Here is a 57,671-nt window from a genome sequence, read left to right as displayed (position 1 = left end):
GAAAGTGTCTGAAGGTGAAGCTCTGCCAGAAACCATGAAAGATGGAATGAAGTTTCTGGGAAGGCCGGATTCTCAGGGGCGCTTCCCTCTGACATTCAGAGGGCGGATTTAATTCGCAGTTTTCAAAATGGCATCTAACCAACTGCGCCCTATACACCCTGGTGAAAACCTCAGGGAAGATTACCTTAATCCTCTGGGTATGAGTGCCAACGCACTCGCTATAGCGCTGAGAATACCAGCCTCGAGGATTAATGATATTGTTTTGGAAAGACGCGCAATAACGCCTGATACTGCCCTGAGGCTGGCAAGATACTTTGGTGGCGACGCACAGAGCTGGCTTAACCTGCAAACGGCCCATGACCTCAAAGTCACCGCAGCTGAACTGGGCAATAGTCTTGAAGCTATTGAGCCGAGAGTCGCCTGACATGACGTAGGAAGGAATACCTCTACACCTGCCCTAATCTTCTGGTATCCAGTCTTCCTCGATAATCTGATCGTATGTCCAGGGACACTCTGCCGGAAAGCTGCCATCATCAAGCTGCTGATGCTTCTGGACATAGCGGTTCATTTGTTTTATGGCCAGACGTTTGGCGTGGGGGTAGACACTGGACAGTGCTTCATCGGTCAAACGTTGCAGGGATGGATTTTTACGAATAAGTATCCATATATCACTTTTGGCCCGATCAATGCTGCCGAACCATTCCCGACAGTTGTAGGGCTCCGGCAATATGGGATTAATTACCTGAGTTTGGTAACGGTATTTCAGCAAGTGCAGAAGCAGGGTTTTCAGGTGTAATTCAAGGGTACTGGATATATCGGCCATTTGCAGAGTCATTGCCTCCAGTAGATTAGGGATGTCCAGATCGTCAAATTGCCTGTTTTTCAGCAGTTCCCGTTGCTGGCTGATCCAACTGTGGTAATCAGTTGTATATTGGTTTTCCATCGTCAACTCTGCACCAGTCAATCCATAATCGTCCAATGTAGACCAGAAACCGGAGGTAATGCAAAGCCACTCCGTCAGATGCCATTGACAGAGGCAGGAAGTTGGTTTTTTGATCGTAGGAAAGGTTACCATTGTATTCATCGCGCATTGTGTGATGAATATGGCCGAGCATAATTGCGCTCAGTTCAGAGCAACGGTTCTGAGGATGTTCTGTCGTATCAGCCATTCAAACTGACTGTTTTTTTTCTTCCCGTTAATGGAAGCTCCGTGAATAAAATCTTCATAAAAGTTCTATTGTTTGTTCTGGTTCTGGCCGGAGCCACTGTCCTGTACCTGAAGTTTAAACCGGTTGAAAAACCGGTCACTCCGGCACCGGAGCTGACTCAACTGTTGGAAAGAGCTCAGCTTCAGGCGGAAGAACTGACCATGCCAAAGGCAGAACCCATTGATCTGGCAGACTGGCAGCTGCTGATGCAGCAGGTGGCTGACCAGAGCGGTCTACAGATTGGTGTCAGAGAGGGCAATGCCCAGCAGGCTGAAATCTATATCAGGGAGGGATCGGTAGCGTCCTTTGTGAACGGGTTTGCGGATATGTATGCCAGAGGGCTCAGAGTTCAGAGCATACGATTGCTGGAAACCGGTGAGCCAGCGCAGGTTAAGGCTGAAACAGTGAAGCTGTTGGTGAGTCCTTAGCTTTCAAGTTTTCAAATGGCTGTATTTGCTGAATGATCTGAAACCCACAGGATCAGTGGGTGTCGCAAAACTCTGATTCCCATGCTCTGAGGTCGTCATTCCCGCGAAGGCGGGAATCCAGCGCCAACGGTGGATTTCTGCCTTCTCGGGGATGACAAGGCCAGGGGGGCATCGGGCAGTATGGTTCTGGTAGTGAGTCAGTGTGGATTCCCGCCTTCGCGGGAATGACGAGAATGAAGCCGGGAATGACGGGAGTCAACTCGTTCCCAGGCTGGAGAGAGTTTTGCGACACCCTCAGAGCGTGGGAACGAGTTGTTAGAGTTTTGCGACAGCCTCGATCAGCGTAGGTGTATCTTATGCAATCGTTAAAGCACTTCCCAGTTATCTGATACCGGGTCCGTTGGGTTATCGATCGAGATAACGCTACCTTTCAAGAGATCTTTCGGGTCTTTTAATCGGGCCACCGCCCGCTTTTCTGTCCTTTGACCAGAAGCTAATGCCGTCTATCCGACGACGGCATAGTGTTTGTCCAGAGAGCTGTATCCCAGCCCTGTCTCTTTCCTCACTTCAATACGTGTGGGAATCCTTTCTTTCAATGATTCAATATGCGAGATGACCCCTACCATCTTTCCTGAAGCGTTCAGGTTATCCAGGGCATCCAGCGCTATTTCCAGTGTCTCCTGGTCCAGTGTGCCGAAGCCCTCGTCCAGAAACAGGGAATCAATGCTGGTTTTGTGACTGACCAGATCGGACAAGGCCAGTGCCAGTGCCAGACTGACCAGAAAGCTCTCTCCTCCCGAGAGAGTTTTGATATCCCGGGCGGTATCCCCCTGCCAGGTATCAATGACTTCCATACTGAGGGCTTCGACCGCTTTTCTGTGTAGCTGGTAACGACCATGCAGCCTTTGCAACTGCTGGTTGGCCAGATAAATCAGATGGTCGAGTGTCAGTCCCTGGGCAAATTTACGAAACTTGTCGCCTTTTGCCGAGCCGATCAGACTATTGAGATGTTCCCATACCGCAAACTGCTCTCTCTGTTTGCTGATTTCATCTACCCAGTCAGACAACTGCTGACGCTTTTTCTGGTCTTCGGTGAGCGCCTGTCGAATTTCACCCAGTCGTTGATTGTTGAGGCTCAGTTCTGCTGTCTGTTGTTTCAGGCAGGTCAGGATCTCTTCAGCGGCTTGTTCAGTCAGGGCCTCTTTCAATAGTTTTTCCAGAGAGGCTTCTGCCAGTTTGAAACGTTCGGTACTGCTGGCAATGGCCCTGTCCAGAGTGCTTTTCAATGCTTCCAGTTCGCTACGTTGTTCAGGAGCGAGCAGAGCCTGCTGAAACTGTTCGCTGGAATCAAAGGGGCTGTCTTCCAGAGTGGTCTGCCAGTGTGCTTCTTTTTGCTCCAGTTCTGACTGGTGAGTTTTCTGGTCATTGAGATGTTGCCGGATAGAGCCGGACAGCTCGCTCTCAGCGCGCAGTGCTGTTTGCAACTGCGTTTCTGCGTTTTTAAGGTTTTGTTCGGCGGTGACTATGGCCTGCTCGATCCTGCTGCGTTCCTCGGTCACCTTCAGTTCTCCAAACAATGTGAACCGCACGTCTTTGCGATCAGCCTGCTCTCTGTCGATCTGATCCAGTTGCCGGTTTAATTGATCGGCCTGCTGTCGGGACTGAAGCAGATTCTGCTCAAGCATTTGCATCTCATGATTGAGCGTTTGCAATGCCTGCTGTTGTTCAAGACTCTGCTGATGGCATGTTTGCCAGCGATCTTTCAACGCTTTCTGGCTCATAAGCCAAGTGTCCTGCGTTTCCAGTGCCGGAAGCGCCGTTGCCATTGACTGATGAAGGGCTGCTTCCAGCTGGCCCAGTTCCTGTTCGTGTCGGGATAGCTGCTGCCTTAGTGTTTCGATCTGTTCTGACGCTTGACTCAGCTGTTGATGCAAAAGAGCCAGTTGCGACTGTTTCTGATCAAGCTGCTGCTGTTCCCGGGTAGCCACCTTTTCGGCACTTTGCAGTTGCTGGTTGATTGCGTCCAACTGCTTGACCTGTTCATTAATGGCTATCAGCTGCTCTCTGGTGCTGTCCAGCCAGCTATGAACCGATTCAGAGTCAGAGATATTGAGTTGAATCTGCAGTGACTGACAAAGCTGCTGCCATTCTGTCTGCGTCGATGCCTGTCGGTCCTGTAATTCGAGAATGCGTTTTTCTGAAGTGTTGCACAGCGTTTTCAGTTCTGTTTCCAGCTGCTTTTTCCGGGTTCCCTGCTGTTCCAGTTCTGTCACAAGCCGCTTCTTTTCCTCCTGCCGATTTTGAGTGGAATCAACGTCTACCTGCTGATAACGCTGCACAGCAGGGTGTGCTGTTGAACCACAGAGTGGGCAGGGGTCGCCTTCTTTCAGGTGATGACGATGTTCACTGAGACTGGCAATTTTTTGCTCTTGAAGTAGCAGGGTTTCCAGATCTTTCAGATGCTGAGCTTCTTTTCTGTAAAGGTCCCTTTGTTGAGTCAATTCTGTCTGAACAGTGGTGAGTTGCCGTTTGTTTTCGTCCAATGTCGTTTTTTCTGTACGCAGGCTGACCTGGCTTTCCAGATGTTGCTTAAGCAGAGTTTTCAACTGCTGGCATAAGGGTACTTTCTCCATCAGGGCGTGTTGTTGTTGCCTGAGTAAAGGCTCTTCCTGACCCTGAAGCCAGTGTTGACGCTGAGCCTGCTTTTGCTCAAGCAGGTCACGAGACTGGGCTAATTGTTCCTGACTGACTTTTTGCTGTTCCAGCAACTGCTCGTGCCGGGCGCTGTCCTGCTTATTCCGGGTATGGTGTTCTTGCAGCCTGTGTTTAAGCTGATTAATCTGCTCTATCAGAGACTTTCTCTGCTCAAACTGTGAATGCCAGAGAGGCAGCTGTTCTGCCAGCTTCTCATGATGAGTATGTTGAGCCAGATATTCAGAAGCCTGTTTCAGAGACTGCTGAAGCTGTTGTCGATTCTGTTGCAGTGTTGAGTGCTTTTCTTGCTGACTCTGAAGCGCTTTACCAAGTTCTTTCTGTGCTTCATACAGTTCGGCCTGACGGCGGTGGGCCTCGGCTATTTTAAGATCCAGAGGAATGATCTGATCAGCGATCAGCTGCTCGGTTTCCGCTTTTTGCTGTTTGACCTGTATGAGGTTTTCCTGCGCACTTTTGCTGGCCTGCTCTTTTTTTGTCAGGGTTTGCTTGAGTGTTTGTTCTTTCTCCAGCAATTCATCCACCTGTTTCTGACGCTGAGCCGCCGCTGCCTTCAGAGACAATAACTGATTGTAAACCGGCTTTATTTCCAGGGCAGGAATCGATTCGTCCAGCTTTTTCAGCGTTTCACGGTTGGCTTCCTGCTGTTCCAGATTTTGCTGGAGTAACTGCCGGGATGTTTGCTTTTCTTGCTCAAGCTCTGCTTTCTTTTCCAGCCAGATATGTTGTTTGTTCAGTTCATCCGTCTGGCTCTGTATCCTGCGGTTGGATTCCGTCAGGTCGGTCTGTTCTTCAGTGAGCTTTTCCAGAACACTGTCGTCCAGTAGTTCAACGCCTTCGGTTCTGGCCTGAAGCAGGTTGAGTGTTTCCTGTTCTGCCCGTGCACGCTCAAACACCCGGCGGGAAATTTCTCCGTAGATATCCGTGCCTGTCAGTTCTTCCAGAAGCTCGGCCCGGTCATTGGCGCTGGCCTGGAGAAAAGCGGCAAATCCCCCCTGGGCCAGCATCATGGACTTGGTGAAACGACCAAAGTCGAGGCCGGTAATGTCACTGACGATCTTTAGTTTGTCCTGGATGCGGCTGGTAATGATGGTGCCATCGAGTTTCGCCAACTCTACCTGTGGGCTTTGTAATTTACCGTCTGCCTTGCCTCTGGCCCGCCGCTGGGACCAGAAAGAACGGTAACCCTGTCCCTGAACTTCAAACTCCACTTCCGCCAGGGATTCTGACGTATGACGTGTCATCAACTCGTTATCGCTGGTAGAAACCGTGCTCAGTCGGGGTGTCTGGTGATAAAGAGCCAGGCAGATGGCATCCAGTAGCGTGGTTTTTCCCGCACCTGTAGGACCGGTGATGGCAAAAAGACCGTTGTTGCGGAAGTTGTCTTCGGTGAAATCAATTTTCCACTCACCTTTGAGCGAGTTGATGTTCTTCAAACGTAAACTGAGGATTTTCAAGCCATTAACTCCTTCTCGTCCTCAAGTCTGGCGGTTTTGCTGTCACCATCCGGATCATCCAGAGTGGCAAGGATTTCATTAAACGCCCGGCTGAGACTGGCTGTGCGTTGTTCATCAAGATCTTCGTCGTTCAGTCGCCGGGCAAACACTTCAGCGACATCAAGTTCGTCAAGCGTCTCTTTGCTTTCGCTTTGTAGAGCAGCACTGTTGATTTCACGCTTTCGACGGACCCTGAGTACTTCCAGATTTCTGCCCTCCAGCATGATCTGAATAGGCTTTTGCAGATCGGTGAGGTAGTCGTCAGTGCTGACTTCCAATTCCAGCCAGGTGGTGAGTGGAGAGTCGTCATTGATCTTCTCCAGCGACTGTTGAATGGTCTTCAGGCTGCCTTTCAGGCTTTTCAGGGAACGAAAGGTGGGCACTGCCAGTTCATTGATTTCTGGCGCAGTGCCAGGCTCAAGGTCAACCAGCACCACCTGTTTAGGGCAGGACGTTTCATCAAAGCTGAGCGGAATAGGGGAGCCTGAGTAACGGATATGTGCCTGATCTGAAACCTTCTGGGCGCGGTGCAGGTGCCCCAGGGCTATGTAGTCTGCCGGGGGGAAGGCACTGGCCGGAAAAGCCGACAGGGTGCCAATATAAATATCCCGCACCGACTCAGACATTTGTCCACCGACCGTGGTCAGGTGTCCTGTAGCCACAGTTGGCAGGTTTTTGTCAGAGGCCAGTTCAAATACTTTTTGGTAGTGCCTGGCAATTGCGTTCTGCAGAGCCTGTTGTTTATCGGTGTCACTGTCACCAGCCTGACTTTCCAGAACATCTCTGGGTCGGATAAACGGTATAGCGCAGACCACTGCGCCGGGTTCTCCCTGATGGTTCTTTAAAACCACTATCTGGTCTTCCGGGTTTTCCGTAACGCCACCCACCACATGGGTATTCAGGCAGGCCAACAAATCTCTGGACTCATTCAGGGTTGAGACCGAGTCATGGTTGCCACCGACAATAATCAGCTGCTGACAGCAAGTTTTCTGCAGGTCGACAATGAAACGGTTGTAGAGTGTTCGGGCATAGCTGGGCGGCGTTCCGGTATCAAAAATATCACCGGCAATGATGATGGCATCCACAGAATTCTCTTCAACGGTTGTCAGCAGCCAGCAAATAAATGCCTGATGTTCAGGCTCACGGCTCTTGCCTATAAAGTGCTGGCCAAGGTGCCAGTCAGACGTGTGGAGAATGCGCATGTATTGAAGACTAACCAGAAAGAGAGGTGGACTGTAAAGAATATACTTTTTGAGTCAGGACTGTCAGTTTTATTAAAGAGGCCGCTGGTGGGTTCGGAAAGTAAAGTATCCAGCTGCTCGAACTGTTTCAGAGAAATTCGTATCTTTTGCACGAAACATTGATCTGTGAGATAGGCCGTTATCTGTAGAAATGATAGTGTAACCGGTTACATCATGCCGAAAACAGAGTGACAAATGTCCATCGTCCGGCTAAACAGAATTCAGAAGGTCCACAACCGGAAGATTAAACTATGCGCTTAATTCCTCTATCCGCAAAATCCGACGTGGGCAAATGGGCCGCCAGGCACATTGTCAGACGGATCAACAAGTTCAAGCCAACGGCAGACAGACCCTTTGTTCTGGGGCTGCCCACAGGCAGTACGCCTCTGGCTACCTACAAGAACCTGATTGAGATGAACCATGCCGACGAGGTGAGCTTTGAGCATGTAGTGACTTTCAATATGGACGAATACGTGGGCATTCCCGCCGATCATCCGGAATCCTACCGTACCTTCATGTTTAAGAATTTCTTTGAACATATTGATATCCGACACGAAAACATCAATCTGCTCAATGGAAATCCGAAAGACCTGGAAGCCGAATGCCAGCGTTATGAAGACAAGATCAAATCCTGTGGCGGCATTGATCTGTTTATGGGTGGAGTTGGTCACGATGGCCATATTGCCTTTAACGAGCCAGGCTCTTCCCTGTCTTCACGTACCCGTATCAAGACCCTGACTGACAAGACCCGTCAGGCCAATTCCCGTTTCTTCGAAAACGATATCAATCAGGTACCCAATCTGGCTCTGACCATTGGTGTAGGCACACTGATGGATGCCCGTGAAGTCATGATTCTGGTCACTGGTGCGGATAAGGCTTATGCCCTCCATGCTGCGGTAGAAGGCTCTGTGAACCATTTGTGGACCATTTCTGCCATGCAGATGCACCCGAAAGCCATGATCGTCTGTGATGAAGATGCCACCATGGAACTGCGAGTCAAGACCCTGAAATACTTTGCCGAGCTGGAAGCTGAAAATATTCGCGGCCTCTGATTTTCGGGCGGGCTCTGTGCCAGTGCAGCGGATTGACAGACTCACTGGATCAGGGCAGAAATGCCGGTATTTGGAAAGTCATTCAGGACGGCCATTTCCAGAATTGATTCTCTTGATCTGTAATGGTGGGGTGGCTTAACAAAATATTTTTTACGGTAAAAAAAGCAGTTATAGAAATGAGTATCTATAATTGAGCGGTGGTCTAATCCGGAAATATCATAAAGTGTCTAGCTTCTCATTCTACCGCTTTGCAAGTGATACATTTTGTTGTTAGACGAAAGTGGGCTGGCAAGAAGTAGGCATGTGACGTTCGTTTATTTTTGTACAGTTCAATAAACGATGGCGCCAGTATCATTGATGCGAAATTGATTCTGGTGAAAGCGACTTAATGATATTTCAGGGTTATCACATCAGAAGAGGCTTTTTTTAATCATGAAAGTTTTACTGGTTGTACCCGTTAGTATATTTCTTTCCGGTTTTGCGTCTGCGGCAGATGTGGTTTTCAGAGATGAAACGGTAGGGCTCGGTTACGGTTTCAGTGCCAAAGCTGATGGCTTTGCGTACAGTGGACTGACACACTTCAGGAAGGTGAATGGCTTGTCGGTCAAACTGGATTTTGTCGAAAAGTCTGGTGTTTACATTCCCGTCAATACCAATATCGGTTTCCAGAATGTAAATGATGATGCTCATCCCACTGATGCCAGGTATCCTCAGGGTAGTGTCGGTTGGTCCTTAGACAGTTCCGATGTGTATAAACCTACTTACACTTTTAGTGTGTTTGCAGGAGGTAGATTTTATTATCCTGATGAACAGCCATACCAGGTTACACTGTCTGTAGATGGTAAAGAATACGGTCCTGTGAAAACAGACAGTCAAAGTAACTGGTCACCCACTTATTTTCATAACGTGCCCTTCGCGGAGAGTAGCAGACTGACTATAGTTCTGTCCCCGCTGCCTTTAATCCAGCTATCTGAAGGTGCAGTACCTGAAGGTGTAGTACCCGAAGGTTCAGTAGCTGAAGGTGCAGTACCTGAAGGTGCAGTACCTGAAGCTTCAGTACCCGAAGGTGCAGTACCCGAAGGTGCAGTACCCGAAGGCGCAGCACCCGAAGGCTCAGTACCCGAAGGCTCAGTAGCTGAAGGTTCATTACCTGAAGGTTCATTACCTGAAGGTTCATTACCTGAAGGTTCATTACCTGAAGGTTCATTACCTGAAGGTTCAGTACCCGAAGCCTCAATACCCGAAGCTTCACCTGAAGCCGTGGTTTCTGAAGCCTCAGCCTCTGAAGCCCCGGTGCCTGAAGCATCAACGCCTGATATCTCATTATCTGAAGCTCCAGTGCAAGGGAGGCAATATGATGAGCATTAAGTGTTGCGGGTCATAATTTCAGGCAGGGTCCCTGTTCTGTTTGTTTCTACCCGGATAGAAGAATGGCTTTCTATCCGGGGGGGGCAGATCAGAACTGCTTAAGAATACCTTCGACGGTACTGTGGGCATCTCCGAAAAGCATACGAGAATTGTCTTTAAAGAACAGGGGATTCTGGACACCTGCATAGCCTGTAGCCATAGAGCGTTTGAATATGACGACCCTTTCTGCTTCCCAGACACGAAGTACAGGCATGCCTGCAATCGGACTGCCCGGATCTTCAGACGCCGCCGGGTTTACAGTGTCGTTGGCACCAATCACCAGGACAACATCCGTTTCGGTAAAGTCGTCGTTAATCTCATCCATCTCTTCAACGATATCGTAAGGCACTTTTGCCTCGGCCAACAAAACGTTCATATGACCTGGCAGACGACCAGCCACCGGATGAATACCAAAGCGTACCTTAATATTCTGGGCCAGCAACTTATTGACCAGTTCTCTCAGGGGGTGCTGAGCCTGGGCGACAGCCATTCCGTATCCGGGAGTGATGATCACGCTGGAAGCGCTTTTGAGCATTTCAGCGACTTCTTCTACATTGACCTCGGTGTATTCACCCTGTTCCTCACCTTCCGCTACAGTACCAGCTTCGGTGCCAAAACCACCGAGAATTACCGATATAAAGGATCTGTTCATGGCTGAACACATCAGGTAGGAGAGAATTGCGCCTGAAGAGCCCACCATGGCACCTGTTATAATAAGCAGGTTGTTGCCCAGCATAAAACCAGTAGCAGCAGCGGCCAGGCCGGAGTACGCATTGAGCATGGAAACCACAACCGGCATGTCAGCACCACCGATGCCCATAACCAGAGTGATACCAAAAATAAAGGCCAGACCTGTCATGATGATCAAAGCCAGAATGCTGTCCTGCTGTATGTAGATAATCCCCATCACAATGGCCAGAACAATCAAAGCCAGGTTGGTCCAGTGGCCACCAGGCAGTGATACGGGACGGCTGTTGATGTTTCCATTCAGTTTCAGGCAGGCAACAACCGAACCACTGAAAGTGATTGCACCGATGATGATGCCAATGAATATTTCAATGCTGTGAATCAGTTGCTCGGTAGACGACACCAGCTCGGAAGCCGCCTTGACCAGTGATTCTGAAGATTCAATCGCACTTGAAAAGCCGATCAACACCGCTGCCAGCCCGCCAAAACCATTCAGGATGGCGACCAGCTGGGGCATTTCGGTCATTTCCACTTTCCTGGCCAGGAAGAGGCCTGTGGCTGTTCCGACAATCATCATAATGGTGACAAAGGTAAAGCCTTCGAGGTGTGCATAACCCAGTGTGGCCAGAACGGCGATGACCATACCGACCATGCCATAGAGACTGCCGCTCTTGGCAGACTCCTGACGGCTCAGGCCTGCCAGACTCATGACAAACAGCAGCGCTGCTATCAGGTAGGCGGACGATAATAATCCTTGTGACATTCCTGTTTACTCCCGCTGCGATTAATTATCTCTGATGAACATCTTGAGCATCCGCTGGGTCACAGCGAAACCACCGACAATATTAATCATGGCCACTAACAGGGCGATGCCCGACATAGCCAGAATAATATTGTTGTCACTCCCCATTTGCATCAGGGCACCGATCACAATAATGCCGCTGATGGCGTTGGTCACACTCATCAGAGGTGTGTGCAGGGCAGAAGTAACATTCCAGATGACGTAGTAGCCGATAATGGACGACAGAACGAATACAGTGAAGTGTTCCAGAAAGCTTGCCGGAGCTGAATGGGCAACCCATCCGAAGATGGCGGCACCTGCGGCGATCAGGGCAGGTTTCAGCCAGGGACTTGAAGGCTTCTCTTTCTTGACTTCATCAACCTTTGGCGTCGGTTTAGCTACCGGAGCTGCACTGACTTTAACAGGCGGTGGAGGCCAGGTAATGTTGCCCTCTTTCACGACAGTGAGACCACGGACTACTTCGTCCTCAAAGTCGATGACCAGGTTGCCGTCTTTCTCAGGTGTCATCAGTTTCAGCATATTCACCAGGTTGGTGCCGTATAACTGCGATGACTGGGTTGGCAGTCGGCTGGGCAGGTCGGTGTAGCCGATGACGGTAACACCATGCTTGACCACAACCTTGTCTTTTTCTGTGCATTCACAGTTGCCACCGGTCTGGGCAGCCAGATCGACGATAACACTGCCTGGTTTCATGGCTTTAACCATGTCTTCCAGAATCAGCTTGGGTGCCGGTCGACCGGGAATCAGGGCGGTGGTGATAATGATGTCGACCTCTTTGGCCTGTTCCATGAACAGGGCCATCTCGGCATCAATAAAGGCCTGGCTCATTTCCTTGGCATAGCCGTCGGAAGAGTCTTGCTCTTCCTCGTAATCCAGCTCAAGGAATTCAGCGCCCATGCTTTCTACCTGTTCCTTAACTTCAGGACGAGTGTCGAAAGCCCGAACAATAGCACCCATGCTGCCAGCCGCACCCAGGGCAGCGAGACCTGCAACACCGGCACCAATGACCATGACCTTGGCAGGTGGTATTTTGCCAGCAGCGGTAATCTGACCATTAAAAAAGCGGCCAAAGTGATGGGAAGCCTCAACAACAGCCCGGTAACCGCCAATATTAGCCATGGAGCTCAGTGCATCCAGTGACTGGGAGCGGGACAGACGGGGTACACTGTCCAAAGCCAGCACGTTGATGTTGCGCTGGCTGAGTTTGTTCATAAGCTCTTCATTCTGGCCGGGCCAGATAAAGCTGGCGAGGGTAGCGCCGTCTTTTAATAGAGCTATTTCGTCGTCTGTTGGTGCGTTCACTTTCAGAACGATATCGGAACCCCAGACTTCTGAGCGTTCTGCGATTTGAGCGCCAGCTTCTCTAAAAGCCGCATCATCAAAGCTGGCTTTGATACCAGCTCCACTCTCAACGATGACGTCATAACCGAGCTTTTGCAGCTTGCCTATTGTATCAGGCGTAGCGGCTACCCGGTTTTCGTTTTCCTGAATCTCTCCAGGGATCCCTATCCGCATATCGGTCACCTAGTGTAGCTATAAAAATGTTCTGGCAGACGTGGGCTGCCGATCAGTAGTTGTGCCTTCACCGTCGTTTTTCATCGTACCCGTACTGAGCACGACAATGGATCAAAGCTGTCTGTCTATACGGGAGTCGACGCTTGTCAGAACACTGTGTTTCTTCTGACCCTTCTTTCATAACCTGGGCCTCTGTGATCCGGCTCAATCCGGACTTCATCCATGAGAGGTACTCGGGCATGAGTACTGATCACGTATAGTATGTGATTTTAAGTTAAAAGGGTAATTAACTATATAGGTGGTATGTTTTGTGTGTGGAAATCGTTCGGGTTTTCGGTTTTTACGTGCAGTCATGTTCGAGTCTCTGTGGGTGTGTGGAGGTTGTTATGGATAATTTTGAAATGAGAATTTTTGATAATTTATTCGTAAATAGTGAATAAATTTTCTTGTTAAAAGGGGTGTCGTACGTAATAGTTTGGTAGGTTGTGTTAAGGTTTGATCCCAGTGTCCGGCGTCTACGGACACCGTCCGGGGTGAGCTGATCCTAAGTCTACTCAATGAATCAGGGCTTTGCTCAGTCAAAATAAATCAGGGCAGCGAGAAGCTGCCCTGAATGGTTGCGTGATATTTCACGCGGGGGAGGCGAACTATTTAGCCTGACTGTTCAGCTTAGCCGAACTGGTTCATGGTATTGTCTTCACCGGCCGCTTTCAGTGCAGCATCACCAGAGAAGTATTCTTTGTGATCATCACCCATGTCTGAGCCAGCCATATTTTGGTGTTTAACACAGGCAATACCCTGACGGATTTCTTTGCGCTGAACGTTTGCAACATATCCCAGCATGCCCTGATCACCAAAGTACTCTTTAGCCAGGTTGTCGGTGGACAGCGCGGCAGTGTGGTAAGTTGGCAGAGTGATCAGGTGGTGGAAGATGCCTGCTTCACGGGCAGCGTCTGCCTGGAAGGTGCGGATCTTCTCATCAGCCGCCTGGGCCAGTTCTGTTGCGTCGTACTCTGCACTCATCAGTTGAGCACGGTCGTAAGCAGAAACGTCTTTACCTTCTTCGCTCCAGGCATCGAATACCTGCTGGCGGAAATTCAGAGTCCAGTTGAAGGACGGTGAATTGTTGTAAACCAGCTTAGCGTTCGGGCAGGTTTCACGAATCTTGTTAACCATCTCGGCGATCTGGCCAACGTGAGGTTTTTCGGTCTCAATCCACAGCAGGTCAGCGCCGTTCTGCAGAGAAGTGATGCAGTCCAGAACGACACGGTCAACACCGGTACCCTGACGGAATTGGAACAGGTTGCTGGGCAGACGCTTGGGACGAACCAGCTTGCCGTTACGGTTAATGATCACATCACCGTTTTTCATGTTTTCTGGAGTGACTTCTTCAACATCCAGGAAGCTGTTGTACTGGTCACCCAGATCACCAGGCTGGTTAGTTACTGCCAGCTGCTTGGTCAGGCCAGCACCCAGGGAGTCGGTACGGGCAACGATCACCCCGTCGTCTACACCCAGTTCCAGGAACGCGTAGCGAACAGCGCGAATCTTGGCCAGGAAATCTTCGTGAGGAACGGTTACCTTGCCGTCCTGGTGACCACACTGCTTCTCGTCGGAAACCTGGTTTTCGATCTGGATACAGCAGGCGCCGGCTTCAATCATTTTCTTAGCCAGCAGGTAAGTGGCTTCTTCGTTACCGAAACCAGCGTCGATGTCGGCAATGATGGGCACAACGTGTGTCTGGTGATTATCGATCTGGCTCTGGAGATCTGCTTCTTTAGCGGTATCGCCAGCCTTGCGAGCAGAGTCGAGTTCGCGGAACAGACCGCCCAGTTCACGGGCATCAGCCTGGCGCAGGAAGGTGTAGAGTTCTTCAATCAGGCCAGCTACTGACGTTTTCTCGTGCATGGACTGGTCTGGCAGAGGACCAAACTCGGAGCGCAGTGCAGCAACCATCCAGCCAGACAGGTAAAGGTAGCGACGGTCAGTGTTGTTGAAATGTTTCTTGATAGAAATCATCTTCTGCTGACCAATGAATCCATGCCAGCAGCCCAGGGACTGGGTGTACTTTGCAGTGTCTGCGTCGTAAGCCGCCATGTCTTCGCGCATGATTTTGGCGGTATAGCGGGCAATATCCAGACCGGTTTTGAAACGGTTCTGCGCTTTCATGCGAGCAGCGTATTCGGGATTGATCGCTTCCCAGGAAGAGCCCTGAGTAGCTTTCAGTGAAGCAATTGCGTCAATATCATTCAGGTAGTTTGACATAATCAGTCCTTCCGTTTTCACGACGTTATCAGCGTGTTTTGATGATCGGCGTTTTTAGTCAGAGACATGCCGATCCGGTGACTGCATTCTGTGATTTGTGAACATTTGTGACAATCCTGTTGTTTTTATCTTTGCTATTTATTTTGTGAATAGTGGTGTTTTTTTATACGACCTGAGAGAAGTCTTGACACTGAATAACATTATTTTTCTGTTTGATTATTATAATAAAAACAGGCGCTTATGTTTTTTCTTTGGAAAGATGGTGAAATACACGACCATAGTGTTATATGTGTCAGGTGTTTGATTATCTTGCAGGGATTTCTTGATGAAATTCCTTTTTCTGCTTTCGTTTGTGATTTTTTGATAATTGATATTTCAGGGGGGGGTACTCCTTGAGCAGATATCAAAAAGTCACTCAATACCTGCTGTATAGAGCGATGCGGCAAAAGTCTCCTATGGCTGGTGCTTTTATGCACTAATCACAGCCTCGCGAAAGGCTGCGCGAGGAATCGGGGAGTCAAAGCTGCAAGCCGATGGCAGAAATCCCATAAAAGGCTGAGTCCCGAGGGCAATCCTGACACCTTCCTGCATGGTTTAGCTCGGATGTCTGGAGCTTTTTACTGATTTGATAGTCAAATCTAAGAGTAAATGAAGATTTAGTTATCATTCTGCAAATTCGCTGTCATGAGAAGTTGCTTTTGAGCTGAATGTTTGTTGATTTATGAAACCTGTATAGGACCCTGACTCGCTTTCTGCAAGCTACTTTTCGTAAATCAACTTGAGATCAGCAGTTATTGAGACACACCGTACCCTCACAGTAGGAAATTTACACGACTGTGAGGGTATGGATCAGGATAGGCAAAGTTGCCAAATTATTACGATTTGTCGAAATTATTATAAGTTGTCAAAACTTTTGTGGTTCTCCAAGAAAAAGGATCACCTCATAGTGACGAATTCTTCCGCAGAGGTCGGATGGATAGCCACTGTATTATCAAAGTCTGCTTTGGTTGCACCCATTTTCAGTGCCACTGCAAAACCCTGCAGCATTTCATCGGAGCCATGACCGATGGTGTGAATGCCAACAATTTTCTCTTCTTTACCCAGGGTAACCAGCTTCATGCGGCTTGGCTGACGGTGACTGGTCAGCGCACTGTACATGGCGGTGAAGCCACTGGTGTAAACCTTAACGTTTTCCTCACCATGACGTTCAATGGCTTCGCTTTCGCTCAGACCCACGGTGCCAATCGTAGGGTGACTGAAGACGACAGTCGCAATATTGTCGTAGTTCAGGTGTTCTTCGGGTTTGTTGTTGAAGAGTCTTTCTGACAGACGACGTCCGGCTGCCACTGCAACCGGTGTCAGTTCGATCTTGCCAATGTTGTCACCTACCGCATAAATACCAGGCACATTGGTGTTCTGGAACTTGTCGACAGGAATGTAGCCACGCTCATCGGTTTCGACACCCGCTGCTTCCAGATTGATGGAGTGGGTGTGTGGCTTACGACCTGCAGCCCAGATAACCGTATCAACTGTCAGGCTGTTGCCATTTTCAAGATGGATGGTCAGGCTGCCATCACTTTCTTTGGTGATCTCTTTGGGTACAGAATGTGTGTGCAGGGTCGGGCCTTCCGCTTCCATGATCTCAACCAGAGTATCGGACAGCATGTCGTCGAAGTTGCGCAAGGGTTTGTGCTTGCGAACCAGAAGGTGGGTCTCACTGCCCAGGGCATGGAGGACCCCCGCCAGTTCGACGGCAATGTACCCAGCCCCCAGCACTGCAACACGCTCAGGACGTTCTGTCAGTTCAAAGAAGCCGTCAGAGTCAATGCCGTATTCAGCGCCTGGAATGGATGGGACAGCAGGCTCACCACCGGTGGCGATGGTAATGTGATCAGCCGTGTATTGAACACCGTTCACTTCAACGGTTTTGGCATCCACAAAACGACCGTAACCTTTTATGACGGTTACTTTGTTGTTACCCAGTACCCGGTCATAGGACTGATGAATACGACTGATGTAGGCCTCACGGCTTTCAACCAGCTTGCTCCAGCTAAAGTTTTTCAGGATTTCTTCACGCTTCAGATCAAAACCGTAATCCGGACCATAGTGGATGGCATCGGAAATCTGTCCTGCAAACCACATTGCTTTTTTGGGAACACAGCCAACGTTTACACAGGTGCCGCCGAGGTATTTGGCTTCAATAAGACCAACTTTTTTGCCGTACATGGCAGCCCGATTAGCAGTACCTATGCCGCCGCTACCACCACCAATGACCAGGTAGTCAAAATGAGTATCTGTAGTCATGATTATTTCCGATAAATTCCAAGTGCGATTATAAAGACACTATATGGGCAATCTCTCGAATTTAAATCTCTCAGGGTCAAAATCCCCGTTGCCCGGGGTATTCTCAGTTTATGAAATTCTGTAAGCGTTACGTCAATATCTCACTGTTACGGGACTACTTCCCACAGGTAACACATTCAGGCTGGATAAAAATACCTATTGGGGTGGGGTCTTGCGTCGGATTGTACGTACGCCAAGGGGTGTGGCCAGTTTCCAAAAAATTGGCACGTCGATTGTATACATAGGGTCGAAAGCAAGAAAAACTGCCGAAAATAAAAACAATAATGAGGCAGATGAATCGACTGATAAAAACAATAATAAAAGTCGATGACCGTACAAGCGGATTGGTTTATAGGGTGTTTTTTTGTGGTGTAGCAACCAACAGGGAAACCGGAGCTGAGAAGAATTGCAGAAGCAACGCGAGCATCCGGACATACATGGAAGGATAATAAAGCCATTATCCACACAGCCTGTAAACCAATCCGCTTATTTTTATGTTCAATTACCTTCCGTTAAAAATCGCTATTCCTTCATCTCCTTGTTTCTGACTGACGACTGTTAACGCTCGTTTAACGCTCTGAATTTATGTTGCCGAAAAGTGGTTCTGATGAGTCAGGCTTACAGGAGGCTGAATTGCTGAACTGTGCAGCAGGGATGGGTAAGTTTGAGTAGGTGGGAGGAGCGTAGCCTTGGGGCTACGCTCTGTTGTGGTCAGTGATCAATCAGGCAGTCCGGACCTGCTGCTCACCGATGTGGTGGAAGTCGATGTTCTCATCGCTTTCACCGGCTTCAAGATCGTTATAAACCTTCAGATCCATCTCGCCTTCGCTCTTGGCAACGATACAGGTTACAACACTGTCGCCTGTTATATTGACAGCGGTACGTACCATATCCAGCAGGCGATCTACACCCATGATCAGGGCAATACCTTCCAGAGGCAGGCCTACCTGCTGTAGAACCATCGCCAACATAACCAGACCCACTCCGGGTACACCCGCAGTACCGACAGAAGCCAGAGTGGCTGTGACGATCACCATCAGATAGTCACCCATGCTCAGATCTACACCAAAGGCCTGGGCGATAAAGACCGTCGCAGCACCCTGCATGATGGCGGTACCGTCCATGTTGATGGTACTGCCCAGGGGGATGGTGAAAGAGGCCACCTTATTGCTAACACCCATACGACGAGTTACGCCTTCCATAGTGACCGGGATAGTGGCGTTACTGGAGGCTGTGGTAAAGGCAAACATGAAGGCATCCTGCATTTTCTTCAGGAAGATGCGCGGACTCAGACCTGTAGTGATTTTTAACAGACCGCAGTATGTGATGAACAGCTGCAGAGCCAGAGCCCCCAGAACGACCAGGAAATACTGAATCAGGTTACCGATAGCACCCAGGTCAATTGAGTAGAACAGCTTGGCCAGCAGCCCCATCACACCGTAAGGTGCCAGGTTCATGATCAAAGTAGTCAGCTTCATCATGACTTCGTTCAGAGCCACAAAAATCTTGACGATAGGCTCAGCAGGTTTACCCGCAGCAGCAATGGCAATACCGAACAGCAAGGCAAATACGATGATTTGCAGTGTGTTACCGGAGGCCATGGCTTCGATAGGGTTAGCCGGGAACATGCCGATGATGACTTCAGACAGCGAAGGTGCGGTGGAGGCGGCATAAGAAGAAGCACTTTCCAGGTTGGCACCTTCACCCGGGCTGACAAGCAGAGCCAGACCCATAGCCAGACTGATGGCAATACAGGTCGTAAGCAGGTAAAAAGCGACTGTTTTTCCGCCCAGACGACCCAGTACTGTTACGTCTTTGAGGGAGCAGGTACCGCATACGATGGAGGTGAATACCAGAGGTACTACTATCATTTTCAGAGCGGTCAGAAATATTTGACCTATGACGTTGAATACGCCATTTACCAGGTAATGCTCAATAAAAGTATTACCTGTAAACTGACGCATTATCAGGCCAATAGCCAGGCCTGCCACCATGCCGATCAGCACTTTGGTTGTGAGTGAAAGTCGAATCCACTGCTTCATATTTATTTCCTATGTTACCAAACACGTATCTCTCACTGTTCGCTTGTCTTTGTGTTGCGAGAGAGAATTATGCCGGAGGCATGTCAGATCAGACTTTCTTGGAGGTCTTATTGCTGAGTAACCCAAGCGATTTCTTTGAACGCTTATGGAATTAAACTGACCCGCCGGTTTTTTCGGCAGGGTTGTACCGATCAAAAAATTGAACCGGAGTCCCCGATTTCTCTTACAGCTTAAGTTTGTTTGGTACGAAGCAGGTTTGATATAGATCAATAAAGGGATAAATAGTGATAATAACCCGCTATTTATGACACTATTTCTCGATTTATATTGAATATCTGGTGGATATAACTACTTCTTGGCGGCTTTTTTTAAAATGTTATTCAGTCTGGTCTGATTGGGCCTTGAAATGAGCGTCCAAGCTTTCAGGAGTTTATGATAGCGATAAAAAAGGCAGAGTAATGGGATAAAGAGAGACCAATTGCACGTCTTACGACGTGCAATTGGAGAGTGATGCTATTATCAGAAGGGCAATCTAGCAGAAGGACATGCGAATGCGGCGATACTCGGGGCTCCAGCGTTTTGTTCTGATCTTTTGTTCCAGATCAGTCAACTCAGTGATCGGGGCCAGACCGTCCTTCTGGGCCTGAAGAGCAACAGCGAGAGCAATATCGTTGGTGACATGCTGGATGCGATCCAACAAAGGCAGAAGAGGTGCTTCTCTGCTCACCAGAGCAGGAGAAGCGAGTGCCAGTGTTTCTACAGCAACGTCGAGCATCTTGTCAGTAATGCGACAGGCGCCGGAAGCCAGCACACCCAGACCCAGACCGGGGAAAATATAGATATTGTTGCACTGGGCAATCGGGTAAGCGCTGTCATTGAGCTGAACCGGCTCAAACGGGCTGCCAGTAGCAATCAGAGCCTTGCCGTTAGTCCATTTGATAATGTTTTCGGGCAGAGCTTCCACCTGACTGATCGGGTTCGAGAGTGGGAAAATAATGGGCTGCTCGTGGTTGATCGACATGTTCTCAATAATTTCCTGAGTGAACAGGCCGGGTTGACCGGAAACACCAATGATGGCGTCTGGCTTGGCAATGCGAACGACATCCGCCAGCGACACTGTGCCCTCGGCTGACCAGCCTTGAATATCAGCAAAACGCTGAGTCAGCTTCTGCTGGAATGGACGGAGGCCTTTCATCTGGTCGTGCACCAGGCCGTCACGATCAACCATGTAGATGCGCTTGCGAGCTTCCTCGTCAGACAGTCCGCGACCCACCATCAGACGGATAATTTGTTCAGCGATCCCACAGCCTGCAGAGCCTCCACCCAGGAAAGCAACGCTCAGATCTTCAATGGATTTGCCAGCAGCCTTGGCTGCAGCCATCAGGGTAGCAGCAGTAACAGCGGCCGTGCCCTGAATATCATCGTTAAAGGTGCAGAGCTGATCACGGTACTTTTCCAGCAGAGGCGTAGCGTGGTTGATCGCGAAGTCTTCAAATTGCAGCAGGGCGTTTGGCCAGCGACGTTTAAGTGTCTGGATAAACTTATCGACAAATTCGAAATAATCGTCCTCACCGATGCGCTCATGTCGCCATCCCAGGTAATTGGGATCTTTCAGCAGTTTTTTGTTGTTAGTGCCACAATCCAGAGTAATGGGCATTGTCAGGTTGGGCGTAATGCCACCCACGGCAGAGTAAAGAGATAGTTTACCGATGCAGATACCCATACCACCAATACCCTGGTCGCCCAGACCCAGGATACGCTCACCATCAGTCACTACGATGACTTCAATGTTGCGCTTGAAGTTTGCCAGCATGGCATCAATCTGAGCGCGCTCAGGGAAAGAGATGTAGAGGCCGCGAGGACGACGATAAAGATCGCTGTATCGCTGACAGGCCTGACCTACCACAGGGGTGTAGATGATAGGCAACATTTCCTGAAGATGACGCTGAACCAGAGCGTAGAAAAGCGTTTCGTTGGTATCTTGCAGTGAGCGCAGGTAAATATGTTTGAGAATAGGAGTGGGCTTGATCGCAAAAGATTTATAGGCGCGGCGACACTGCTCTTCCAATGTTTCTACACGGGGTGGCAACAGACCATGGAGGTCCAGTTCGCTGCGTTCTTCAAAAGTAAAGGCAGTGCCCTTGTTCAGCAAAGGATTTTCAAGAAGCATACGACCTGAAAGGCCAGTATGAATGCTGTTGGAATCTAGGTCGGTCATTATTCAGTTCCAGTGGTGGTTCTGGAGAGTGCATCAGATGTTAAACCCACAATGAAATTAGCTGCACTTCGTGCAATGTGTGGGCTATGACGGACAAACCCCTGGATTCTGGACTTTATACCAGCTTGCAAGGGTGTCTATCACTGTCAATAACGGCCGCTTAGGATAAATCCTGATCTAAATCTTAAATAGACAGGAAAAGCCGAAGCACCCATGCGTGTTTGTTACAGGATTCGCCTCTGTCGATGGCACTAATTGTATTAATCCGGCATGAGCTGATATTTTTAGCCCATGGCGGCTTGAACTCAATCTACTTTTTACAACGTAACTCCTATATGACTGAACTCCATCAGCCCTGTTGTACTGAATTACCAGAAATGTCTTCAGAGCATTTGGCCAGGCTGGCCTCACTTTTCAGGCTGCTGGGGGATGAAGGGCGCCTCAAACTGGTTATGGCCTGTATTGATGAACCACAACCGGTCTGTTGCCTGTCAGAAATATCAGGTATGTCTCAACCACTGACCAGCCATCACCTCAAAGGGCTCAGAGAAGCCAGAATTCTCAAATCTTCCCGCCGTGGTAAACAGGTATTCTATGAGCTTGATGACCATCATATACGGCATGTTGTGTTGGATCTTGCCAATCATGTTATGGAGCCCTCCGACTGAGAGTCTAGAGTTTTACTGCACTTGGCGAACAGTATCTTTGGATGGCCGCATTCTAAACTTTACCGTTCATCGGACGACTCTAATAAACAGCCGCAAGCTAAGACAATCATCCCCGCATTCATGGCGATGATGTCCAAATTTGATCGCAAAAAGTATCAGCCAGGGAGGCGCAGTGGTGTCCGATTCAGGGAAAAATAAAGATACCCGTCAGAATGCACGACAAGGATTGGGCAGGTTTGATGTACTGGAAACAGAGGAAATCAGAACCTCAGGCCTTGATGGAAAAAGTACCATCCTGCTGAAAGGCTTGGGTGAATACAGTATTGCTATCGACCCGGCCAGAGAAGCTCGAGTCGTGACCAATACTCCGGCATCTGATGATTTTGCGAGTGAACTTCTCGATCTTTTACATCCCGGTATGAACTTTCCTCCCAGACAGGTACTCAAAGGTGCAGTGCTGGAGGGCAGAGATCTTGAAAGGGTCTGTTTTAATCAAACGGACTTGAAGGGCAGTAACTTCAGAAAGGCACAGTTGCGGGGAGCCCGATTTAAAGGCTGTAATTTATCCGGGACTGATTTCAGAGGTGCCGATCTGAGGGGTGCCATCTTCGAAGATTCTTCCCTGGAAGGTGCTGATCTGAGGCATTGCCGGCTGGATGAGGCGCGTCTGGTGGATTGCAATCTGTTTGCTGTTAATTTTGACCAAAGTTGTCTGGATAATGCTGTCATTGATAGCTGCAATATGGGGGCTCAAAGTTTTCATAACAGCTCATGCATGGGTTTAAAGATGCACAACAGCCAGATTATTCACGGATTTCTGGATGATGCGAACTTTACCGGCTCCCAGCTCAGGAATATAGAGTTCAGGGATTGCACACTGACAAGTACTCACTTCAATAACGTTTTAATGGAAGACTGTCAGTTCAGAGGCTGTGACAGTTTTCAGGAAGGGCCGGTGTTTTCGGGTGGCAATTTGAACAAGGTGATTATGACCGACTGCGAATTCAATGTTCCCAAGCTGGTCAGGACCCGGATTTCGAACAGTTATTTTACCCGGGTCGATATGGATTCAGCTTTAATGGAAGGCACCCAGTTTAACGAAGTGATTTTTGAGCAGGGTCAGTTCAGGGAGTGTTACAGTTTGGAAGAAAGCCCATCATTTGTCCACTGTCGTTTGGATCATGTTACTATTGATCAGGCAGAGTTCAATCATGCAAGGTTTGATCGCAGCTCTTTTATTGGTGCCATGATTCGGGATTCTGATTTTGGAGCCTGGACCATGAACCACACAGGTCTGGATGGAGAAACTTTAATCGAATGACTGTCGAATCAATCGATTTGAAGGTTGCCGTCACTAATCAGGTTGTTAAGGATTTGTGCGTCGGTACTGCCTCCCCCGTAGCCTGAGAGATCAACACCTTCCAGCTTAATCTTCTGGGTAATATCACCGTCAGCGTCTGGCATCACCTCGATGGTGGTGCCGCCGTTATCAAAGTTCAGGCTCAGGTACTGGTCCAGAGGCGTTGAATTATCCACCAGGACATCACTTAGATCTATAACGTCCCCACCGGAGCCTGTGTTAAAGTCCTTGATGACATCCTCGGCAGGATTAGCGGCTGAACCCAGGTCAGAAGCAAGCCAGACAAAGGTATCGCTATCATCATCCCCCGAGAGAATGTCATCGCCTGCTCCGCCTGTGATGATGTCTTTACTCGCACCACCAAATATCAGGTCGTCACCGGCATCACCAAGAAGGGTGTCTGCACCCCCTTCACCTCTGAGAGTGTCGGACTGAACTGTACCATCAATAATTTCTCCGGAATTGGTACCCACCAGATCAACATCACCAATCTTTAATACCACTTCTGAGTCGTCAATGCTTGCCCCGTGATGACCACTCAGGTTTTCCTGGTCTTTAGCGCCGTGTTCAAAATAAACATAGCGGACACCGGCACCATAATTACTGAAGGTATTAGCAGCCTCCTGCCAGTTGTCGGTTGCAGTGAATGTTCCGGTGTCGTAGGAAGCAATAACATTATTGCTGGCGTCCCGCAGTTCAACTTTCAGGTAATAATCATCGTTGGCACCGTTATCTTTAAACCAGTCGCTGACACTGATGTCAGGAGCAGAATCCAGATATTGTTCGGTAAACCCTTTGGCCAGAAGATCCACCGTTTGTGACTTTTTCGCCCAGGCATTGGAAGTAACCCAACTCTGACCGTCGCCGTCATGACTGCTATTGCCTGAACCCCAGCCATCACCACCGTTTGCAATAATATTCCAGCCAGAGGTGCCATTCTCAGCACTGCCATTAGTCAGCAGGTTTTGAGAGTAAGTACCTCTTACATTAAGGCTGAATGTCTGTGGATCACTGGAAAGACTGCCATCGCTCACCGTAAAACCAAAACTGGTGCCAACATCCGGATCAGTGGCTGGAGCGGTATAGGTCAGATTGCCAAGGTCTGCTGCGGTAATGACCTGATTGGCTGTCACAGCAGCACCATTCAGCGTTAAAGCGCCGGAAGCGGGCAGAGAGGTGATGGTAATGGATTGCAGGCTGTCACCGGCATCACCATCGGTGAAGCTGAAATCTTCGGTACTGAATGTGTAACTGTCCGTCTGTTTTAATAAAAGACTGTTGTCTGACGATACTGGTTTGTCATCTACCGAGTTGACCCTGATGGACAAGCTCTCACTGACTGATGAACTGTCACCATTACTTTCTGTCGTGGTGGCTGTGAACGTCAGATTCATAGTATCTGTGCTGTCTGCCGGTGGTGTTATTTGCAGATTAGCGAAGTCCCAGCCGGAAATGTCGACAGCGGTTCCATCTGCTGTTATTGAGTGGCTGCCATCAGTGAGCACTGCTCCGGCAGGTACGCCATCGGCAGAAACGGTCAGCGTTTCAGAACCGTCGCTGTCGACCTGGGTGATGCCGAGATCCGGCAGATTGAAAGCGGTATCCTCATCCGTAGCACGCACTTTGGTGATCCGGATATTGTCCAGGTAAAACACATTGATATCTTCGTCGAATCGCAGCTCTGTACTGGGATTACCCGTTGCGTTTAACAGGATGGTTTTGGTCGATGTATGGGTACCTGAACCGGGAGCTTCCGTATAGGTTGCGACTGTCTGTCCATTCCATTTCACCCTGATGTTGGTGGTATGGTGTAGATTTCTCTCATGGTGAAGGATGAAGGTTAATTCGTACGTCTGAACAGAACTGTCACTGGTATCAATGTTTCTATAGCTCTCAGTTGAATAATAGTTATTCAGCCGATTATTCTTAACCATTGAATGGCTGATGCCGTAAGGGTTGGTTCGTTGCCAGCCATCAGTGTTGTTGCCATCAAAGGTACTATTCAACACTTCAGAGCCGATATTATTCATGGTGACGCTGTCCGCCACCGCTGCCACATCAAATGTCCGGGTATACTCACCAGAATAGCTGTTACCGTCGTGTACTTTGAAGCCGATAGACGTGTAGTTATCGTCGGCTTCGTTGCTGTCTGGCTCAAAGACCAGAAGACCTGCTTCAATATCCGCTTTGCTGATGACCTGATCTTGCGTCACAGCAACGCCATTCAGCTTCAGGGTTCCCTCATCAGGTAAGGTTGATAGCTTGATCTGGGTCATGGCAGCCGCTTCCTGATCGCTGTGACTCAGATCGGTCAGAGTGAGGGCATAGCTGGTATCCTCATAGGTAGACAGCGTGCTGCTGTTAACAAAAACCGTGTAATCGCGAGTACTGCTGAGCTGGCCATCGCTCACCTGCACCGTAATCGTGTGAGATGCGTTGCTGTCATGGTCCAGCAGTGTGCTGTCAGCCACTGAAATTTCACCGGTTGAACTGTTTATGGTGAAGCGGCCACCGGCATCGTTACTCAAGGTGTAAGTCAGCTGGTTACTGGCATTATCAATATCCGTCGCCGCTACTGAGCCAAGGACAGTGCTGTTGGGACTCTGTTCGATAACATGGAAGGCATCGCTGATGAGATTTTCTACTGAGTCAGCTTCATAGACGGCTTTGACCTGATGAGCACTCAAGGCACTGTTGAAAACAGCAAAATCGTCTATTGAGCCGTCCAGATCACCATCATGACCCCAATGGCTCTTGCCGACATAGTTGCCTGATCGGACAATCTCCGGAAGAACAGCCCCGTTGAGATTCTCTCCGGCCAGCTCTCCGTTTTTATAGATCCGCATTGCTCCGGTATTATCGATAGTGGCTGTCAGGTGAACCCACTCACCTTCGGTAAAAAAGTTGCTGATATGGAGCTGACCGTCTGCGGGGTAGCCTGCCCCGTCATAGATTTCAAAAGCGAGATCATTCGATGTGCCGATATGAGCAAGTAGAATATTGTTGTCGGCAGGACCATTCGCGAAGTCTATTATTCTGGACCAGTTCTGATTCAGGCTGTCGTATTTCACCCAGGCAGAAATGGTCAGGGCTCCACCGATCTTAAGCCCCGAAATCTCACCACCACCGGAGCTGCCATTCATTTCAAAGGCCTGACCGCCGTTATGTCCGCTGCCCAGTGTGGCACTGCCACTGAGGGTCAGGTTGTTACCGTTACCTGAAATGTCCGTGTTATCTGAGAAACTGTAGGCTGCCTCAACTCCGCTGATAAGAGGACTGCCCGACAATTCAGGGGCATCGTTGACAGCCGTGACATTCATTGACCAGAAAACATCCGTTGTCTCTGAACCATCCGAAACGGAAATCTTGACTGACAGATTGCCAACATCAGGATCATCAGGTGTTCCACTGAAGGTTCGGGTTCCGGCATCGAACGTCAGCCATGCGGGCAGGGGATTGCCATCGGCCAGACTGGCGCTGTAAGTCAGTGTGTCACCCTCTGCGTCGGAGAAAGCATTTGCCGGAATGGTGTAACTGAAAGCAGATTCTTCCGCCACCATCTGATTATTAAGGGTGCCAACCAGTTTCGGAGCATCGTTGACCCCTGCAACATTAATTTTGAATTGATCTGAAACAGTGAGGATACCATCGCTGGCAGTCACTTTGATGGTGATTTGTCCAAGATCCGGGTCATCGGGTGTTCCGGAAAAAGTGCCATTGGATGGATCGAATGACAGCCATGCGGGTAACGGACTGCCATCATCCAGTGTGGCAGAATAAGTCAGGTTGTCACCGTCTATGTCGGAAAAAGCGTTTGCAGGTACCTGGTAGCTGAATACCTGTTCTTCGGTTGCAGACTGGTCTGGCGTACCCGCATCAATAGCTGGACCGTCATTGGCGCCATTAATGGTAATAACGATATTGTGGGTAGTGCCATCCAAAGACTGAACCGTCAGGGTCTCGGACAGGCTGTCACCATTGCCCAGAGCCTGAATATCAGCATGGTTGTTACTGGCCGAATAGCTCCAGCTGCCACTGCCATCAATGGTCAGTGAGCCGTAGGTGCCGGTGATGGTCTCTGGGGTGAAACTGGCCTCGCCGCCATCGACATCGGTGATACTCAGGGTGCCGGAAGTCATGAGGGTGTTGCCGGCGTCCTCAGTGACGCTGCCACTGTCATCGCCGGTGATGACTGCCGCATCGTTGGTGCCGTTAATGGTAATGACAATATTGCGGGTGGTGCCATCCAAAGTCCGAACCGTAAGGGTTTCGGTCAAAGTGTCACCATTGCCCAGAGCCTGAATATCAGCATGGTTGTTACTGGCCGAATAGCTCCAGGTGCCACTGCCATCAATGGTCAGTGAGCCGTAGGTGCCGGTGATGGTCTCTGGGGTGAAACTGGCCTCGCCGCCATCGACATCGGCGATACTCAGGGTGCCGGAAGTCATGAGGGTGTTGCCGACGTCCTCAGTGACGCTGCCACTGTCATCGCCAGTGATGACTGCCACATCGTTGGTGCCGTTAATGGTAATGACAATATTGCGGGTGGTGCCATCCAAAGTCCGAACCGTAAGGGTTTCGGTCAAAGTGTCACCATTGCCCAGAGCCTGAATATCAGCATGGTTGTTACTGGCCGAATAGCTCCAGGTGCCACTGCCATCAATGGTCAGTGAGCCGTAGGTGCCGGTGATGGTCTCTGGGGTGAAACTGGCCTCGCCGCCATCGACATCGGTGATATTCAGGGTGCCGGAAGTCATGAGGGTGTTGCTGGCGTCCTCAGTGACACTGCCACTGTCATCGCCAGTGATGACTGCCGCATCGTTGGTGCCGTTAATGGTAATGACAATATTGCGGGTGGTGCCATCCAAAGTCCGAACCGTAAGGGTTTCGGTCAAAGTGTCACCATTGCCCAGAACTTGAATATCAGCATGGTTATTACTGGCCGAATAGCTCCAGCTGCCACTGCCATCAATGGTCAGTGAGCCGTAGGTGCCGGTGATGGTCTCTGGGGTGAAACTGGCTTCGCCGCCATCGACATCGGCGATACTCAGGGTGCCGGAAGTCATGAGGGTGTTGCCGGCGTCCTCAGTGACACTGCCACTGTCATCGCCAGTGATGACTGCCGCATCGTTGGTGCCGTTAATGGTAATGACAATATTGCGGGTGGTGCCATCCAAAGTCCGAACCGTAAGGGTTTCGGTCAAAGTGTCACCATTGCCCAGAGCCTGAATATCAGCATGGTTGTTACTGGCCGAATAGCTCCAGGTGCCACTGCCATCAATGGTCAGTGAGCCGTAGGTGCCGGTGATGGTCTCTGGGGTGAAACTGGCCTCGCCGCCATCGACATCGGTGATATTCAGGGTGCCGGAAGTCATGAGGGTGTTGCCGACGTCCTCAGTGACGCTGCCACTGTCATCGCCAGTGATGACTGCCGCATCGTTGGTGCCGTTAATGGTAATGACAATATTGCGGGTGGTGCCATCCAAAGTCCGAACCGTAAGGGTTTCGGTCAAAGTGTCACCATTGCCCAGAACTTGAATATCAGCATGGTTATTACTGGCCGAATAGCTCCAGCTGCCACTGCCATCAATGGTCAGTGAGCCGTAGGTGCCGGTCATGGTCTCTGGGGTGAAACTGGCTTCGCCGCCATCGACATCGGCGATACTCAGGGTGCCGGAAGTCATGAGGGTGTTGCCGGCGTCCTCAGTGACGCTGCCACTGTCATCGCCGGTGATGACTGCCGCATCGTTGGTGCCGTTAATGGTAATGACAATATTGCGGGTGGTGCCATCTAAAGTCCGAACCGTAAGGGTTTCGGTCAAAGTGTCATCATTTCCCAGAGCCTGAATATCAGCATGGTTGTTGCTGGCCGAATAGCTCCAGCTGCCACTGCCATCAATGGTCAGTGAGCCGTAGGTGCCGGTGATGGTCTCTGGGGTGAAACTGGCCTCGCCGCCATCGACATCGGCGATACTCAGGGTGCCGGAAGTCATGAGGGTGTTGCCGGCGTCCTCAGTGACGCTGCCACTGTCATCGCCGGTGATGACTGCCGCATCGTTGGTGCCGTTAATGGTAATGACAATATTGCGGGTGGTGCCATCCAAAGTCCGAACCGTAAGGGTTTCGGTCAAAGTGTCACCATTGCCCAGAGCCTGAATATCAGCATGGTTGTTACTGGCCGAATAGCTCCATGTGCCACTGCCATCAATGGTCAGTGAGCCGTAGGTGCCGGTGATGGTCTCTGGGGTGAAACTGGCCTCGCCGCCATCGACATCGGTGATACTCAGGGTGCCGGAAGTCATGAGGGTGTTGCCGACGTCCTCAGTGACGCTGCCACTGTCATCACCCGTGATTACTGCCACATCGTTGGTGCCAGTCAGAGTAATAGTTACCTGCTGAGCTACTGTACCGCCTTCGCCATCGTCGACAGTGACGCTATAAGTCTGGGTCAGGATCTCACCGTCACCCAGATAATCAATGTCGGCATCATTAACACTGAAACTCCAGTCGATGCGGCCAGTACCATCGGCCTGGGTGTCGTCTGCTACCGTGGCAGTCAGGCTACCCAGATAACCATTGGCTGCGGCACTGACGCTGACACTCTGCTGATCTGAAAGATCCACATCGGCGATGGTGAAGGAGCCGTTGTCGGTCAGGGTGTTGCTGTTCTCACCCGCACCACCGTCGACAATCTCAGTCACAGCTCCGGCGACATCGGTAACGCTGCTGATAGTGGGAGCATCGTTGCTGCCAGTAAGGGTAATAGTCACCTGCTGATCGACGGTGCCGCCCTCACCGTCGTTAACAGTCACGGTGTAGGTCTGGGTCAGGATCTCACCGTCACCCAGATAATCAATGTCGGCATCATTAACACTGAAACTCCAGTCGATGCGGCCAGTACCATCGGCCTGGGTGTCGTCTGCTACCGTGGCAGTCAGGCTACCCAGATAACCATTGGCTGCGGCACTGACGCTGACACTCTGCTGATCTGAAAGATCCACATCGGCGATGGTGAAGGAGCCGTTGTCGGTCAGGGTGTTGCTGTTCTCACCCGCACCACCGTCGACAATCTCAGTCACAGCTCCGGCGACATCGGTAACGCTGCTGATAGTGGGAGCATCGTTGCTGCCGTCGATACTAACAGCTACATTGTGGTTATCACCACCTGCCGCAGTGACTGTGAAGGTTTCACTTAAAGTATCACCGTCACCCAGCCTCTGGATCTCCAGAAGTGTATTATCAGCCGTATAAGTCCATTGTCCGCTGGCATCAATAACAAGATCACCATAAGTTCCGGTGAGGGTTTCAGCTTGAAACTGGGCTTCACCCTGATCAGCATCAGTGATGGTGAGGGAGCCTGAGGTTGTCAGGGTGCTGGCATGACTGTCTTCAGTTATGGTTGCTGTATCAAGACCTGTTATCTGTGCGCTGTCGTTTGTACCGGTGATGACCAGAGTGGCTGTCTGGGAAACTGAGCCACCATTGCCGTCTTCGATGTCATAGCTGTAGACAATGGTTTCAGTCACTCCGTCGGGAAGATAGTCGTAGGTGCCGGGGTCAACGGTAAGGGTGTTGCCATTGATGGTGATGCCAGAGTCATCACCGGATGACAGGGTGATCTGAGTCACGGAGAGGTTATCACCAGCATCAGCGTCTGCAGCAGACTCAAGCAGGTCGATATTGACTGAAGCCGAGTCTTCAACAAAATTTTTCGCAATGGCAGAGCTGAGCGTTGGGTCATCATTAACCGATGTAATGCTGAAGTCGAAAGTTGCTGAAGGTGAGAAGAGGTTGCCATCACTGACTTGAAATTCGAATGAGGCGTAAAGGTTGCCATGTTCGTTCTGAGTCGGCTCAAATTTCAATCGGCCCGCTAAAAGTTCGTTCCTTGTTACTTCTGTGCCCGCAGTGACAGCCGATCCGTTAAAGAGCAGCTCACCTGCCAGGGGCAGCTGAGTGATTTTGATACTTTGCAGTGTCTGTCCGGCATCCGGGTCAGAGAAGGCGAAGTCAGATGTGCTGAAGATATAAGGTGTATCTTCGTCGGACGTCACCAGTGTCCCTGCCGTAACCGGAGCATCATTGACGGCCGTTATCGTGATGGTACTGGTGGCTATATGGCTGCTGTTATGACCGTCGTTAATACTGAAGCTGACGATGCGATCAGCGGTAGAGGGTGAGTCAGAACTGTTTGAGTAGGTGACCGTTCTCAGTGCTGCCTGATACTGCGCGACCGTTGCAGTTCCAGAGAGCGTCATGGTACCGGTTGATGAGTCCCAGCTTCCGGAAACCCCGTTGTGATCGGTGAAAGCCAGATTGTCTTCAGCTGAACTGAAATTGCTGATGATCGTGATCGTGGCACTCTCTATGGTGGCAGAGTCAATATCTGTCAAAGTGATATGACTGTCTATTACCTGATGGTTGTCGTTTTCTGTGTAAGCTAGAGTGCCTCCTGCGTTGACTACTGGCGCATCGTTGGTGCCATAAATAGTGGCAGTGACAATATGCTGTGTACCATCGGCAGTCTGCACTGTGAAACTGTCTCTTAGTGAGTCTCCGTCGCCCAATGTCTGAATGGTGCTCTGACTGTTATCAGCACTGTAAGTCCAGCTGCCATCAGCGTTAATGGATAACTGCCCATGGCTTCCTGAAAGTATTTCAGCCTGAAAAACAGCTTCGTTGGCATCAACATCCGTAACGGTCAGGTTGCCGCTGGTGGTTAATGTGGCGTTATCGTCTTCCGTGACGGAGCCGGTATCAACTCCGGCAACTACTGCTGCGTCATTGACAGAAATGACGTCAAGTGTGGCTGATGCGCTGGCTTCATCGCCTGAGGTTCCATCTGAAACGGTGAAGTTAAAAGTAACATCATCACCGAAGTAATGGGTAGTGGGTGTGTAGCTCCAGGTACCGTCATGATTGTTCGCCAGACTGCCTGTGGCAGGGTCTGCCAGGGTGACGGATTGAATACTCAGGCTGTCCCCATCAATATCACTGGCTGAAGCCAGAAGATCAGCAGCAGTGATGACAAAAGAGGTATCTTCCGGAGTTGATCCCAGATCAAGATTCCCCGCAACGGGAGCATCGTCTACCGGATTGACAGTGATCGTGAAAGTCTGGATATCAGAAGACAGGGCACCATCGTTCACTCGGAAATTGAAGCGGGTGTAGTTGTCTGCACTTTGATTGGCTACAGGAAGGAACGTCAGTAAGCCCGCCGAAATGTCAGCCTGACTGATGGCGTCGCCTTCAGATACCAGACTGCCGTTGAGTTCCAGCGATCCACTGGCTGGAATAGTCTCAATGACGATCGCTTTCAGCGTGTCACCGTCGTCTTGGTCAGTGTAGGGAAAGTCATTCAGGGTGAAACGATAGAGGCTGTCTTCATCGATAGTGGTCGAACTGTCTGTGGTCACAGGCGCTTCGTTGATGTCATTGACTTCAAGGGTAAAATTCTCTGAATAGGCGGCACCATCAACATCGGTGGTTGTTACCTTAACATCAACGGAGTCATCGGTTTCGTGGTCAAGGGCTATGCCTTCTTTCAGCTTGAGATCGCCGTCTACCACTTCAAAGCGATGGTCATCAATGGTGTAGGTGTGAGAGTCAGAAAGGTCTTTGTCTCTGGTAGACAGAGTACCCACAACCGCACCATCCTGGTTTTCATCAATGCGGGTACCGGAGAGTTCAATATCTTCCGGATTATCATTGGTGCCCTCAACGGTAATGGACGCACTTTGGCTGACAACACCACCCTGCCCATCCTCTATTTCATAGCTGTACTCAATGACTTCAGATTCGCCTCCAGCCAGATGCTCATAAGCAGACGCATCCACATCAAGACTGTTGCCATCGTCAGCGATTGTAATACCTGAAGGATCCCCCGCTGTTATCCTGAGAGAGACGGCATTGAGGTTGTCTGATGAATCCAGATCGAACGCACCTGCCAAGAGGTCAATGTTAAAGTCATCGCTGTTCTTATCAAAAGTCTGAATGACGGCTTCTCTGACTTGAGGCTGATCATTGTCGCCAGAGAGCGTAATAGTGACAGACTCTAAAACGGACTCTCCCCGGGAATTCGTGACTAGGTATTCGTAGGTCAGGGTTTCTGTTTCGCCAGCAGCCAAATATTTATAGGCTTCGGGGTCAATACTGAGACTGTTGCCATCCAGGCCAATACTGACACCGGCCTCGTTGCCCTCAGTCAGTCGTAACTGAGTCACAGAGAGAGTGTCTGAAGGGTCCTTGTCAAAAGCCTGAGAGAGCAGATCGATGGTTGTTTCGTCATCACTCTGAACAATCTCGGCTAATACTGGCTTTGCAGTTTCCGAGGTATCCTTGATACTTTCGTTGTTGTCACCTGTGATGGTGATATCGACAGAAGCCCTTGAACTGGCTCCGCTGCTGTCTATGGCTTCAAAGATAAAAGTAACAACCGTTTGCTCACCTGCTGCAAGGTAATCGAAGTCACTCCCGGGCAGGAATCGAAAGCTGCCATCGTCATTGAGTATCAACTGCCCTGAGTCAGGAGTAGTGACCAGGCTGAATTTTAGAGCTTCTCCGGTGTTGGCGTCGAAGGCCTGGAGCTTGCCTTCCAGCTCTGTAGCGCTTTCGCCGTTATTCATAATCATGTTTTGAGCGGTGGGCGCATAATTGACAGGAGAGGAGCTGGCTAATTCTTCATTGATCTTTTCGGGTACAAACAATGGTTGAATGGATTCAAGCGGTTGTTTAATTTCTTCTGATGATTCCGATAGCGGCTCAATCTCTCTTTTTTGTTCTAATTCTGTGGCATCTCTCTCCAGAACAACGACTTCACCGGATAAGCCATCGCTTGCTTCCTGACTGGGATCTTGAGAGGAACTGTTAGGTTCTTCTGACGAAGAGGGTTCAGAAACTTCAACAGGGTTAACTTTAATAGGGGCGATTGCGGCAGAATCTGCTCTTTCTGCAATAGCATCCAGTATCTCTTCCGCTTCTGATGAGCCATCAGTATCAGATGATGCAGGCAGAAGCATATCCTGCATCATGACAAGCTGAGACTGACCCTTCAGCTCAATGACTTCGCTACTGACAAGAAGAATAGAAACAGGGCTACTGGATTCAGAGACTACCCTGTCATTGAGATAGAGGGGATCCCCTTCCTGAAGAATGCGTTTGCTGCCATCAGGGGCGATGGCGAATACATCACCATCGGTTTTCTGAACGTGGCCGATGACAGGCATGGAACCATCAGAGCTGGGAGGCATATTCCATTCCTGAAGCGTCTATCGCTCAGTCAGAGCATTCTGTCTGGCCCTGAGAATTGGCTTCATCAAATATTCCATCAGGGTTTTCTCTCCGGTGATAATATCGATGTTAGCCTTCATACCCGGGATGATTTCCAGTGGTTTTTCAGGGTTGCCAAGCTGATTTTCATGGGTTCTGACGCGAACGATGTAGAAACTTTCCCCTTTATCATCCTTTATCGTGTCTGCGCTTATGTGCTCTACCAAGCCTTCAAGCCCTCCATAGACGGCAAAGTCGTAGGCGGTCAGCTTAACGACAGACTTCATGCCTTCCCTGAGAAAGCCTATATCTTTAGGAGCGATCTGGGCTTCAACCAGCAGGGATTCCTCTACCGGGACAATTTCCATGACATCCATTCCAGGCTGTATAACTCCGCCTACGGTTTTAACATTGATCTTTTTAACAATGCCTTCGACCGGCGAGCGAAGCAGTGTCCTGACTACCTGATCTTCCAGACTGGTTTGTGTTTCAGACATCTGGTCCAGTTTGACTTCAACGTCTTTCAGCTCCTGAACCACTTCTTCCCGGAATTTGACAGTCAGTTCTCGCTTACGTGCCAGGGCCTCCTGATAGGCTGCATTCAGCTTGGGAATGGAGAGTTCTGTCATCTTCTTCTCAGAGGCCAGATCGTTGACTCTCTGCCTGAGCTGAATCATTTCTACGTGAGAAATAACGCCTTGCTCAGCCAGAGGTTCGGTCAATTCCAGCTCCTCTTCTCCCAGATCCAGACTGGTGGTTAAAAACTCCAGTTGTGACTCGGAAGCGGTCAGTTCGTGCTTGGCCTGAGAAGCTTGTTTGTTGACAATATCAAGCTCGGCTTTAAGACCGGCATCTCGTCTCTGGTAAATCTGTCTCTCTCGATCCACATAATCCTGGTAATGACTTAATTCGGGAGGAAATTTCAGTGGCTTGCCGGACAGTTCAGCACTAAGTCTGGCGGCTTTGGCCAGCTCACTGTAATACTCAACGGCACCTTCCCTGAAGGTGGACTTGAAGCGGGTGTCGTCCAGTTGCAGCAGCGGCTGCCCTTCCTTGACCAGCTCACCCTCCTGGACAAAAAGCTCTTCCAGTATGCCGCCTTCAAAGTTTTGAATGACCTGCAGATGAGAAGAGGGAACGACCTCTCCCATGCCCCGGGTGATTTCATCCAGTGGTGCCAGACTGGCCCAGGTGATGGCAGAGCCAATAGCCAGCAGCATGGTGTAAATAAGCAGCCTGCCGCCTCTTGGGGCTTTCATTAACATGGCAGCGCTGGTATCAGACATGTACTCCAGATCTTCTGCACTGACATTGTCTTCCAGTGAAGAAGTATTCTTCAGGTTTTCATCTTCTTCACTCTGCCTGTCCCGTTCTTCCAGCTCTTCGAGCACGGCTTCTTCGGTCAGAACTTCATGATCATCAGAACTCACTTCATACTCTGCCTCCCGGGACGGAGTTGTTGATTGAGTATTCGAAGTCTCATGAGGCTGATCTTCTGGTATTTCAGAAGTGTTTTTATCGTCCTTGTACTCGCTCATTGCACGATCCTGTTCAATCCATTCAAGGTCATTGGCAGCTCATTGCTGGCTGCAGGGTTACTCGATTTTGAGTTTGCCTTGCTTAAGGGCTGCGTGAACCTGATCCTTGGGTCCGTCCGCAACAATCTTTCCGTTATCCACCAGGATCAGGCGATCAACCAGCTCCAGCATGGAAGCCTTATGAGTGACCAGAACAATGGTTTTATCCTTGCATTGCTTTTTCAGTTGTTCTTTGACTCGCAATTCGGTGGTGTTATCCATGGAGCTGGACGGTTCATCAAGAACCAGGATTGGTGGGTCCATCAACAGAGCTCTGGCTAATGCGATACTCTGTCGCTGCCCGCCTGAGAGATTTTGTCCTCTTTCGCCCACGATCATATCCATGCCGTTTGGATGCTTGTTGGCGAATTCGGTAACACCAGATATTTCAGCCGCTTTCAGCAGAGCAGCGTCGTCAACGAAGCTGGCGCCGAGGGTGATGTTTTCCTTGATACTGCCATAGAACAGGGTGATGTCCTGAGAGACACAACCAATGCTGCTACGAAGGTCTGAAGGGTTGATCTGCCTCAGGTCAATACCATCGACCCGGATGGCGCCTTCATTGGGCTCATAAAGGCCAAGAATCAGCTTCTCTATCGTGGTTTTGCCAGAACCGATGCGACCGATAATAGCTACTTTTTCACCAGGTTTGATGTGCAGATTGATGTTTCTGAGGGCCTGGATCTCCTGACCCGGGTATGTGAAATCAACACCATCAAATTCAATGCTTCCGGCCAGCTCAGGACGATTGACATAGTCACGGTCTGCCGGACGTTCTACCGGCATGTCCATGATATCGTTAAGCCCATCCAGGGCTGATTTAGCCTGGTTGTAACGAGTGGCAAGACCTGCTACCTGAGCCATGGGGGCGAGGCATCGGCCTGACAACATAACGGTTGCAATCAGGCCACCCATACTGAGGTCACCCTCAGAAATCAGGAAAACACCGTAGGAGACCAGCGCAACGTTACACATCTGTTGAACATAAGCGCTGACCGTTGATGCGGAAGAACTCAACAATTTGGTTTTGATACTCCAGGTGGCTATGTGGCCGACCGCTTTTTCCCACTTGTACTGAATCTCGCTCTCTGCCTGGGCAATTTTCAGGGCTTCCATGCCTGAGAGGCTTTCAATCAAGGTAGCGTTTTTCTGGGAGTTGGAGCGCAGGGTTTTCTCAACGGAACGCTTGAGAGGGGCTTGAATAGCAAAACTGTAAATGGCAATCAGGGCCATACAGAGCAGGGGAATGTAAGCCAGTGGTCCACCCAGAATTAAAATCACCATCAATATGATCAGGGTGAAAGGGAGATCCACCAGGGCAATCACTGTTGATGAGGTGATAAACTCCCGAATGCTCTCAAATTCCTGAAGGCTCTTGGCAAAGGAGCCGACCGAAACCGGTTTGGCCGACATGCTCAAACCCAATACTCTCTCCATAACCCGGGATGAGAGCAATATGTCCGATTTTTTCCCGGCCAGGTCAATAAAATAACTTCGAATCATTTTCAGTACGAAGTCGAAGCTGAAGATAATAATGGCACCCACTGCCAGCACCCAGAGAGTATCAAAAGCCTGGTTAGGTACCACTCTGTCGTAAACATTCATGACAAACAGCGGGCTGGCCACCACAAAAATATTGATCAGTAGGGAAGCCAGCAGGACATCACGATAAATTCTCCAGGAGCCAAGAATCGTCCCCCAAAACCAATGTCGGGAGCGAATATTCAGCGTGGTGGGAGTACGCTTGTCATATCGGTGCTTTTCGCGAACATAGATGGTGTAGCCGGTATAGTACTCTTCCAGATCCGGGAGGTCGATGTTCCTGACACCTTCTCCGGCTTCAGGAATAATCACCCGGGCATTGCCTTCTTCATGATCGATATCAATCAGAATGCAGGCTTTACGTTCTTTCAGAAAAAGAACTGCAGGCGTTACCAGAGGAGAGATATCTTTCAACGCTCTTTTGTGAGTTTTCGACGCAAGACCCGCTCTTTGGGCTGCTCGGGAAAACAGCTCTGCGGTCAGTTTGCCATTTTCCAGAGGTAGTCCGGCACGAAGAGAGTCGTGAGAAAAGGGCTTTCCATAATGCTTGGTTAGAATACTGAGGCATTCCAGTAAAGGATCAAACTCCTTTTGGCCGCTCTCGGGTATGCCCCACTCTTCGTTTGCATCTTCTGCAGCTGCACTGTAATTCATAGTTCATTGCCAATGAAATAAAAAATAAATAACAGAGGTACTGCTTATATCTGTTAAAAGGTTTCTGAATTAATACTAGCGTAGTTTATTGGTCTTAAATGATTAATAAGAAAGTAATTAAAGAGTGTCTTATATCTGACGTTTAATTGTTGTTAATGACATAAAATACTAAATATGATGCTTTTTCGGCATGGAGGTAGTTTGTGAGCTTTGAAGGAATTAAGTCTTTTGCTGCGAGCCATTTAAGTCTTTCCGGTTTTAAAAATGATTGTAAAAGATTATATGGAAAAATTTTTGGAAAACTGGTTCACGTCCTTGAAGCGCTATCGACGGCTTTAGATAAAGTCAGCAGATCACCCAGGACCGAATTGTCATTTAATAAGTCTATTTACAAACGCAAAACCGATCCCTGGAGTGTTGGGGTCAAACTTCATTACTGGCGCCTTGAACGAAATGAGCAGAGAGCAAGATTGTTGATGAATGACTTTCTGGAAAATCTGGTTGAAAGAGGTGCTGGGATCGAAGACCTTTCCTCCGATAAGGCTAAAGCATTGACAAGTGAGTTAATTGAGATCCTTCTTGAGCTGGACACCACTGTTTTTAAAGCATTTTCCATTGCTAAAGGTCGTAAAGCCGCAGTAGTTGATATGTGGCAGGCAATGGGTGCTCTTTTTGATGAGGTTAAAGATTCAATAGTCGGTAGCGAAAAATTAAAAGAGCTATTAGGTGAAAAAGGTTTTTTATATCACTTTGCTCGTGCCTGTACACAGCTGAATTTTATTGAGGTGGATGAGAAATCAGAAGATGGCGAAGTATTCAAGGCTCGTGCAATCAATTGTTTGAGTATAAGAGGTCGCAACTTTGTGGAAAATACTTTGCCGTTTTACTTCGAGATGACGTACAGAGAGCTTCAGGATCAAAAAGAATCATTACAAAAACAAATTGATGAAGTGTCTGCCGACGATAAAGATCTTCGGCCCATTACTGACCTCATTTACGAGAGATTTCGTTTGCAAGATTGAGTATTACCTTAAAAACCCGAGTTTGTTACGCCTCGGGTTTTTATTCAATGGTATTCACAGAGTTCAATGATCAACTCTTATCAAACACCTCTTCCTGAATTCTTTTAATACCAATGTGTCGTACATCTCTGCCTTTCACGAGATAGATAACGTATTCCGCCAGGTTGCGGGCATGATCGCCAATCCGTTCCAGTGATCTTAATACCCACATAATATTCAGCACCCGGGTAATGGATCTTGGGTCTTCCATCATGTAGGTGACCAGTTCCCGTGTGGCACTCTTGTATTCCCGGTCGACGGTTTTATCTTCCTTGGCAACCGCCAGAGCAAGATCGGCATCGAAACGGGCAAAAGCATTCAGTGCATCCTGCACCATCTGTCGTACATGGTTACCAATATGGCGGGTCTCGATATAACCTTTGGGCGCTTCGCCCTGTTCAGTGAGACTGATGGCAAAGCGGGCAATTTTTGCCGCCTCGTCACCAATTCTTTCCAGATCGGTCGCGGCCTTGGAGCAGGCAATCACCAGACGGAGGTCACTGGCTGCTGGCTGGCGTCTGGCCAGAATGCGGGAACATTCTTCATCAATGGCCAGTTCCATGAAGTTAATGTCGGTGTCTTTCTCGCAGACCACCACAGCTCCTTCGCTGTCAGCATTGATCAGGGCATTGATCGCGTCGGATACTTGCTTTTCAACCTGCCCGCCCATGGACAGGAGGTTGTTTCGTAACTCCTCCAGTTCATGATTGAATTGCTGGGAAATATGATGGCTAAGAAGTTCGCTTTTGGTATCCATGAGTTTTCCAGTTGCTTTCTTGGCAATAGCTATGGCATTTAGCCGTAACGACCGGTTATATAGTCTTCAGTTTGTTTCTTTTGTGGGTTTGTGAACAGCGTGTCCGTATCATCGAATTCAATGAGCTTACCCATATACATAAATGCTGTGTAATCGGAGACGCGAGCAGCCTGTTGCATATTGTGGGTAACGATGGCAATGGTGAATTTGGACTTGAGCTTGTTAATCAGCTCTTCAATTTTTAATGTTGAAATGGGGTCCAGGGCTGAAGCCGGTTCGTCCAGTAGAAGAACTTCAGGCTCTACAGCAATGGTTCGGGCGATTACCAGACGCTGTTGCTGACCACCGGACATGCCCAGGGCGCTTTCATGGAGGCGATCCTTAACTTCATCCCAAAGTGCTGCATTGCGCAGGGCCCACTCTACGACTTCATCCAGAACACGCTTTTTGTTGATGCCCTGAATGCGAAGACCGTAGGCGACATTTTCATAAATACTCTTCGGGAAGGGGTTTGGCTTCTGGAATACCATGCCAACACGACGGCGGAGGTCCGCGACATTGACGCCCTTCTGATAGATATTCTGGTTATCCAGCTGAATTTCACCTTTGACGCGGCAGCCTTCCACCAGATCATTCATTCTGTTCATACTGCGCAACAGCGTGGATTTACCACAGCCTGATGGACCAATAAACGCGGTTACCCTGCGTTTCGGAATGGTCAGGGAAATATCGTGCAGTGCCTGCTTCTCACCGTAAAACAGGTTCAAATTTCTGATATCCAGACATTTTTCTTCCTGCTGCAGGCTGAGCTTGCGACGGCTACGTCCCAGGCTGTCGAGATTAAACGCCGGAGTTGAGCTGGTCTCCTCGGGAGTGGCTCTACTCTTTTGGTTCTCTGTCCGGGTGGGTGTATTCAAGTCCAGTGCCTCATCCAGCATGATGTTACCTTTAATTAAACCTTCCTGGCTCAGTCAGGGAAACTTTTTTGTAGCAAATTAATCTCACGCTTCCAGACTCTTGTATTTTTCACGCAAATGGTTGCGAATAGCTACTGCTGAAAGGTTAAGAACCGCGATGACAATAACCAGCAGCAGAGCGGTGGCGTAAACCAGTGGTCTGGCCGCTTCTACGTTAGGACTCTGGAAGCCGACATCGTAAATATGGAAGCCCAGGTGCATGAATTTCTGATCCAGATGCAGGAAAGGATAATTAGTATCCAGAGGCAAGCTGGGAGCCAGTTTCACCACGCCAACCAGCATCAGAGGTGCAACTTCCCCAGCGGCACGGGCAACAGCCAGGATCAATCCTGTCATCATGGCAGGGCTGGCCATGGGCAGAACGACTCGCCAGAGTGTTTCTGCTTTGGTCGCCCCCAGCGCCAGACTGCCCTCACGGACAGAGCTTGGAATGCGTGATAGCCCCTCCTCGGTGGCAACAATAACAACAGGTAATGTTAATAAGGCCAGAGTAATCGATGCCCAGAGTAATCCCGGTGTACCAAAGGTCGGTGCTGGCAGTGCTTCCTGGAAAAATAACTGGTCAATCTGGCTTCCGGCAAAATAGATGAAGAAACCAAGACCAAATACACCGTACACAATGGAAGGGACGCCCGCCAGGTTGTTTACGGCCACGCGAATAGTTCGGGTCAGCCAACCCTGATTGGCGTATTCGCGGAGGTAGACCGCCGCTATTACACCAAAAGGGGTCACGATGATCGACATCAGAATCACCATCATGACCGTACCGAAAATAGCCGGGAAAACCCCCCCTTCCGTGTTTGCTTCTCTGGGATCGTCAGTGATAAATTCGCCGACCTTGTCGAGATAGAAAAACATTTTCTGGGTCAGGGTCATGGCATTGGGTTTATAGGCCCGGACGATTTTGCCAAAAGATTGCTCAATCTCTGTACCATCAATGGTTGTAACCACCAGACTATCACGATTGAAAGCCACATAAAGATCACCCAGCCTGGCTTCCATCACCTTATATTCAGCCTGAAATACCCTGCGTTGTGCTTCGATATCGGCGAGGGCCTGAGGGGTATCTGTACCATTAAGTTCGAGGGCTCGCTGTTCCAAACGGAGACGCTCCAGCTTGCTGTTGACTGAACCTATTTCGTGCTTTTCGATGGCGTAGATTTCGTCGTAGATAGACAGGGCTCTGTTCAGTCTCTTCTGGAACTCTGGCCAGGCTGCTTCACCTTCTACAACAACTTTGCCATCCTGTTTGATGTTGTTCAGATAACCGTAGAAGTTACCCCACTCCCTGCGTTCCAGAGCAATGATATTTTCAGGGTAACGGCGATTCTCAAGCCAAAGATCAATGACCCAGGCAAAGTCTGAGCCTGAAACATCTCTGTTACCGACTTTCAGCAGATCACGGGTCAGTGTTTCCATTCCCTTTGGTACCGGCAGACCTGCCGCCTCAAGGCGGGTTGCAGAAACAGTTTCAGTGTCTGCTATTTCTCCAGCAATCAAGCGGGCTTCCTGGCCGGGAGGGGCATAGTCTGCCACCAGAATTTGTGCTGGCCAGAAGTGACCCAGACCCCGGATCGCTATCAAACCCAGAAGGCCGACAACAAGAATCACACTGATGGCCACCGCTCCGGCATTAAGCCAAACCCAGGGGGAGCCAGTCTGGTACCACTTGGTTATTTTATTACTCATGTTCCGGCTCCTTCCTTAAAGCGAACTGTACTTCTTGCGCAGTCGATGACGAACCATCTCGGCAGCGGTATTAACGACAAAGGTGAACAGGAAAAGCACCAGTGCAGCAAGGAATAGAATTCGATAGTGGCTGCTGCCGACTTCGGATTCAGGCATTTCAACAGCAATGTTGGCAGCCAGGGTTCTCATGCCTTCGAAGATATTGGCGTCCATGATGGGCGTGTTGCCGGTAGCCATCAGTACGATCATCGTTTCACCCACGGCGCGGCCCATACCAATCATCACGGCAGAGAATATGCCCGGGCTGGCGGTCAGCAATACCACCCGCATCAAGGTCTGCCAAGGCGTCGCACCCAGTGCCAGGGAGCCATAACTCAGATGTTTGGGAACACTGAAAATGGCATCCTCAGCGATAGAAAAAATGGTGGGGATCACTGCAAAGCCCATTGCCAGTCCCACTACCAGAGCATTGCGCTGATCGTAAGGAATGCCCAGATCAGTGGTCAGCCAGGTTCTCAGGTCACCATCAAAGAAGGTTGCTTCAATGGTACCGTTCAGGTTCATGGCAATAGCACCACTGATCAGTACCACAGGGATGAGCAGGGCTGCTTGCCAACCCTCCGGGACGGCGTGGCGGATTTTACCGGGCATGGAGTCCCAGGCAAAAGCAAAGAGCAATATGCCGATTGGAACAATCAACAAGAGTGCAAATATTCCTGCCAGACTGTTTTCGATCAGGGGGGCCAGCCAGAGACCGGCCAGAAAACCCAGAATGACCGTAGGCAGTGCTTCCATCAACTCAATGACAGGCTTTACTTTACGACGCATGGCTGGCGCCATGAAGTAAGCCGTATAGATGGCTCCGGCTATTGCCAGAGGTGTAGCCAGTAACATGGCGTAAAAGGCGGCCTTGAGAGTGCCGAAGGCCAGAGGGGTCAGGCTCAGCTTTGGCTCAAAGTCATTATTCGATGCAGACGACTGCCAGATATATTCAGGCTTCTCATAACCCTCATACCAGACTCTACCCCAGAGAGCCGACAAGGATACTTCCGGATGTTCATTTTCAACACGCCAGAATTCGGTAGAGCCATTGCTACTCACCAGCATGTAGTTGCTACGGGGGGCAATAACCAGTTGCTCAACAGGACCGTCGGTCAGCTTCTCAGTCAGCAGGGTTCTGTTGGCTGTGGTGTAGAAGATGCCAACATTACCCTTGTCATCGGCTGCCAGAAAGCCCTTGCGGCGATGCTCAGGCACTATCTGCATAATAGGTTCACCGGCCAGCTCGAACTCGCGAATTCTTTGCAGGTGCCACTGGTTTTGTTCATCTCTGACCATGAACCACTGGCTGACCATGCCGGTGTCATCGCCTATCAGCAGAGAAACTCCACCCAACAGGAATGTCATGGTTGTTACTCTGGCCGAGTCGTTAGTCAGGTCAGTCTCTGACACGACGTGAGGCTGATTGATGTTGCTGATATCGATCAGTGTCAGGCCATCAGCACCGGATTGAACAAAAAGCCAGTGCTGATCCGGAGCAATCAGTACATCGTGAACAGGTCCATCCACTTCGGGCAGAGTGACACTCATTTCTTCAAGCGTGACTTCTTCCGTCAGGAAGTTTTCTTCCTTGCTAAAAGCGGTCATATAGAGGCGCTTGTCACCATAACCGGTGAGTAGCAGCTGATCTTCACTATCACTGATACTCAGGTGTGAAACAGCCTCATTATCCGTTATCAGATCAATCGCTTCCTCACCATATGGGTAGGTGACCCTTGGCGTGATCAGCCTCTTGTCATCAGGCCAGGTAATTTGATAGCCGTGCTTGAAAATGATGACCTGACCATTACTCAGACCCGCAGCCAGGAGGTTGCTACCGGATGGATCATTGTTAATTGTGGTGACTGAGGTCCCGGCAGGAAGGGGCAGGGAATAGCGATATTTCTGCCCTCCGGTTCGGGTGGATGAAAAAGTCAGGGCACCGTCGGCAGTGATGGAAAAAGCCAGTTCAGCCTGTTCTTCCATACTCTGATAGAGAGGGCGCTGCTCCCCTGTGATCGTCTGTGTCCAGGTACTGCTTTGTTCAATTTCTGCACTTTTGAATAAAGGCCCAACTTCGTACAGAAGATAGATGAAGATCAGCAGAATGGCGGCAATAACACCGAGGCCACCAACGGCTACACCCCACCGGGTCAGGTGATCTTTGAGAAAGCGAAGTGACTGATGACGTTTATGAGCCGGGGTGTTGTAATCGACACCAGGGCTGTCTTCTATTATTGGTTGGTACATGGCACTGGTCGCAGAGATTATTGAGCGTACCTTAAAAGGTCTGTGTTACAGAAATATGACAGAATTGAAAAAAATGGGAGTTGAGTACTCAAGCCGCCACTCTCAGTATCTTGGGACAGTATACCCGGTATTGAGCGATAGATAGCCGTGACCGGACACGCTGTCTGAAAAACACCGCAGCCAAACCGCACTCTATTCAGTATCAGCTACACTGAGGCTCCAGCTGAAGAAAAGCGAAAATTTGTGTGCAACTTAAAACCGTTTTCTTTCATATTTACATTCTTGATCTCTCTGGCAGCCAGTGGATTTGCTGCTGACAACTCTCAAGGACTTCTTATTGGTATTCCCGCAACGCAAGAAGGAAAGGCAAAGCAATGGTTTGATGCGCCCTCACAAGCAAGGTCAACTGATGACGTTAAAGTTGCCCTCCTGTCATCTCTGTGGCAGTGGCTAATCTCTTCGGAGAATGTTAGTGAGAAAAGAGAGAAAAACAGCACAGGCTTTGCACTGCCGGAATGGCCCACATCAACACCTGAATCCGCCTTGCGATTATCAGGAGGCAGATTTCCACCCGACCCACCACCTCCACCATTTATGCCGGGTATTCCTGGCAAGGGATTGTTTAATAGGCCTGACTGGCAGTTTGACTACCTGTCAGCTGTGTTGATGATCGGGCAGTGGTTGAAACAATGGTTTTATGATGGATATCGCAGCACTCCCGGTCAATCCGGACAATTCGTCAGTGACAAAGATTTATCTGCGGCTTTGGCAGAGATTACACAGAAGAGGGCGTTCAACAGTTCGTCATTCCGTCAGGCGCCGTTAGATGCTTCAGAACTGCTTGCTCAACTATCGGGGAAAGATTTGTCTGGTCACAGGCAGTTGCATCAGCCAGAAACAGTTTTGTTGTATCCCGTTTTTATGCTGCCTCAATCTGATTTGGATGACTTTGAAGAAGCGCAGGGGGTTGAATATGTTGGGGAAACTTGCGGAGCATGCCGGAATAACTTTGAAGAATCTGACGACCTGGTGAAAACGTCGTGTTTGCATTTGTTCCATATGGACTGCCTGAAACGGTGGCTAACAAAAGAAATTAACATGAAAGGCAACCATTTATGTCCATATTGTCGGCAGGATCAGAGTGCTCTGGGTGACTTTCTGATCCAGAAAGAAATGCAAGAGGTGGCTCATATTGTGACGGAAATGCTTTTAGAAAGAGGGACCTGGCCTGAAAATGACAGGTATATCTATGAAAGGCTGATCCATGCAGGAGTCAGCAATGATCCGGCCATCGCTGAGCAGGTGCGGGCACTTTGGCCATTAGTTAATTTTTACTCTGTGCGGCATCTGGTGTCCCAAGTGCAGTCAGGGAGAGCGACCTGGGCTGACAATGATGGGCATATCTTTTTAGAGTTGAGAATGGCAGAAGCTATCGATGATCCGGAAATTGCTGAGCAGGTGCGGTCACTTTGGCCGTCAGTTTGTTTGTACTACCTGCAACATCTGATGTCACAAATAGAAGCAGGGAGAAAGACCTGGCCTGACGATGACAGTGTTATCTTCCTACGGTTGAGAATGGCACTGGACAGCAATGATCCGGCCATTGTTGAGCAAGCACGGGCACTTAAGCCGGCAATTTTTCTGTATTGCGTGCAGCATCTGGTGTCACAAATGCAGGCAGGAACAGGGGTCTGGCCTGAAGATGACGATAGTGTCCTCGAAATGCTGAATGTTGCCTTATTTGGTACTGATGAACATTTCTTCCTGGACGTGAATATTGCGAAATTTGGTTCTAATGGAACCATTCGTGAGGAATTTAGGGGATATGGCGATAATGCAGCCACTGCTGAGCGGGCCAGTGCACTTTATCCATTAGTGAATTTATACTCTGCGCAGCATCTGATTTCACAAGTGCAGGCTGGGAAAAGGAGTTGGCCTGGAGACCGGAGTGATCACCTGGGGTACCTGGGGTCGTTGTGGAGATTAGAAAATAACCCTGACCCGGCCATTGCTGAGCAGGCACGGGCCATTTATCCATTAGCTAATTTGTACGCTTTACAATATCAGGTGTCACAAATGCGGGCAGGGAGAGAGACCTGGCCTGAAAATGATAGGGGTATCCATGAAAGGTTGAGTATTGCAAAAGCTAGCAATGATCTGGCTGTTGCTGAGCAGGCAGAAGCACTTGAGCCATTGGTTAATTTTTACTCTGTCAGGAATCTGTTGTCACTGAATCGGGCTTGGGGAGATATCTGGCCTAATGACGACAGTGATATCTACACAAGGTTGAGAAGTGCACAAGGAAGTGATGATCCGGCCATTGCCGAGCAGGCACGGGCACTTGAGCCAGCCGTTAATTTTTACTCCGTGCAGAACCTGGTGTCACGAATGCAGAAAGGATTGAGGGTTAGCTGGCCTGAAGATGATAATAGTGTCTATTTAAAGTTGAGTAGTGCAGGAAAATGCACTGATCCGGCCATTGCTCAGCAAGCGCGGGCACTTAAACCATTAGTTGATCATTATAAGAGTAAGTCGTCAGGGAATTGATTCCAGGCTGCTTTTTCAGCGAGACCTCTCTGCTTCAATCTGGTTATCAGTGGGTAACGATTCTCTACGAGTGTACACAGATTGTACCCATGAGGAAAAGTCGTTGTAACCGAAAGCTTTGAACCTCAGCCTTCTGGCAAGTTCAGTCTGTCTGCTCAGGTCTTAGAGTTTTGTGACGACCAATGTCGTACTACTCTTCATAGGGATCGACATCCATATCGGAATCAACATCCCACCCTGCTCCATAGGTGTCGCTGGAATATTCCAGGGTGCCCGCAGGCTCCGTTGAATGATTATTTATTGGCGAAGATTGCGAAATTGGGAATAACCCGGCTAATAGGGCGTCAAAAAACGAATGTCCACCAGCTTGTGGCTGAAGGGTTTGTGATTCTGTCATCCCGTGATGAGTTTGTTTCGCCGAACTTACTTCGGATTTCAGCGACTCTTCAGTTGATCCACCACCGTCGTATTGTCCGAGTCTGCAAAAGCCATTGCAGGAATCGAAGGAACAATTAAAACTCATAGTATGGTTCCCAAGCTCCCTAAGATAACCATCAATGTCGCTTACCATAACGCCGTATGGCCGAAATCGCTCAAGGGGGAACTGTGTGGCAAGTGAACGTGTCCAGACGATTTTCACCATAGGTTCAGGCCAAGTCGCGGGGTCAGGACCAGCCAAAAGATGGCTGATTGATGCTGAGTTTTCTGGTTCGCGAAATGCAATTCTTGGAATGTGAATACCCAAAGAACGACCGGTTCCCAGCTTATCTCTTTGCGTTTCTGTCGTGTCATGATGAGTGTGGCCCGTCGAACTTCTTTCAAAACCCTGTGACAGGAATCGACAAACACCATGACAGGAATCGACGAAACAATTTAAACCCAAAGTATGTCGGGATTGTTTGGGGTCCTGGTGACCGCCCCCAGAGCCGGAAGACATGAGGCTGGAGAAAGCAGCTGCATGATGGGGAATTATTCCTGAGGCTTGCGATTGAGATGGCTGGCTTTGTGGCTGACTTTGTGGTTGGTTTTGTTGCCCGTAGTGTCCTCGGCCATACATAAGCAAGCCGAAAGCAGCCATTGCCTCTAATACGGGTATCCATGAATAAGGTTTGGCGCCCAGAGGGGTGTTGCCGAACTCGACAATAAAATGTCTTTCTGATGATTCGGCGTGACAGGTAACAGTCAGCCACGCCAGCAATAACAGCAATGACGAAGAGAGTGTTTTTTTCAAAACTTAATCCTTACATCTGTTTTGTGTTTTTCCTGAAGGGGAAATTCAGAACAAGAGAATGATAGATCAAGAAAAAAAGCATTTTTCAATATCTCAGGCAGGTGTGCCCGCACTATGAGCTACACTCAGGCTCCGACTGAAGAAAAGCGAAAGTTTGTGTGCGACTTAAAACCATTTTCTTTTGTAAGTTCTTGATCTCTCTGGCAGTCATTGGATTTGCTGCTGACAACTCTCAAGGACTTCTGCTCGTCGTCGTAAATGGGACGTCTGATCAAGAGGCTTATCTGATATCCGATTTTGTCTGCTTTGTGCCTGAAGGCTCTCTGCTCTTGCCCTCACCAGTAAGGTCAACTGATGACGTTAAAGGCTCATTTCTCCAGCAGCCCGTTTTACTCTTGTCATCTCTGTGGCAGTGGCTAATGTCTTCGGAGATTGTTCCTGAGATAAGAGAGAAAAATAGCACAGGCTTTGCACTGCCAGAATGGCCCACATCAACCCCTGAACCCACCTTGCGATTATCAGGAGGCGGATTTCCACCCGACCCACCACCTCCACCATTTATGCCGGGCCTTCCTGGCAAGGGATTGTTTAATAGGCCTGACTGGCAGCTTGACTACCTGTCAGCTCTGTTCAGGATCGGGCAGTGGTTGAAACAATGGTTTTATGATGGATATCGCAGCACTCCCGGTCAATCCGGACAATTCGTCAGTGACAAAGATTTATCTGCGGCTTTGGCAGAGATTACACAGAAGAGGGCGTTCAACAGTTCGTCATTCCGTCAGGCGCCGTTAGATGCTTCGGAACTGCTTGCTCAACTATCGGGGAAAGGTTTGTCTGGTCACAGGCAGATGCACCAGCCAGAAACAGTTATGTTATATCCCGTATTTATGCTGCCTCAATCTGATTCGAATGACTTTGAAGAAGCGCAGGGGGTTGAATATGTTGGGGAAACTTGCGGAGCATGCCGGAATAACTTTGAAGAATCTGACGACTTGGTGAAAACGTCGTGTTTGCATTTGTTCCATATGGACTGCCTGAAACGGTGGCTAACAAAAGAAATTAACATGAAAGGCAACCATTTATGTCCATATTGTCGGCAGGATCAGAGTGCTCTGGGTGACTTTCTGATCCAGAAAGAAATGCAAGAGGTGGCTCATATTGTGACGGAAATGCTTTTAGAAAGAGGGACCTGGCCTGAGAATGACAGGTATATCTATGAAAGGCTGATTCGTGCAGGAGCTAGCAGTGACCCGGCCATCACTGAGCAGATACAGGCACTTTGGCCATTAGTTAACTTTTACTCTGTGCAGCATCTGGTGTCACAAGTGCAGTCAGGTAGAGCGACCTGGCCTGACAATGATGGGCATATCTTTTTAGAGTTGAGAATGGCAAAAGGTATCGATGATCCGGAAATTGCTGAGCAGGTGCGGGTACTTTGGCCTTCTGTTTGTTTGTACTCCCTGCAACATCTGATGTCACAAATAGAAGCAGGGAGAAAGACCTGGCCTGACGATGAGCGTGATATCGCTCTGAGGTTCAGAATGGCACTGGACAGTAATGTTCCGGCCATTGTTAAGCAGGCAAGGGCACTTAAGCCGACAATTTTTCTTTACTCTGTGCAGCATCTGGTGTCACAAATGCAAGCAGGAAAAGGGGGCTGGCCAGACGATGACCGTGGTATCTTCGAAATGCTGAATGTTGCCTTTTTTGGTACTGATGACCATTTCTTAGCACGCCTGAGTGTTGGGTTAAATCTTGGGTCATATGGTACTGATGGAACCATTAGTAAGGCATGGAGGGAATATGGCGATAATGTTCCCACTTCTGAGCAGGCAAGTGCACTTTATCCATTAGTGAATTTGTACTCTGCGCAGCATCTGATATCACAAATACAGGCTGGGAAAAGAAGCTGGGCTGGAGATGAGAGTCATCTCATGGGGTCGTTGTGGAGATTAATAAATAACCCCGATCCAGCCATTGCTGAGCAGGCATGGGCTATTTATCCATTAGCTAATTTGTACGCTTTACAATATCAGGTGTCACAAATGCGGGCAGGGAGAGAGACCTGGCCCGATAATGACTGGCATATCCATGAAGAGTTGAGGATTGCAAAAGCTAGCAATGATCTGGCTGTTGCTGGGCAGGCAGAAGCACTTGAGCCATTGGTTAATTTTTACTCTGTCAGGAATCTGTTGTCGCTGAGGCAGGCTTGGGGAGATATCTGGCCTGATGACGACATTGATATCTATACAAGGTTGAGAAGTGCACAAGGAAGCGATGATCCGGCCATTGCTGAACAGGCACGGGCACTTGAGCCAGCCGTTAATTTTTACTCCGTGCAGAAACTGGTGTCACGAATGCAGAAAGGATTGAGGGTTAGCTGGCCTGAAGATGATAATAATGTCTATTTAAGGTTGAGTAGCGCAGAAAAATGCACTGATCCGAACATCGCTCAGCAGGCGCGGGCACTTAAACCATTAGTTGATCAATATAAGAGTAAGTCGTCAGGGAATTGATTCCAGGCTGCTTTTTCAGCGAGACCTCTCTGCTTCAATATTCAGGCAGGTGTGTCCGCACAATGAGCTACAATCAGGCTTCCACTGAACAAATGCGGAAGTTTGTGTGTGACTTAAAGCCGTTTTCATTCATATGTACACTCTTGATCTTTCTGGCGACCATTGCAGTCGCTTTTGGGGTGCCGATAGCTGAGGCTTCGTTTACCTGTTATTTTCTGAATCGCGATATTTATATTCCCGCAACGGAACAGAGAAGCTTTGTGTGTATCAGCCCTGAATGGCAAGTAGACAGAACCGCCAGTAAGGAGAGTGACCGGGCAACAGATAGCAACCAAGTAAAGCAGGCAGAAGGGCAATGGTTTGATCAGCCCTCACCGGTCTGGTCAATTGATGACGGTAAAGGTTCATTTCTCCAGCAGCCTGGTTCTCTCCTGTCAGCTCTGTGGCAGTGGCTGATGTCTTTAGAGAATGTTTTTGAGAAGAGAGAGAAAAATAGCACGGGTTTTGCTCTGCCTGAATGGCCCACATCAACACCTGAATCCGCCTTGCGATTATCAGGAGGCGGATTTCCACCTGACCCACCACCCCCTCCTCTATTTATACCGGGCATTTCCGGCAAGGGATTGTTTAATATGCCCGACTGGCAGTTTGACTACCTGTCAGTGCTGCTCGGGATCAGTCAGCGGCTGAAACAATGGCTTTATAATGGATATCCCACCACTTCCGGTCAATCCAGACCATTCGTCAGTGACAAAGATTTATCTGCGGCTTTGGCAGGTATTACACAGAAGATGGCATTCAACAGGTCGTTATTCAGTCGGGTGCCGTTAGATGCCTCGGAACTGCTTGCTGAACTATCGGGGAAAGATTTGTCTGGTCATGGGCAGATGCATCAGCCAGAAACAGTTATGTTGTATCCGGTATTTATGCTGCCTCAATCTGATTCGAATGATTTTGAAGAAGCGCAGGGAGTTGAATATGTTGGGGAAACTTGCAGCGTATGCCTGCTTAATTTAGAACAATCTGACGACGTGATGAAAACGTCATGTTTGCATTTGTTCCATCTGGAATGCCTGAAACGGTGGCTGACAGGAGAAGTTAACATGGAAGGGAATCGTTTCTGCCCATATTGTCGGCATGATCAGAGCGCTTTGGGTGATTTTCTGACATGGAAAGAGATCCGGAAAGGACTGCAAGAGGTGATTCATATTGTGATGGGAATGCTGCTAGGTAGAGGGACCTGGCCTGAAGATGACTATAGTATCTTCGTAAGGTTGAATGCTGCGCTATTTTGTAATAATTCAGCCATTGCAGAGCAGGCACGGGCAATTTATCCATTAGTAAAATTGTACTCTGCGCAGCGTCTGGTGTTGCAAGTGCGGGCAGGGAATAGAACCTGGCCCGGATGTGAGGGTTTTATCCATCTAGGGTCGTTGAGAATGCTGGTAGACAACCCTGATCCGGCCATTGCAAAGCAGGCGCGGGCAATTTATCCATTAGCTAATTTGTACGCTGTACAGCATCAGGTATCTCAAGTGCAGGCAGAGGATGAGGCCTGGAATGACAGTTATATCCATACATGGTTGGGTATTGCAAGGGATTGTAATGATCTGGTCATTGCTGAGCAGGCAGAAGCACTTGAGCCATTGGTTAATTATTACTCTGTGCGGCATCTGTTGGCACAAGTGCAGGCGGGGAGTGAGACCTGGCCTGATGATGACAGATATATCTATACAAGGTTGAGTAGTGCACAGCGAAGCAATGATCGGGACCTTGCTGAGCGGGCACGAGCCATTGAGCCAACCGTTCATTTGTTCTCTGTGCAACATCTGGTATTACAAATGCAGACAGGAACAAGAACCTGCTGGCCTGAAGATGACAATAATGTCTATGTAAGGTTGAGCAATGCAGAAGATAGCGGTGATCCGACCATTGCTCAGCAGGCACGGGCACTCAGGCCATTAGTTGATCAATATAAGAGCAACTCGCCAGAGAATTGATTCCAGCCTGCGTTTTCAGGGATATTTCTTCACTTTATAGTTATTTGGCCTGCTAATTCTCTATTTGCGCGAAAAATAAACCAATTAACTACAATCTGGTAATGCCGCTATTGTCCATGCTTCACTATAGATAGCCGCTGGCCGTTATAACGATAAAATACAATTTGGAATTAATATGAACGCAGTGATTCTGGCGGTTGCCGTCATGCTCGCGTTGAGCTTGTTGCGGGTTAATGTGGTTCTGGCACTGTTTGTGGGGGCTCTGGCCGGGGGAGTGATCGGTGGTCTGGATATCTTCCAGACTCTGGAGGCATTCTCCAGAGGTTTGGGCGGTGGCGTAGGCATTGCTATCAGTTACGCCATGCTGGGTGCTTTTGCTGTGGCCATCGCCCGCTCCGGCATACCTGAGTGGATGGCTGGAAAGATCATCCGCAAAGTAAAGAACAGCAACAACTCGCACAATAATGTGAAGCTAAAGTACAGCCTGTTTCTGGCGCTTGTGTTGATGGCTTTTTCTTCCCAGAACCTGATACCTATCCACATAGCCTTTATTCCCATACTGATTCCTCCCTTGTTATCGGTATTCAGTGCTATGGCGATTGATCGTCGTCAGGTGGTCTGTCTTCTTACCTTTGGCCTTACCGCGACCTATATGATTTTTCCTGTAGGCTTTGGCAATGTCTATCTGAATCAGATTCTTGGTGGCAACCTTCAGGAGAATGGGCTGGATATTGAACTGAGCCAGATGCCGCTGGCGATGGCGATTCCCGTTTTGGGTATGTTCCTGGGGTTGTTGCTGGCTGTTTTTTTCAGTTACCGAAAGTCCAGAACCTATCGTGTAGAAGAGACCATTTTGATTCATGAACAAGATATTCAGTTAAGCAAGCCTGCCATTATTACCTCTGTCATAGCCATTGTTCTGGTGCTGGTGAGTCAATTGACAACCGGGTCCATGGTTCTCGCTGCTGCACTGGGCTTTATTACCATGGTCATTGGGCGAGTCGTCTGCTGGCGGGAAGCAGATGAGGTATTCAATGAGGGTCTGCGCATGATGGCAGCTTTTGGCTTCATCATGATCTCGGCCGCAGGTTTTGCGGAAGTGCTCCGCTCAACAGGTGATATTCCAGAGCTGGTGAGTCAGGTACAGATGTTTGTGGGAGGCAGTCAGGCTCTTGCGGCCATTCTTATGCTTCTGGTCGGGTTACTGATCACTATGGGTATTGGCTCTTCGTTCTCTACGGTTCCGATTATTGCCACCCTTTATGTGCCACTGGGCATGGAACTTGGATTTACGCCACTGGCGATAGCCTGTCTTGTGGGAGTCGCAGGAGCATTAGGTGATGCAGGCTCCCCGGTTTCAGAATCTACCATTGGTCCCACTGCCGGCTTGAACGTGGATGGTCAGCACGACCACATCCGGGATTCGGTGATTCCCACCTTTTTACACTTTAATATTCCGATGATTATTTTTGGCTGGATTGCCGCCATGATTCTTTGAGTACCCGCCATAAAAACGGGGCCAGATGGCCCCGTGTGGATCACTCATGAATCTGTGATTACAGATCGAGTTCAGACAGATACTTTTCAACCACCTTGGCAGGCAGAGGGATGTAACCGTCTTTAACGACGACTTCCTGACCCTGCTGAGACAGTACCATCTTCAGGAATTCGCCTTCCAGAGGGGACAACTTCTTGTTGGGCTGCTTGTTAACGTACACGTACAGGAAACGAGACAGTGGATAAGAGTTGTTGACAGCGTTAGCGGGCGTTGCCTCAACGAATGGCTGACCGGCTTTCTTGGCCAGAGGTACAGTACGTACGCTGGAAGTCTGGTAACCGATGCCGGAGTAGCCGATGCCGTTTACAGATGCACTGACAGACTGAACCACAGAAGCAGAACCAGGCTGTTCATTTACGTTGTTACGGAAATCACCTTTGCAGAGGGCTTTCTTCTTGAAGTAACCGTAAGTGCCGGATACAGAGTTACGGCCGTACAACTGGATTGAGCGGTTTTTCCAGGCTCCGTCCAGACCGGCAGCACCCCAGGTACTGATGTCTTTGTCGCCACCACACTTGCGGGTGGAGGAGAAAATAGCGTCCACTTGAGCCATGGTCAGACCCTTGATTGGGTTGTCCTTGTTGACGAAAACAGCCAGAGCGTCAATGGCAACCGGAACAGCAGTGGGCTTGTAGCCATGCTTCTTCTCAAAAGCTTCCAGTTCCTTGTCTTTCATCTTGCGGCTCATGGGGCCGATGTTGGACGTTCCTTCCGTCAGAGCGGGTGGTGCAGTAGAAGAACCGGCAGCCTGAATCTGTACGTTCACATTAGGATATTCACGCTTGAAATCTTCTGCCCACAGAGTCATCAGGTTAGCCAGAGTGTCAGAGCCGACACTGGACAGATTGCCTGATACACCACTGGCTTTCTTATAAGTGGGGATCTCAGCGTCAATCTGACTGGCAGAGGCAGCCTGGATTCCGGTCGCAAGGGCAATTGTTGTTATTAGAGCTTTAAGCTTCATTCGTATCTCTCCTAAAGGGATTTTTTAGCCTCTCTTATACAGCTACAGGCATTTGTTTACTGGCAAGAACTATAAGATGAAAATGTGACAGTTATATGAACGACAGTGAAGCTTTATATTCGCAATAGTCATAATGTAAAATCACTGACTTTAATTCCAACTTGATTGTAGATTACTGATGAAATGCCAAGACAGGTACGAGCCCGGCTTGCAAAGCATGCCTCCTGTGCCAGTTTCTATTCGCTGAGTGTTTTAGCTACAACGCTAACTGAGAAGAGAAGTAAAATACCTTCAGCTGGAAAAGCTTCACGATCAGGAAGATCGCGGGCGCAAGAAACAACTGACATTATATATAAGGATTTTCAGAGTCGGTTGCGCCAAAAAAATAAAAACATCAAGTGCTAGAGAGCAATATGGAACTGAATAATGATCTTGCTCCCGGACCTCAGGGAGAACTGACGCTGAAAGTGCTGGCAGACTACCAATCTGTTAATACGACAGGCGATGTCTTTGGTGGCTGGGTGGCCATGCAGATTGATCAGGCTGGCGCAATCATGGCCAGAAAGATTGCCACAGGACGTGTTGTCACCGTTAGTATCGGCAGTATGAGTTTTATGCGCTCAGTTAAAATGGGCGATATTCTTGCGCTGTTCACCCGGGTGACAGAGGTCGGCAAAACGTCAATTCGGGTGGTCGTTGAAGCCTGGGTGGAAGATAAACACGGTCGCGCCAAGCTGACTGAAGCCAATATGGTTTTTGTAGCCATTGATACACAGGGCAGAACGTCTCGAATCCAGAGCGCCAAAAGCCCTTAGGATTTGAGGCAGTTTCAGTCTTGGGTCCAAAGAACCAGCTTTTCTGATAAAGATGCAAGTGAAACAGGTTTGTCCAGAAAATCGTCCATACCGGCAGACTTACAGGCAATCTTATCCGATTCCGAGGTGTTGGCTGTGAAAGCGATAACCGGTATTCCGGCATAGTGTTGCCCGGAGGCTCTGATTTTTTCAGTGGCTTCCAGACCACCCATGATGGGCATCATGCAATCCATGAGAATCAGGTTGAAGGCCTCTGAAGTCTCAAGAATGTCCAGTGCTTCCTGACCATTCTGGGCCACTTTGCAGCTGCAGCCCAATTTTTCAAGCAGCTTTTTGACCACCATCTGGTTTACCTGGCTATCTTCCACCACCAGAATATGGAGGCTGTAGGTTTCCCTGACTGACACTGGCTTTCCTTTGCCTGTGGCCTGATTTCTCTACAGTCAATATCTGAAGAAGTGCCGGGTTCTTTAGGATCAGATGCAGGATGTTGCCAGACTAAAGCGGTCAGTAATAGCTAATTCCAGCCGATCTCCCTGCTTCAGAGGACCAACGCCGGCCGGAGTGCCAGTGAGGACAATATCGCCGGGTTCCAGTGTGAAGTGACGGCTTATGTAGCTGATCAGCCCCGGAATTGAGGTCAGCATATGGGCTGAAGTGTCTTCCTGACGTGTCTGCCCATTAATTTTAAGGCTGAAGTGAATGTTATCGAGATCGGGCAGGTGCTCTTTGGCAATAAACCCTGAAACGGGGCAGCTGCCATCAAAGGCTTTGGCCACTTC

At 49.3% G+C, this 57,671-nt stretch carries 34 protein-coding genes (2 of these 34 only partly in view); 13 read left to right on the top strand and 21 right to left on the bottom strand.

Annotated elements, in window-relative coordinates; translation table 11 throughout:
• Nucleotides 1-112, top strand: the final stretch of a protein-coding gene (locus tag ACOJUO_RS06270; protein ID WP_422139269.1) for a type II secretion system protein N. The gene continues 644 nt to the left of window position 1, outside the view; 112 of the gene's 756 nt are visible here — the last part of the coding sequence; its start codon lies off the left edge, out of view; the stop codon is at nucleotides 110-112.
• 15 nt (nucleotides 113-127) lie between these two features.
• Nucleotides 128-424: a HigA family addiction module antitoxin gene (locus ACOJUO_RS06265; RefSeq protein WP_422139268.1), complete on the top strand. Its 297-nt coding sequence runs from the start codon at nucleotides 128-130 to the stop codon at nucleotides 422-424.
• 33 nt (nucleotides 425-457) lie between these two features.
• On the opposite strand, the gene ACOJUO_RS06260 is transcribed toward ACOJUO_RS06265, so the two are convergent.
• On the bottom strand, nucleotides 458-1,084 hold the full coding sequence (locus ACOJUO_RS06260) for a DUF29 domain-containing protein (RefSeq protein WP_422139267.1): 627 nt from the start codon (nucleotides 1,082-1,084) through the stop codon (nucleotides 458-460).
• A gap of 126 nt (nucleotides 1,085-1,210) precedes the next feature.
• On the opposite strand from ACOJUO_RS06260, the gene ACOJUO_RS06255 reads away from it, so the two are divergent.
• A complete protein-coding gene (locus ACOJUO_RS06255; RefSeq protein ID WP_422139266.1) occupies nucleotides 1,211-1,636 on the top strand; it encodes a hypothetical protein in 426 nt (141 codons plus the stop codon).
• Nucleotides 1,637-1,688: 52 nt separating this feature from the next.
• On the opposite strand, the gene ACOJUO_RS06250 is transcribed toward ACOJUO_RS06255, so the two are convergent.
• The 3 genes from ACOJUO_RS06250 to sbcD all read right to left on the bottom strand — a co-directional run bounded on the left by ACOJUO_RS06250 (nucleotide 1,689) and on the right by sbcD (nucleotide 7,046).
• On the bottom strand, nucleotides 1,689-1,895 hold the full coding sequence (locus ACOJUO_RS06250) for a hypothetical protein (protein WP_422135878.1): 207 nt from the start codon (nucleotides 1,893-1,895) through the stop codon (nucleotides 1,689-1,691).
• Between the two features lie 244 nt (nucleotides 1,896-2,139).
• Nucleotides 2,140-5,805, bottom strand: coding sequence for an AAA family ATPase (locus ACOJUO_RS06245; protein WP_422139265.1), 3,666 nt, complete (start codon nucleotides 5,803-5,805; stop codon nucleotides 2,140-2,142).
• Nucleotides 5,802-7,046, bottom strand: a complete 1,245-nt coding sequence (gene sbcD, locus ACOJUO_RS06240) for an exonuclease subunit SbcD (RefSeq protein ID WP_422139264.1) — start codon at nucleotides 7,044-7,046, stop codon at nucleotides 5,802-5,804. The genes ACOJUO_RS06245 and sbcD overlap by 4 nt, the downstream gene beginning before the upstream one ends.
• 290 nt (nucleotides 7,047-7,336) lie before the next feature.
• Between sbcD and nagB the strand changes: the two genes are divergently transcribed.
• Nucleotides 7,337-8,137 carry a glucosamine-6-phosphate deaminase gene (gene nagB / locus ACOJUO_RS06235; RefSeq protein WP_422135875.1) on the top strand — a complete coding sequence of 267 codons (801 nt, stop codon included), beginning with the start codon at nucleotides 7,337-7,339 and terminating at the stop codon, nucleotides 8,135-8,137.
• 432 nt (nucleotides 8,138-8,569) lie between these two features.
• A complete protein-coding gene (locus tag ACOJUO_RS06230) occupies nucleotides 8,570-9,505 on the top strand; it encodes a hypothetical protein (protein ID WP_422139263.1) in 936 nt (311 codons plus the stop codon).
• A gap of 88 nt (nucleotides 9,506-9,593) precedes the next feature.
• Here the strand turns inward: ACOJUO_RS06230 and pntB are convergent, their stop codons facing one another.
• From pntB to ACOJUO_RS06200, 6 genes are all read right to left on the bottom strand, one after another.
• A complete protein-coding gene (gene pntB, locus ACOJUO_RS06225) occupies nucleotides 9,594-10,994 on the bottom strand; it encodes a Re/Si-specific NAD(P)(+) transhydrogenase subunit beta (protein ID WP_422139261.1) in 1,401 nt (466 codons plus the stop codon).
• A 21-nt stretch (nucleotides 10,995-11,015) separates the two neighbouring features.
• Nucleotides 11,016-12,548 (bottom strand): Re/Si-specific NAD(P)(+) transhydrogenase subunit alpha, encoded by a 1,533-nt coding sequence (locus tag ACOJUO_RS06220; RefSeq protein ID WP_422135872.1) that lies wholly within the window; start codon nucleotides 12,546-12,548, stop codon nucleotides 11,016-11,018.
• A gap of 669 nt (nucleotides 12,549-13,217) precedes the next feature.
• A complete protein-coding gene (locus ACOJUO_RS06215) occupies nucleotides 13,218-14,813 on the bottom strand; it encodes an isocitrate lyase (protein ID WP_422135871.1) in 1,596 nt (531 codons plus the stop codon).
• A gap of 936 nt (nucleotides 14,814-15,749) precedes the next feature.
• A complete protein-coding gene (gorA, locus tag ACOJUO_RS06210; RefSeq protein ID WP_422139260.1) occupies nucleotides 15,750-17,117 on the bottom strand; it encodes a glutathione-disulfide reductase in 1,368 nt (455 codons plus the stop codon).
• A 761-nt stretch (nucleotides 17,118-17,878) separates the two neighbouring features.
• On the bottom strand, nucleotides 17,879-19,198 hold the full coding sequence (locus ACOJUO_RS06205) for a dicarboxylate/amino acid:cation symporter (protein ID WP_422135863.1): 1,320 nt from the start codon (nucleotides 19,196-19,198) through the stop codon (nucleotides 17,879-17,881).
• Nucleotides 19,199-19,730: 532 nt separating this feature from the next.
• On the bottom strand, nucleotides 19,731-21,416 hold the full coding sequence (locus ACOJUO_RS06200) for an NAD-dependent malic enzyme (protein WP_422135862.1): 1,686 nt from the start codon (nucleotides 21,414-21,416) through the stop codon (nucleotides 19,731-19,733).
• A 245-nt stretch (nucleotides 21,417-21,661) separates the two neighbouring features.
• On the opposite strand from ACOJUO_RS06200, the gene ACOJUO_RS06195 reads away from it, so the two are divergent.
• Together ACOJUO_RS06195 and ACOJUO_RS06190 are read left to right on the top strand one after the other, a co-directional pair.
• On the top strand, nucleotides 21,662-22,084 hold the full coding sequence (locus ACOJUO_RS06195) for an ArsR/SmtB family transcription factor (protein ID WP_422135861.1): 423 nt from the start codon (nucleotides 21,662-21,664) through the stop codon (nucleotides 22,082-22,084).
• 175 nt (nucleotides 22,085-22,259) lie between these two features.
• Nucleotides 22,260-23,405 (top strand): pentapeptide repeat-containing protein, encoded by a 1,146-nt coding sequence (locus tag ACOJUO_RS06190; RefSeq protein ID WP_422139258.1) that lies wholly within the window; start codon nucleotides 22,260-22,262, stop codon nucleotides 23,403-23,405.
• An 8-nt stretch (nucleotides 23,406-23,413) separates the two neighbouring features.
• Here the strand turns inward: ACOJUO_RS06190 and ACOJUO_RS06185 are convergent, their stop codons facing one another.
• The 3 genes from ACOJUO_RS06185 to ACOJUO_RS06175 are packed head-to-tail and all read right to left on the bottom strand — an operon-like array spanning nucleotide 23,414 to nucleotide 38,485.
• The gene (locus ACOJUO_RS06185) at nucleotides 23,414-34,693 is read right to left on the bottom strand and encodes a VCBS domain-containing protein (RefSeq protein ID WP_422139257.1); all 11,280 of its coding nucleotides are present in this window, start codon (nucleotides 34,691-34,693) and stop codon (nucleotides 23,414-23,416) included.
• Nucleotides 34,694-34,711: 18 nt separating this feature from the next.
• Nucleotides 34,712-36,250: an HlyD family type I secretion periplasmic adaptor subunit gene (locus ACOJUO_RS06180; protein ID WP_422135858.1), complete on the bottom strand. Its 1,539-nt coding sequence runs from the start codon at nucleotides 36,248-36,250 to the stop codon at nucleotides 34,712-34,714.
• Between the two features lie 57 nt (nucleotides 36,251-36,307).
• Nucleotides 36,308-38,485, bottom strand: coding sequence for a type I secretion system permease/ATPase (locus tag ACOJUO_RS06175; RefSeq protein WP_422135857.1), 2,178 nt, complete (start codon nucleotides 38,483-38,485; stop codon nucleotides 36,308-36,310).
• A gap of 203 nt (nucleotides 38,486-38,688) precedes the next feature.
• Here ACOJUO_RS06175 and ACOJUO_RS06170 point away from each other — a divergent pair, with 203 nt between their 5' ends.
• Nucleotides 38,689-39,507 carry a hypothetical protein gene (locus tag ACOJUO_RS06170; RefSeq protein WP_422139256.1) on the top strand — a complete coding sequence of 273 codons (819 nt, stop codon included), beginning with the start codon at nucleotides 38,689-38,691 and terminating at the stop codon, nucleotides 39,505-39,507.
• A 70-nt stretch (nucleotides 39,508-39,577) separates the two neighbouring features.
• Here ACOJUO_RS06170 and phoU read toward each other — a convergent pair whose 3' ends face one another.
• From phoU to ACOJUO_RS06150, 4 genes are all read right to left on the bottom strand, one after another.
• On the bottom strand, nucleotides 39,578-40,303 hold the full coding sequence (gene phoU / locus ACOJUO_RS06165; protein ID WP_422139255.1) for a phosphate signaling complex protein PhoU: 726 nt from the start codon (nucleotides 40,301-40,303) through the stop codon (nucleotides 39,578-39,580).
• A gap of 38 nt (nucleotides 40,304-40,341) precedes the next feature.
• Entirely contained in the window at nucleotides 40,342-41,241 is a 900-nt protein-coding gene (gene pstB / locus ACOJUO_RS06160) for a phosphate ABC transporter ATP-binding protein PstB (RefSeq protein WP_422139254.1), read from the bottom strand.
• A gap of 63 nt (nucleotides 41,242-41,304) precedes the next feature.
• On the bottom strand, nucleotides 41,305-42,969 hold the full coding sequence (gene pstA / locus ACOJUO_RS06155; protein ID WP_422139253.1) for a phosphate ABC transporter permease PstA: 1,665 nt from the start codon (nucleotides 42,967-42,969) through the stop codon (nucleotides 41,305-41,307).
• 15 nt (nucleotides 42,970-42,984) lie between these two features.
• Entirely contained in the window at nucleotides 42,985-45,258 is a 2,274-nt protein-coding gene (locus ACOJUO_RS06150) for an ABC transporter permease subunit (RefSeq protein ID WP_422139252.1), read from the bottom strand.
• 282 nt (nucleotides 45,259-45,540) lie between these two features.
• Here ACOJUO_RS06150 and ACOJUO_RS06145 point away from each other — a divergent pair, with 282 nt between their 5' ends.
• Nucleotides 45,541-47,805, top strand: a complete 2,265-nt coding sequence (locus ACOJUO_RS06145) for an RING finger protein (protein ID WP_422139251.1) — start codon at nucleotides 45,541-45,543, stop codon at nucleotides 47,803-47,805.
• 190 nt (nucleotides 47,806-47,995) lie between these two features.
• Here ACOJUO_RS06145 and ACOJUO_RS06140 read toward each other — a convergent pair whose 3' ends face one another.
• Complete coding sequence (locus ACOJUO_RS06140; RefSeq protein ID WP_422139250.1) at nucleotides 47,996-49,036, bottom strand: hypothetical protein; 1,041 nt, start codon at nucleotides 49,034-49,036, stop codon at nucleotides 47,996-47,998.
• 419 nt (nucleotides 49,037-49,455) lie between these two features.
• On the opposite strand from ACOJUO_RS06140, the gene ACOJUO_RS06135 reads away from it, so the two are divergent.
• The 3 genes from ACOJUO_RS06135 to ACOJUO_RS06125 all read left to right on the top strand — a co-directional run bounded on the left by ACOJUO_RS06135 (nucleotide 49,456) and on the right by ACOJUO_RS06125 (nucleotide 55,050).
• On the top strand, nucleotides 49,456-51,552 hold the full coding sequence (locus tag ACOJUO_RS06135; protein ID WP_422139249.1) for an RING finger protein: 2,097 nt from the start codon (nucleotides 49,456-49,458) through the stop codon (nucleotides 51,550-51,552).
• 62 nt (nucleotides 51,553-51,614) lie between these two features.
• Nucleotides 51,615-53,552: an RING finger protein gene (locus tag ACOJUO_RS06130; RefSeq protein WP_422139248.1), complete on the top strand. Its 1,938-nt coding sequence runs from the start codon at nucleotides 51,615-51,617 to the stop codon at nucleotides 53,550-53,552.
• A gap of 175 nt (nucleotides 53,553-53,727) precedes the next feature.
• Nucleotides 53,728-55,050: a Na+/H+ antiporter family protein gene (locus ACOJUO_RS06125; protein WP_422139247.1), complete on the top strand. Its 1,323-nt coding sequence runs from the start codon at nucleotides 53,728-53,730 to the stop codon at nucleotides 55,048-55,050.
• A 58-nt stretch (nucleotides 55,051-55,108) separates the two neighbouring features.
• Here ACOJUO_RS06125 and ACOJUO_RS06120 read toward each other — a convergent pair whose 3' ends face one another.
• Nucleotides 55,109-56,074 carry a PstS family phosphate ABC transporter substrate-binding protein gene (locus ACOJUO_RS06120; protein WP_422139246.1) on the bottom strand — a complete coding sequence of 322 codons (966 nt, stop codon included), beginning with the start codon at nucleotides 56,072-56,074 and terminating at the stop codon, nucleotides 55,109-55,111.
• Between the two features lie 413 nt (nucleotides 56,075-56,487).
• Here ACOJUO_RS06120 and ACOJUO_RS06115 point away from each other — a divergent pair, with 413 nt between their 5' ends.
• Nucleotides 56,488-56,889 (top strand): acyl-CoA thioesterase, encoded by a 402-nt coding sequence (locus ACOJUO_RS06115; protein ID WP_422135844.1) that lies wholly within the window; start codon nucleotides 56,488-56,490, stop codon nucleotides 56,887-56,889.
• A gap of 14 nt (nucleotides 56,890-56,903) precedes the next feature.
• On the opposite strand, the gene ACOJUO_RS06110 is transcribed toward ACOJUO_RS06115, so the two are convergent.
• Together ACOJUO_RS06110 and ACOJUO_RS06105 are read right to left on the bottom strand one after the other, a co-directional pair.
• Nucleotides 56,904-57,296 (bottom strand): response regulator, encoded by a 393-nt coding sequence (locus ACOJUO_RS06110; RefSeq protein WP_422139245.1) that lies wholly within the window; start codon nucleotides 57,294-57,296, stop codon nucleotides 56,904-56,906.
• Nucleotides 57,297-57,365: 69 nt separating this feature from the next.
• A protein-coding gene (locus tag ACOJUO_RS06105) for a fumarylacetoacetate hydrolase family protein (RefSeq protein ID WP_422135842.1) crosses the window boundary here: on the bottom strand, nucleotides 57,366-57,671 show its end. The gene runs 357 nt beyond the window's last position; the window shows 306 of its 663 coding nt (coding positions 358-663); the start codon falls outside the window, past its right edge — the gene reads right to left on this strand; the stop codon is at nucleotides 57,366-57,368.

The sequence above is a fragment of the Endozoicomonas sp. ALC020 genome (assembly GCF_049275935.1).
Lineage (GTDB): Bacteria > Pseudomonadota > Gammaproteobacteria > Pseudomonadales > Endozoicomonadaceae > Endozoicomonas_A.
The sequence above is the reverse complement of the archived record's forward strand: the minus strand, read 5'-3'. Positions and strand labels throughout refer to the sequence as shown.

Excerpts from the sequence above, each read along its gene's own strand:
- ACOJUO_RS06265 (WP_422139268.1), top strand. The coding sequence starts at position 128 with ATGGCATCTAACCAACTGCGCCCTATACACCCTGGTGAAAACCTCAGG.
- ACOJUO_RS06260 (WP_422139267.1), bottom strand. The coding sequence starts at position 1,084 with ATGAATACAATGGTAACCTTTCCTACGATCAAAAAACCAACTTCCTGC.
- sbcD (WP_422139264.1), bottom strand. The coding sequence starts at position 7,046 with ATGCGCATTCTCCACACGTCTGACTGGCACCTTGGCCAGCACTTTATA.
- nagB (WP_422135875.1), top strand. The coding sequence starts at position 7,337 with ATGCGCTTAATTCCTCTATCCGCAAAATCCGACGTGGGCAAATGGGCC.
- ACOJUO_RS06230 (WP_422139263.1), top strand. The coding sequence starts at position 8,570 with ATGAAAGTTTTACTGGTTGTACCCGTTAGTATATTTCTTTCCGGTTTT.
- pntB (WP_422139261.1), bottom strand. The coding sequence starts at position 10,994 with ATGTCACAAGGATTATTATCGTCCGCCTACCTGATAGCAGCGCTGCTG.
- ACOJUO_RS06220 (WP_422135872.1), bottom strand. The coding sequence starts at position 12,548 with ATGCGGATAGGGATCCCTGGAGAGATTCAGGAAAACGAAAACCGGGTA.
- ACOJUO_RS06215 (WP_422135871.1), bottom strand. The coding sequence starts at position 14,813 with ATGTCAAACTACCTGAATGATATTGACGCAATTGCTTCACTGAAAGCT.
- gorA (WP_422139260.1), bottom strand. The coding sequence starts at position 17,117 with ATGACTACAGATACTCATTTTGACTACCTGGTCATTGGTGGTGGTAGC.
- ACOJUO_RS06205 (WP_422135863.1), bottom strand. The coding sequence starts at position 19,198 with ATGAAGCAGTGGATTCGACTTTCACTCACAACCAAAGTGCTGATCGGC.
- ACOJUO_RS06200 (WP_422135862.1), bottom strand. The coding sequence starts at position 21,416 with ATGACCGACCTAGATTCCAACAGCATTCATACTGGCCTTTCAGGTCGT.
- ACOJUO_RS06195 (WP_422135861.1), top strand. The coding sequence starts at position 21,662 with ATGGCACTAATTGTATTAATCCGGCATGAGCTGATATTTTTAGCCCAT.
- ACOJUO_RS06185 (WP_422139257.1), bottom strand. The coding sequence starts at position 34,693 with ATGCCTCCCAGCTCTGATGGTTCCATGCCTGTCATCGGCCACGTTCAG.
- ACOJUO_RS06180 (WP_422135858.1), bottom strand. The coding sequence starts at position 36,250 with ATGAGCGAGTACAAGGACGATAAAAACACTTCTGAAATACCAGAAGAT.
- ACOJUO_RS06175 (WP_422135857.1), bottom strand. The coding sequence starts at position 38,485 with ATGAATTACAGTGCAGCTGCAGAAGATGCAAACGAAGAGTGGGGCATA.
- phoU (WP_422139255.1), bottom strand. The coding sequence starts at position 40,303 with ATGGATACCAAAAGCGAACTTCTTAGCCATCATATTTCCCAGCAATTC.
- pstB (WP_422139254.1), bottom strand. The coding sequence starts at position 41,241 with ATGCTGGATGAGGCACTGGACTTGAATACACCCACCCGGACAGAGAAC.
- pstA (WP_422139253.1), bottom strand. The coding sequence starts at position 42,969 with ATGAGTAATAAAATAACCAAGTGGTACCAGACTGGCTCCCCCTGGGTT.
- ACOJUO_RS06150 (WP_422139252.1), bottom strand. The coding sequence starts at position 45,258 with ATGTACCAACCAATAATAGAAGACAGCCCTGGTGTCGATTACAACACC.
- ACOJUO_RS06135 (WP_422139249.1), top strand. The coding sequence starts at position 49,456 with ATGTCTTCGGAGATTGTTCCTGAGATAAGAGAGAAAAATAGCACAGGC.
- ACOJUO_RS06130 (WP_422139248.1), top strand. The coding sequence starts at position 51,615 with ATGAGCTACAATCAGGCTTCCACTGAACAAATGCGGAAGTTTGTGTGT.
- ACOJUO_RS06125 (WP_422139247.1), top strand. The coding sequence starts at position 53,728 with ATGAACGCAGTGATTCTGGCGGTTGCCGTCATGCTCGCGTTGAGCTTG.
- ACOJUO_RS06120 (WP_422139246.1), bottom strand. The coding sequence starts at position 56,074 with ATGAAGCTTAAAGCTCTAATAACAACAATTGCCCTTGCGACCGGAATC.
- ACOJUO_RS06115 (WP_422135844.1), top strand. The coding sequence starts at position 56,488 with ATGGAACTGAATAATGATCTTGCTCCCGGACCTCAGGGAGAACTGACG.